Here is a 57,671-nt window from a genome sequence, read left to right as displayed (position 1 = left end):
GTTCAGGTACAACTATTTCCATATCTAATTCTTCAATAAGAATAACTGCTCTCTCATCGCTTTTCCAGCGATCGAGAAATCCAAAAGTGATAACTTCAGTTTCGTCCCTCGTCCCTAAAATTGTTCCGAACATCCCGTACTCTACTATTATTAATATCAATAATAGTGCACCAAATAAAAATAGAACCTGTAAAAAATTTGCTAATTTGCTTTCTTTTAATTTATGCTTCATCTGTTTTTTCCTTTGTTTTATCGTAAATTCCTCAGCTTCAACATCTATCTTCCAAATACAAGAAGCAATCTCTTATGGTATTATTTGTTTCACTTGATGAAACAAATGAAGGGATATTTTATAATCAATCTCCTCATGAAAAAGCGCACCCTGTCTATTTCCGCGGGAAATGATATGGTAAAATGAATAAGGTAACAATATACGTCTCTTCCTAGCCATATCAACTCACCTTTAGTTTTAATCTATTAATTATTTGTTTCTAAGATAAAATATTCAACTCGAAAATGCAAAAGTGGAAAACTTAATTAACTGTGCCCTTTTAGCTGTAATAATTCGATTTTGTACTATGGCAAAAATTAATTATTAATAGACCACGAGCCTAGAAAATTAAATTCATAGATATTATCGACAAGAAGAATTGACGAAGTTCAGGAAGTGACAGGCACCTAAGGAGGTACACAACTATTGAAATTAATTTTCTCTATCATTCTCTCTGTTCTATTAGTTGCTTGTGGCCAAGGGGTTGAACAGGAGGCTGTGTCTGAAAATCCTCTCGACGAAGCGAAGCCGCAGTCAGAAGAAACTGAAAATAGTGAGGAAAAAGAGACTGCAGAGGAAGCATCTAACACGGAGGCTACTTCAGCTACTGCAGAAATCCCAGCAGCCTCACAAACAAGTGAAGAAACGAGTAGTAATGCAAATCTAAACGAGCTAAAGGTCCATTACATCGATGCTGGCCAGGCAAATGCCACATTATTTCAGTATTCAGATCAACAAGATTCCTACACGATTCTTTATGACACTGGTGATTGGAATCGAAATGAAGTTGTGAACTATTTAGCAAACCAGAATATCTCAACTATCGACTTAATTATCGTTAGTCATCCAGATGCTGATCACATCGGGCAATTAGCAGAGATTGTAAGAACATATGATACCGGTGAAGTATGGCTTTCAGGAAATGAAAGTTCATCGGAAACTTTTCAAAATGCAATTGAAGCAGTTATTGCAAGTGATGCAGACTATCATGAACCTAGAACTGGAGAATCATTTGATATTGGACCACTTAAACTAGACGTTCTTTATCCAACATCGATTTCTGGCAAAACGAACGAAGAATCGATTTCCATTCTCTTTACATATGGAAATACGAAATTTCTCTTTACTGGCGATGCTGGTAAAAGTGAAGAATTAGAAATGATTGGTACTCGTATTGATATCGAGGCAGATATTTTACAGCTTGGTCATCACGGTTCGAACACGTCAACTGACAAGGCATTTCTTCAAGCTGTCAGTCCTTCTATCGCTATTTATAGTGCTGGCTTAGACAATAGCTATGGTCATCCAAGTCAAGAAGTTGTCTCCACGGTTCTAAATGAAGGAATTGAACTTTACGGTACAGATGTAAATGGCACGATTATTGTTACTACCGATGGGGAAGATTATAGTATTGCAACTAACAAGGACGGTACTATCAGCCCTTCAAGTACTGGTTCAGCAAATACTTTTAATGAAGATAATAATCTGAACGAAGAAAATGAAGAAACTACGACAGGTGTAGCTTCATGTATCAATATTAATCGAGCATCAATTGACGAAGTACAAGCAATCATTCATATTGGACCCGAAAGAGCACAGGATTTATTCGATATGAGACCGTATGATTCTGTGGACGGACTCTCCCGTATTAAAGGAATTGGTCCTGCAAGAATTACTGATATTAAAAATGAAGGAATAGCTTGTGTAGGAGGGTAAAGGATGAAAGGTATTCTAGATCGCTTTGAGGGTGATAAAGCTGTCATATTAATTGAAGAAATAAATGAGGAATTCATTATTCAAAAAACAGAATTACCGTCTGGAAGCGAGCAGCAGACGATATTCGATTTGGAAAAAGCAAATGACAGCTATAAAATATTAGCTATTGACGCGTCAACAACAAACGCGGCTGCGGAAAAATCAGCTAATTTGATGGATAGACTAAGAGCAAATAGCAGCGGGAGTAAATTTATAAGAAATAAAAAATAAAATCGGCTATCCAAATTGGATAACCGATTTTAATTAGAATGAAGTTGATCACGTTCGCTAGTTGTGGCTTTGGAATTTATTATCTAGCTTCTAACTATGTCTGACCTCTTTGCTTTGCATGGTCATTCCAGGTCTGTAACATAAACGATTCTACCTGTGATACCTGTGCTCCGACCAGCACATGAACGTTCCAGCTCAAGCATCTTTAGCCGGTCTCATATCCACTTCAATACATTGCTCAATCTTAATACACAACCATCGCATGCCCACCAGCCTGCTCATAAATACCAAACAAATGATCCGCTTGATATGTGACATGCCCTTTCAGTGGGTCCATCGCAAACACCGAATCATCATTAAATCCAGTTAACACAACGGTATGCGAATTTGTTGGTACTTTAATCTTTTCGTTTGTCCCTCTAATATGCCAGGAATAATTAACACGTGGCTCTTTCATGTCAACAGTCGTCCAAATAATAACCGGAATACCCTCAGAAAGTAGATTATGAATATCTTTTTTTGAACTTCCGCTAATATTTCTTGCCGAATGTTTTCCCTCACTCTCAGCGAAATAACGCTCTGCTGTCTTAACGATTGGTTGTGCATAAGTAAAAAATCCTTGCCCTTTACTTCTTGGATTACCTGCATAGGCCTGATATGGGTCTGCACCAAAGAGTTTATTATTGGACCGGGTAAATGCAACCTTAGGCATATATTTATCTGCTAATTCCAGTTTATTTGTTTTATACCCATAATAGTTGAGAACCGTCGCAAGTGCAGTTACCTCACAACCATTTGGCAGTTCCGGAGTTTGTAGAATTGATTCTACAGGGAGTTTAACCGCTGTAACCACAATATCCTTTTCCGCTGTTCGTTTATATTCCTTGATAAAGCTTGGAACATCATTTTCAATCGTAATTCTATTATTCTCGATGCTGAATATCAGCTCATGTCGCTCGGTATTCAATTGATACGGCTTTAATACATTTGTTTGCTGCACATAATAGTTATGCCCCAAAGGTAATAAACCAGTAGTAGCGACCCCATCAATAGATGTTTCGATTTCCTCTATTACTTCATTCGTTTCTCCGTCTATGATTTGAAATCTACTATTTTTAATTGGATAGCCATGTTGAACATCAACACTAACAACCGTCAATACCCCACTGTCCTGTTCTAAAAAGTCTGCAATCATCGCATAAACTTTATCCCCTTGTGTACCTACAATAAAGATTCCTAGGAAAAGCAGGAAAAAGAGAATGGAATTTCGGATAATCAATTTAACCATGCAATGCTCCTTTATTGCACTTTAAGCAGATAAGCCCGTAAACATACTTACTTGCTTATCTGCTACACATAATCATAAACCTTTAATATAATTAAATAAATCTACTTTGTAACATTCACATCTTCATCGATAAAGAATCGTTTATACCAGATTAGGAAAACATAGGCAGTCCAAACATAGCGTGCACGATTTGCCTTTCCAGTGTAATGTTCATCTAGATAGCCAACAAGTGTCTCTGTGTGGAAGAATTCTTTTGTATATTCTGCTTCAAAAACTTCCTTCACTCGCTTATAATATTTCTCCTGCTTGATCCAATCTCTAAATGGAACAGGGAAGCCAACTTTTGGTCGGTTTGCCCATTCGTCAGGCAATACTTCATTTGCAGCTTTACGTAAAACGTATTTTGTATCTTTGTCATTTACTTTTAAATGTGCAGGAATTTTTGCAGCCATTTCCATTACTTCTTTATCCAAAAATGGCACACGTAGTTCGATTGAATGCGCCGAGCTCATTTTATCTGCTTTTAATAATATATCTCCCGGTAACCAGTGCTTCATATCGATATATTGTTTTTTCGTTACTTCATCTTTTCCTTTAACTTTCAGATATGACTCTCGAACGACCTCAATTGGTGATGGACCTTGTTTATAGCTGTCTTGTAATACCATTAAAGCATCTTTTTCTTTGTATACTTTCGCCTCACCAATAAATTGTTCTTCAACCTTAAGCCCGCCTTTGACTAAGAAGTTCGTGATTCGATTCTCAGGCAATGCTTTACTAATGTTTGAAGCAAGGCGACGCAGGAAGAATGGAATCTTCTCATACTTCTTCTCCGAATTGGTCTTATCATACCAAGCATAACCACCGAATATTTCATCTGCACCCTCACCAGATAAAAGTACTGTCGCATGCTTACTAGCTAATTCAGCTAAGAAATAGAGTGGTACTGAAGACAGATTTGCTTGCGGTTCGTCCATATGATACTGAATTGTTGGAATAGCATCAAAAAATTCATCAGCATCGATAACTTTCTTATGATTTTCAATGCCAAGTCGTTTCGACAAATCTTCCGCTAGATTCGTTTCATTGAACACACCTTCATAATCTTTAAACCCAACAGAGAACGTTTTGTCAGGCTTTAATAATGCAGTGATATAGCTTGAATCAACACCTCCGGATAAAAATGAACCAACTTTTACATCACTAATTCGATGGTAATTGACAGATTCCTCCATCGTTTCTTTAATTTTGTCAACATAATACTCGAGGGTATTCTCTTCTGCATCAAAATTAATATCCCAATAAGAGTTAATCTCCATTTTCCCATTTTTATAAATCATATAATGACCAGGTCTTAATTTATAAACGCCTTTGAAAAACGTTTCATCTAATGCGGAATATTGGAAAGTTAAATAAGGTTTCAGTGAATCCTTATTCAATTCCTTCTTAAACGCCGGGTGCTTCAAGAATGTCTTTATCTCTGAACCAAAAATGAATGAGTTATCGGTTGTATTTTCTGTATAATAAAGCGGCTTGATTCCAAAAAAATCACGAGCAATAAAGAGATGATCTGCTTTTTTATCCCAAATTGCAAAAGCAAACATCCCTCTTAGCTTTTGTAAAATATCAATACCATACTCTTCATAACCATGGATGATAACCTCTGTATCACTTTGGCTTTTGAAGGTATGTCCTTTTGCAATCAAATCATCCATTAATGAGTGATAATTGTAAATTTCCCCATTAAATATAAGTGCAATTGAGTCGTCTTCATTGTACATTGGCTGGCTTGCATCTGTTGATAAATCAATAATTTGCAGGCGTCTAAACCCGAGCGTTACCTCTTCATCTGAAAAATGCCCATCACTATCAGGGCCACGATGCCCTATCGTGTTCATCATATTCTCTATAACTTTATTATTATCTATATTTAGTTTACCATTTGTAAATCCAACAATACCACACATTACATAATCTCCTCATAAATCAAATATAATATTATAATACTATATTTTGACGGTTTGTGTATAGTGTTTTAGGTGTCTGTCACTTCCCGATTTCCGTCAAGTTTTGACAGCGTATTTTAGATAATCTAGTAGCTGGTTTAAAAATTGCCTATCTATTGTTCGCTTATTGAATGTATAATGCGGTTATTTCTTAGTAAATGGTGAAGACTTAACATTACTCCCCAAACCGATCCCAGTCCACAAAACCTTCCAACAAAATCGCCAACATTATTCCCACCAAAAGCCCATTACTTACCAATGGTCGAACGATGCTCGGTATCGTTGTAAAATAACTAGCAGGCATTGTCATAATAATAATCCCAACGAATAGCGGAACCGCTGAACGGTATATATTCATCGTGTTAAACTTGACCTGCTTGAAGAAATCCAAGGAAGAATGAAAAAGCAATACATAAGATACGAATAATACCGCACTCCCCACACTAAGTGGTAGATTTGAAAAAAATCCACCAACTGGAGGAATTAGCCCCATCAATAAAAAGAGAAATCCACCAAGTACAAACGTGGTTCTTCTAATGTCCCCTGTTTGCTTAAGGAATCCGATTGACGAAACATATGGCGAGTATGGAACAAGACCGAGAAAGCCAGATATCCCGGATACAGCGCCTGTTATTGTAAATGATGCCCGGTACTGCTTGCTTGTCGTCTCACTTTTATATATATTGTCTGTGCCTTTAAGCGCGCCAAATGTATTGGCAATATTTAATAATCCAGTTAAAATTATCGTGAGGATGATTCCAATGTGGATTGTCGGATTTCCAAATGGGAATAATGTAATACTGAACTGCGAATCAGCTAGCCCTGCTGATGTTTCCGAATCAAATAATAATATGTACAATAACCAACCGGCGATAATACCAATTAACAAACTATAGCGCCGCATACTTATCCTTGCTTTGATATTGATGAAAATTATCATGGCGACAATGAAAATCGAAAGTAAAGCAACAGGCAGCTGAATACTTCCCGTGTCCTCTTCATTACCAAAAGGAATTCCAAGCATTCCCTTCATAAAAATCCCCACGAGCTGTGCCCCTAGTAAAAACATAAATACACCCATTACTGCTGGATTAAATAGCCTAGCGAGATATGTTCCAAGACCTGATAACCCTATAATAACGGTAATTACTCCTGAAATAATTATCCCGACGCTAATGCTTCCCCCTAACTCTCCTAGCGTCATACCTTGTGCAGATGCCGTCATTACAAGTGTCAAAATTACGCCCCACCAAAGTCCCGACTGCCCCTCCATAACTGCTCGTCCGTGTCCGATTAATGCTTGAAGCATACATGCAATTCCAGTTACGATAAATGAAAGCTGCAATAGTGAAACAATGCTTTCCTGTGGAAGCTCAAATGCTTCGCCGACTGTAATCGGGATGACGACAATATTTGTAAAAATAAAGAATAACCATTGGATGCCCGATAACCAATTATTTGCCTTAATTAATTCCTTCATCGTTTCACCAGCCTTTTATTAACAAACCTAATTTCGATAGAAGTACATCTATTTCTTTAGGACAAATTTACGAAGTCCGAATGCGACCCCATCTTCATCACAGCTTTTTGTAATATATGTCGCTTGTTTCTTCACGATTTTTTCCGCATTTCCCATGGCAATGCTCATTCCAGCAACTTCGAACATGGATAGGTCATTTAAATTATCACCGATTGCCACTGTGTCTTCTAAATCTACGTTAAAGTGGTTGGCAATAAATGTTAATGCATTCCCCTTACTTGCATTTAGATTACCAATTTCTAACTTCTGAACCCCAGAAGTTGTTAGTGAGATATCCTTCCGACTTGATAATCGATCCTCTAATTTTGAGAGTCCTTGCTGATTAAATGATAGGACGAAAATTTTATATACCTCTAATGGCTCATAATCAATATCATGATAATTTGGTACATATGTAAGTCCATTTTGTTTAAATTGAATGTCTATAATCTTATTTCCTATTACCTTCGCAAAATCAGCATCTTCATTCTGTAAGTGCTGTAGTTCCTGCTCAAGAATATTCCTTCCCGCTTCCTCCACATATACCCCTTGATTCGTATAGATTTCAAAATATAATCCATTTTCTTCAACAATTTCTATTAATTCCTTGATAAGCTCCGGCTCCAAGTATAGATTTTGCAGTACTACATCGTTATGAAATATTATTGCCCCGTTACCAGTGATAATTGGGCAGTCCAGTTCAGCATCAAGTAGAATTTGCTTCGTGTCATGAAGCGAACGCCCTGAAGAAATGATCACCTTATTTCCAGCTTGTTGCACGGCTCGAACTATCTTACTATTTTCTTCAGTAATCGAACCATCCTCTGCTAGCAATGTCCCGTCTAAATCGATTGCAATTAGTTTCATTAAATTGCCTCCCGGTAAAATTTCATTTGTGTTTATTGTACTAATAAGCAGGGAAATATTCTATCAATTACCTTTCAGTGTGATCGTATGTATTACTCTTAATGGGTGAACCCTGAATATTCGACAAAACTCGGAAAGTGACAGGCACCTCCTAAAAAGGGTATGATAGAGAAAATGAGGTTGAAAGGGGAATCATTGCTTATGAAATATATTGGATATATTGGAACGTATACGAAGAAGGAAAGTAAAGGGGTTTATTCTTTTACACTCGATACAGAGGAAGCAAAGATTTCCGATATAAAGGTTGCAGCTGAAATTGGAAACCCAACATACTTAAACATTACTGATGATAAAAACTATTTATACGCGATTGCTACTGAAGGTGATAAGGGTGGACTTGCCGCTTACTCTATCGATCAATCAACTGGTAAACTTACATTCTTAAATAAACAAATGGCGAAAGGGCCGAATCCTTGTCATGTTAATACCGATGAAATGCACCGCTTCTTATTCAGTACAAACTATCATAAAGGAACCGTTGAATCCCATTTGCTTGATCAAGAGAATGGAACCATCAGCCCTTTAGCCTCTTCTATTCAACACAATGGAAGCGGGCCAGATCCAAGACAAGAAAAATCACATGTTCATTACTCTAGTATGACTCCAGATGAAACATATTTGGTTGCAATTGATTTAGGCGGAGATTTACTAGCAACATATGCGGTTAGTGAAGATGGTGTATTAACAGAAGTGAATCGCTTGGAACTTCCTGCTGGCAGTGGTCCAAGACACTTGGTTTTCCATCCTAAACTAGAAAATATCGTTTACCTCGTAACAGAGTTCAGCTCAGAGGTCATCGTCTTAAACTACCAGAAGGAAGATGGAAGCTTTACTATTAATCAAGCAATCCGCACTATACCTGAAGACTTTACCGATAACAATCAAGGTAGTGCTATTCACGTCACTTCTGATGGAAAATTTGTATATTCAGGAAATCGTGGTCATAATAGCCTCGCTATCTTTAAAGCGAATGAGGAAACTGGAGAACTAAGCTTTGTTGAAAACGTATCAACAGAAGGCGATTGGCCGAGAGATTTCGTTCTCGACCCTACTGAGAAATTTCTCATCGCGACAAATCAGGAGTCAAGCAACCTTACATTATTCGCTAGAGATGTGGAAACAGGAAAATTAACAGTAATTGAAAAAGATATTCCAGCTCCAGAAGCGGTCTGTATTAAATTCTTATAAAGAACCAAAAGCGAAAGCGCCCGTTAATGATGAATACGGACGTTAGGGAAGTTTCGCTAGGATCCGGGCGCTGAAATAGGTAATTTTTATAACTTTCCAATTTTATTAAAAGAGTGAAGGGACGAGCTTATTATCCCTTTACTCTTTTGTACCTTCTTTCAACGCTTATCGCACTTCGATTCATCGCTTCCCCTATTTTTCGATAGGTCAAACCTGATTCCCTTAAGCGGATTAATTGTTCGTCTTCTTTTGTTGTCCACATTTGATATTTCCGTTTCTTCGATAATGATTGCTCTCTTTCTTTTCGTCTTTCTTGGTTGACCCAACCAGGTTCAGGATTAAGTACATGGGTTTCAATATCGGAGAATTGCACTTTATCCTTGTGGTTCTCCGCCCATTTCCAAAATTCTTCCGCATCAATAAGATAAAAGGTTCTTTTCTCCTTCGTTACGCGCATTTTACATGGTAGGCGATGCCTAATAACCCAGCCTTCAACGGTTTTCCGATCTACCCCAAGGATGGCTGCTAATTCATGAATAGTTACCATTCCCATTTGTTTTTTCGTATGATTAATGTTCAGGCGTTTCATTTTTATTGTTACACCTTCACTAGATCTCCCTAAATTATTAGCAATTGTCGATATTTTTGTATTTCCTGCACAGTCCTTTAAATATTCTACTTCCTCAGCGCTCCATGCTAAACTCACTTTCTCCATCCTTCCAAATCTCTCTTGATGTAATTTAATTAGACTCATTTCCTGTTAGATTATAACAGCAACAATCATTACAAAATGAGCTTTTCAAATTAGGTCAAAAAAATACCAACCATAATTTGCCATTTTTGTATACTAATTCTAAATCATTTTAATATTATCCTAATCTGTAATGACAATTGAGACAAGTTAATCAGGAAGAATAACACACAAAATTTACATTTGAAATTCTTAATTTTGTAACAAAGCAGATGAGAAGAAGCAGTTTAAGTGAACTGGTTCGAGCAACAATTCAGGTGGTGGTGGACCGATTATCATCCTAGTTGGAGCTTACTTTTCTTCCTATTCCACCCAGTAAAAAAAGAAGGACTAAATCATTCTATCCAATTTAGTCCTTCTACGCTTATTCAATTTATAAATGTCTGTTAGAAAAGTAATCTTTAAAAGCATGGTAAATTTCGGTTCCTTGAAAATAGAACAAATAAACCGAAGTCAAGGAAAGGAATCCAATTATTACATAGCGTATCCACATCATTTGCATCGTCCCCCTTTGAAAAATTAATTAAATAATTTTTTTTGAAGGAAATGTGATCACATAATTGGATTGATAGAACACTGGATTGGATAGCCGGCTCCTCATTCCAATACTCGCAAAGAAATGAAAGACTACGTACGTTACAACAAAAGCTAGGAATATAGCAATATTAAAATTCACTAACGCAAGCTTCTGCTTTTCAGCATCAATTAGGTCTAGACTACCTGCATGATTCGTTTGTATCGTTTCCCCTTCATCCATGACAACTACATGATGATGCAGCGGTGAATCGTACAGAATATTCGTGTTATAAGCACCAATGATTATGAAAAGCATAAAAAGGATTACGTATTTTCTCATAAACACACATCCTTTTTATAAGGTGTCATTATTATATACGAATATAAAACACAATAAAACAATAAACTTTCGACAAATTTTAATAAAAATGTCATCCAGTAGCATAAAAGGAAATTATTATACTATCTTTCAACTTAATAACAAGCTGAGCCACCGTATGTACGGCGACTCTAATCATTAACAATCATTTTTTAAAATTTCCCATTCTTCAAGCTTCCTCCTTGAATCCCGTATGCGCCTTCACACTTACCTCGGCAAAACGTTTTATATCTGTTTCCTTTGACAAAATCGTCCCAAAATAGCCACCGAGGAAGCCTAGTGGTACGGAAATAATTGCAGGATTACTGAACGGAAAGATTGGTTCACCAACAAATAAAGCAGCCCCCTCAATTGGTGAGAATACGCTCGGGCTGATCGACACGAGGATTAATGCTGAGAATAATCCCGTGAGCATTGCAGTCACTGCCCCGGCAGTGTTAAACCGTTTCCAGTAAATCGTATATAAAATGACTGGCAAATTGGCACTAGCTGCAATACAGAATGCTAGTGAAACAAGGAATGCAACATTGAGATATTGAGCAAATAATGCAAGAACGATTGCCAGCACGGATACACCTAAAGAAGCATATCGGGCTGCATACATTTGCTCCTTTTCGGTTGCCTTCCCTTTCTTAATAATTTCTCCATAGAGATCATGGGCAAAGGCTGATGCACCAGATAATACAAGCCCAGCAACAACAGCTAAAATTGTTGCAAAGGCAACTGCTGAAATGAATGCGAATAAAATATCGCCGCCTAATACTTGTGCAAGTAATGGTGCGGCCATGTTTCCACCCGAATTTGCAGCGATTATGGAATCATATCCAACAAAGGCCGCAGCACCAAAGCCAAGAAATAATGTAAGGACATAGAAAACACCAATTACCCATGTTGCTGTTATAACTGAGCTTCTTGCCGTTTTTGCATCCTTAACCGTAAAGAAACGCATAAGAATATGCGGCAATCCCGCAGTACCAAGCACTAATGCAAGCATAAGGGAAAGGGTTCCAAGCGGTTGTGTATACTGTAATCCGGGCTTTAAATAATCCGCCCCATGTACAGTAGCAGATTTTACATCATGAAACATTTGAGCGATATTAAAATCAAATTTTAATAATACAAGGAAGGACATAATGATCATCCCGACCATCAGGAGAACGGCTTTAACTATTTGTACCCAACTAGTCGCGATCATGCCGCCAAATAATACATAGATAGTCATCATCACACCAACAATAAGCACCGCAAGCCAGTAATCCAGTCCAAACAATAACTGAATGAGTGCACCCGCACCAACTAGCTGAGCAATCATATAGAAAGTAACAATCGTAATCGTACTAAGTGCTGCTGCACCTCTAACCTTCTTCGCATCAAAACGAGAATTAATCATATCTGCGAGTGTATATTTCCCAAGATTCCGTAATGGCTCGGCAACTAGAAACAGCACGACTAAGTATGCGATTAGAAAACCTATACTATAAAAAAAGCCGTCAAAACCAAATAAGGCGATTGCACCAGCAATTCCGAGGAAAGATGCTGCTGATAAATAATCACCAGCAATCGCGACACCATTTTGTACGCCGGTTAATCCTCCACCAGCAGTATAAAAATCTCCGGTTGTTTGGGTTCGTTTTGCTGCAAAGTAAGTGATGACAAGGGTCAAGATGACGATGGCAATGAATAGGATGATTACGATTGGGCTCATTTGATATCCCCACCTTTTCTTATTTCCTCAACAATATGTTCTGCCTGCTCATCAAAGGTATTGGCTTTTTTCACATAAATCGTACATAAAATCCAGGTCATTAAAAATTGAGAAATCGCAAAAATCCATACCCAGGAGATATCGCCAATTGCGGGTGTGTTCAGGAATGTTGTATAAGAAGTTAATATAGGTAACAAGAAATAAAAAATCAGAAAGAAAATCGTTAATGGTAGAATAAATTTCTTGCGGTCTTCTAAAAGCTTTTTAAATGCGTTACTATTTGCAGCCTTTTCAAAGTTGACCGCTTTCCCGTTATTTCGTGCCTTATTGTATTCTTGCTTAACAGCCATATCCATCCCCCTTTAATTTCGGGAGTCTCCAATCTATGAATCCCCCGATTACCTTTTAAAAAATTACGTTAGTCCTGAGAGCATTAGTTACTCACTTTCCTATCTGCTAAAAAAAATCTATTCCTCCATCGTCGACAAATCTCCAGTTGGTAGCCCTAAATCCCATGCTTTCAATACGCGGCGCATAATTTTACCACTTCTTGTTTTCGGTAAGAAATCACGAATTTCAATTTCCCTTGGTGCAGCATGCGCTGCAAGTCCTTGTTTCACAAATAATCTTAGTTCCTCTAATAAATCATCCGACTTCTCATAACCATTTCGCAAGGAAACAAATGCTTTAATTATTTCCCCTCTTACAGGGTCAGGCTTTCCAATTACTGCCGCTTCAGCAACGGCTGGGTGCTCGACAAGCTTACTTTCCACTTCAAATGGGCCGACACGTTCACCAGACGTTTGGATGACGTCATCATCACGCCCCTCGAACCAGAAGTACCCATTTTCATCCATCGATGCAAGGTCACCCGATTCAAACCAGCCTTCAAATGGAAAATATTGCTTGAATCGCTCTTCATTTTTCCAAACATTCCGCAGCATCGATGGCCAGCCAGCTTTGATACATAATTTGCCCATCTGTCCTGGTGGAAGCACATTTCCTTCGTCATCCAATATCGCTGCTTCAATACCTGGAAATGGTTTGCCCATCGAACCAGGTTTTAGCTCCATCGAAGGATAATTTGCTATAATCATGCCACCTGTTTCCGTCATCCACCAGTGATCATGAATCCGTAATTGGTATACCTTCATTCCCCAGTGAACTACTTCGGCATTTAGTGGCTCACCAACACTTAGAATATGCCTTAATGAGCTTAAATCATATTCTGTTGCGACATTGTCACCCACCGACATTAGTCTGCGGAATGCAGTTGGAGCGCTTAGCCAAACATTTACACCGTATGTTTCAATCGTCTTATACCAATCTTCTGGGCTGAAACGACCACCTCGAATCAGATTCGACGCTCCATTTAGCCAAGGACCAAAAATACCATAGGATGTCCCGGTAACCCATCCTGGGTCGGCAGTACACCAGAAAATATCGTCTTCCTGTAAATCCATTACCCATTTCGCCGTCTGAAAGTGTTGAATCATCGCATTATGAACATGCAGTACACCCTTTGGTTTTCCCGTTGAACCAGATGTATAATGAAGAATCATACCATCTTCCCTGTCAACCCATTCAATATCTAACTGTGGAGATGCCTTTTTCATTTCTTCTTCATAGTTGTAAAATGCTATATCAGCTGTCTCATCCACTTGGTCTGGTTCATCACCAACGATAATAATATGATTTAAATGGACAAGTTCTTTATAAGGTACCCTTGGTAAAAGCTCCTTCGTTGTAACAAGCGTCGATGCATCACTATTTTCCAAGCGGTCACGAACCGCTTGCTCCATAAATGCCTCGAATAAAGGTCCAACAATAGAACCATTTTTCAGGATACCTAGTAAACTAACATATAGCTCCGGTGATCTCGGCATAAAGAGGAAGACACGCTCCCCTTTCTCAATGCCTATGTTTCGTAATACATTTCCAAACTGATTTGATAAACGTTTCAAATCGCGAAAAGTATACTTCTCATCTCGGTTCTCATCACTATAATAGAGTGCCACCTTATTTTTCCGCCATGTCTCTGCATGGCGATCAATTGCCTCATATGCCATATTTACCTTCCCTGTCTTGTGCCAAGAGAATTCCTTTTCAACATCCTCCCACTTAAAATCAGCATATGCCTGATCATAATCAACCATATTAGCACCTACTTTTAGTGGCGCAATCGTCTCTCTCACGTTTATTCCCCCCAATCAATAATAGCTTTGTTGAAAGCGCTTACTAATAAGTATATAGATTACCTTTTAAATATGGTAGAATTCAGATTAAACGGTTATTACGGATGTTTCAATTGCAGGTTTTAATACATAAAATGAAACTTCATTTACTGGGGGTTCCTTCCAGTCCCACTAAACAAGGAATTCTATGTCAGCGAAACATCGCACGCCGAAAAATTGTTTTTCTTTTTCAAGGATGTTAGTTGAACAGAAACAGGAATTTACGAGCTGTTTATTACCCTCCTTTTTTGTTTTTTTCACACTTAGAGAGGGATATTAGAGCAGCCCGTAAAGGCGTGATAAATGGTTATTTCTCAAATAGATCAAATAAATGCTTTCTTGCTGCTCGACTGACAGGGATTGTCGTTTGTTTCTTATCGTTTAAGGTCACGTTACTCGTCCCATTAAACCATGGGGTAATATCTTGAATATGATTCAAATTAACAAGATAGCTGCGATGGGTTCGGAAAAATGAATATCCTTGGACCTTTTTTTCCAAATCCTGTAAGGACATCCGACTAATGATAACCTTGTCTTCCGTATGGATTTCCAACATTCGATTAAATGGTACCGCATAATAAATCGATTCAGGAGAAAGGACAACCATTCGATCGTTATCATCAATTAATAGTTTTCCAGGATTAGCAGAATTAGCATCTTTGGGTTTGTCCAGTTTCATTTCTAGTTGCCGCAATCGTTTCCTAACACGTTGCATTGCCACTTGAAAGCGCGCTGTATCATAGGGTTTTAACATATAATCAATCGCCTCAATCGAAAAAGCATCAACAGCATACTCATCATATGCAGTAGTAAAAATAAATAATGGTGGCTTATTATATACAAATTCCGTTATCTTCTTAGCGGCATCAAGGCCATGCATGCCTGGCATATGAACATCGAGGAAAATAACTTCGGGCTCATGCTTTAAATATAATTTAATCAGCTGCTCGCCATTCTCTGCACTTGGACAAAGGCTGACATCCTCTTCCTTTTCTAATAAATAGATCAACTCGTCACGCGCTAACTGCTCATCCTCCGCAATCATTACTTGGATTTTCATCCCAATTCCCTCCCCTAATCGTTGTATGGAATGTTAAATGATACTTCACTGCCTCCAGCTGGCAAATTTCGTATCTGTAAACTTGCAGTATCACCTATGAGACTCATTAACCGTTGATTTACATTATATAACCCTGTTCCACCATTTTGATTTTCCTCGAATTGCATGTGTCCAGCCTGTGTTATACTTTCAACTGAAAAACCGAGACCATTATCCTGGACACTAATCCGCACATTATCACCGTTTCTTTCTATGCGAACCTCAATCCTGCCACCTTCCATTACATCTCCCAAACCATGTTGGACACTATTCTCAACAAGTGGCTGAATCGAGGAAGGAGGAAGATACAAGTTCGGGTATTCTTCCAATTGCCAGACGTTTATTTTTATTCTACTTGTAAAACGCGTCTGGATAATATCAATATATGCTTGGACATGCTCAAATTCCTTTTCTAATGGTACGAGCTGCACCTGAACCAATTTAATATTAAAGCGCATGAATGTTGCTAGTTGAACAGTTAAATGCCTCGCCTTTTCGGGATTCTTCCGAAACAAAGCTGCAATCATATGCAACGTATTAAATAGGAAATGCGGGTTAATCTGTGCTTGAAGATTGCGAAGCACTAAGTCCCGATTATGTAGTTCGAGCTTTTCCCCTTTTATCGTTTTAAGTTGATTTGAAATCAATTGCCCTAGACCCTTTGCCAGCATCAATTCCACTGGCCTTATATGCTGTGCTTTTCGAAAATATAATTTAATCAAACCGACAGCGTCTTCTGCTTCCATGATTGGAATTATAATTACGGCCTCAAGTGGGCAATCCTCCTGCTCGCAGTTTATTTCTGCCCTCGATTTACTGACGAGCAGCTGCTTCGTATCGATTGCTTGCCTTGCAATCTCTGTTGTTATCGGATTACCGACTCGATGATGTCCTGCTCCTAAGCCGCAGTGTGCCATGATTACATGTTTATTTGTCACCGTAACCGCGGCCAATTTCAATTGGTCATAGAGTAGATTTGCAATTCCTTCCGCTTGCTCCTGAAACGAATCTTTTTTCAAAAATGGAAGTGCATCTTCGGCAATATTTAGCGCCTGCTTTGTCGCTAATGCTGCTTCATTTTCTTGCTCTCGCAAAACAATGGCAATCATTGCTGTAAAAATTGCAATCGCAATACTATTTGATAATACAATCGGTAAACCAATGACATTTACCATTGCAATCATATCCATTTCCTGTGAGTCAAAAATCAGAAGTAAGTGGATAAGTAAAATCGGCGGGAAAATCCCAATAAATAGCGCTTTGATAGGGGAAATAACTCGTTCCTGGGAAAAGAATCTAGCTGTAAATCCCGCTAGCAGCCCTGTAATCGGATTAACAAGACTGTTAGCAAAAGAGCCGACACCGCCAAGGAAAAACAAATGTAATCCAGCAATTAATCCCGCACCCAGACCAACGACTGGACCACCCAATAATCCAGCAATTACAATCGCAACGAGACTTGAGCTAACGATTAACTCCCCCTCACCAACAGACCAAATAAACGCACGAGATATTGTGAAATCACCGTTAATAATGACCCCCGTTAGAGTTCCAGCAATACCAAACAAACCAAAAACAAAAGCATGTAGTATCGACATTTTTAAGCTAAATTCTCGATAAAGGATTGATCGAAATTCAGGAATCCTTGTCAATACGAAGGCGACTACGAGTAATAAACCTAATCGCTCAAATAAAATAAGGGTTAAGTCCATCAATTGTCTTCACTCCTCATATCAACTCCGGTTTGCGCAAGCAGATAAAAGGCTTTAAATTCTTCGTTACTTTCCGAGCTTTTTCTTGAAAGAATGGTCCCAAGATATGCTGCTAGAAATCCAATTGGAATTGTAATTATACCTGGATTATAAAGTGGCATAATCGCTTCCCTTGCAATCCACCCTCCGTCTGGATGCATAATATGCGGACCAATCAATAATAAAACGAGTGATGCGACCAAGCCACAAACCATTCCACTAATCGCACCCACTTGATTAAAACGCTTCCAATAGAGTGTAAGCAACAAGACAGGTAGATTACTAGAAGCGGCAACAATGAACGTTAAAGAGACGAGAAACGTAACATTCATATTTTTCAATTCCAGGGCAAATAATGTAGAAATAAGTCCAATTGCAAACGCCGTCCACCTTGCAACACGTACTTGCTGTTTCTCAGTTGTCTTGCCCCTTTTGATAAAATGATAATAAATATCATGAGAGAAGGCTGTTGTTGCAGAGATTACTAAACCGGCAACGACAGCGATGATAGTTGTAAATGCAATTGCGGAAATAAATGCCATCAAGAAGTCCCCACCGAGCACCATTGCGAGTAACGGAGCACCTAAATTCCCTGTAGAATCCTTTATTATTAAAGCCTCGTATCCGACTAGTGCCACGGTTCCCAGTCCAAGAATTAAAGCTATTAAATAAAACAGACCAATAATCCAGCACGCGGTAAATAGAGATTTCCTTACCTCCACTATGTTCCTTACAGTAAAAAGACGAATTAATATATGCGGCAAACCAGCCGTACCAAGAATCAAAGCAAGTTGGAGCGAAATTGCCTCCAATGGATTATCAAATAAATTGCCTGGCAGGAAAAATTGCTCTCCTAAGGGCGTTCCAAGCTTTACTTGCTGAAACAATCCGGTCAAGCTCCAATTGAGTCTGGAAAAAACAATTAACGCAAGCAAAAAGGTTCCTGACATGAGCAGAACTGTTTTCACAATTTGCACCCACGATGTTGCAAACATCCCTCCAAACACTACATAAATTGTCATCAATCCACCAATAATTAGAACAGATATAGCATAATCAATATCTAGCAATAAACGAATTAAAAGACCTGCCGCAACTAGTTGAGGAATAATATAGAAAATTGATATGATAAGCGTTCCTGCAGCCATTAAGCCACGCATATGATAGCTAGGAAAACGCGAAAAAATCACGTCCCCGAGTGAATATTTTCCTAAACGATGTACGGGCTCAGCGATGAAAAACAGTACAATTAAATAGGAGACTAAAAATCCAATTGCATACATAAACCCATCAAATCCATTGATTGCAATTGTACCGATGATCCCTAAGAAAGATGCAGCACTAATATAATCTCCTGCAATTGCCATCCCATTTTGAAACCCTGTTAAACTGCCAGCTGCAATATAAAATTGATTGGTAGTATTACTTTGCCTTGCAGCCCAATATGTAATAATTAATGTGCAAATAATAATACAGAGAAAAAATAGTAAATAGGTAATATTCATGTGCTCACCTTCTTTTTTGTGAGGAAAAGGTATATAATCAAATATTTCATAATTTTATCTCTATTCTATTAAATAGTAAATGATATGGAGAGATATGTAAAGTGAAGTTAAAGTATCAATTTGGGGTTGCCTATCAAGTCTTTTGTTTTTGCATCATTAGGATGTTGGACCGGAGACAGTCCCTGCCCCGGTCCATGTTAATATCAATTTGTAAGTGAGGACTGGTGATCCTGATGCTGTCCCTGTATACCGTAGCTTTTGCCTGGGTGGTGTTCAGGGAGTTGATTTTGTCCGGTAAGGTTGGCCCGTAATGTACTACCAGCATACTCTTTTTGAACTAGGCCGCGTTCCTGAAGAACTGGTACCACATTATCAACAAATTCTTTAAATGTCCCTGGGGTTACTGCATATGCAATATTAAAACCATCAACGCCAGCTTCATTGATCCATTGTTCCATAATGTCAGCTAGTATGTTTGAAAGACTTGTTTACCCTGAAAGTTCCTATACTATTCCAATTGACCCTTCCTATATCTTAGTATTTTGGGAGATGATAGAGCCAGATTTATATAAGGAAGATTTAGAACCTTCTTTAGAATTTGCCATATTTATACGGATATAGTGAAGGTTACAAAATGGTAAAGTCATATCTTGATAAAAATCCTAATTTGAAACCGATAGAATTGCTAGGGGTAAGTGCAGATGAGATTATTGAAGAAGGAGAATATCTATCTAATTACAAATAACGATTATCTAATTAGATTGTGAAATAGTATATATAAACTATATGGTGCTTCAGTTGAAGAAACTCAGGAATTTCACGTTGTCAAAAACTTCGATGTTGTTATAGTAAATGAGGTCATATGTTGTACAAAAAGGATAGATGTTAGCAGGTATAACTCCTGTTCATCTATCCTTTTCTTTTTGCCCTATATGATGTGTGACAATACAATAAATCATTTAATTATAGGGTTTCGGGATTATTCTCTTGACTTTTAATAAAACTAATAGCCCCTCCCCTTCTTGTATTATTCTTCTGGGATTTTTACAAATACTGCGGTTACGTGCATATCTCGATTCATCGTTAAATTTTCTATTACATAAGAGCCTGTTAGATCTCCTGTCCAGTGGGAGAATTCCCAGCCAGTTGCAGGCTTAGCCTCGATTGTAACGTTTGCTCCTTCTGAATAAGTACCATTAGCAGGAACAATTGTACCTTCCCCTTTAACCGATGATGAGAGTGTATATTTCGTTTCAGGGATTTGCTCAAATACTGCTCGAACATTTTTATTACTATTCATTGTTACAGAAATCGTTGATGAAGTCCCTGATGCATCACCTTCCCAGCCTGCAAATTTCCAGCCATCACTTGGTGTAGCAGTTAGCTGTACAACGGTTCCTTTAGCGAAAGAGTTCCCTTGTTGACTTTTTGAGATTGTTCCGCTGCCAGACATATTCACACCTAAGCTGTAATAAATTGGATCTGGACGTTTCTCTGTATCTGGTTCCTCTGGAGTAAGATTGGGATTAGGGTCAGGTTTCTCAGGTGTTGTTGGATTCTTCTCTTCTGGTGAATCATCCGCTGGGTCCTCAGATTCATCCGTTTCATGATTCTTTGTAAACACCGCCGTAATGTTTTTATCCTCATCCATTTGTACCGTTATTTGTTCATTCGTTCCATTTACTGATCCTTCCCAATGGTCAAATGACCAGCCGGAGCTAGGCGCTGCCGTTAAGGTTACCGAATCCATATGATTATACGTAGTGTCTAATGATTCGCGGTGAATATTTCCTTCTCCTTCGATCGCTAGTGTTAGTTCATGGGTATCGCTCTGTTCGAATACAGCTTGAATCGTCATATCTCCCTCAACAACAACCGTTTCCGGATTTGTTTCACCAGTTAGGTCTCCATTCCAGCCAACAAATTCCCAGCCTTCAACAGGATGTGCTTCAATCTGAATTTCAGTTCCTACTGGATAACTGGCTTGTTCAGGCGATATAGAAACAGTCCCATTTCCCAATACACCTGTTTCAATTATCTTATCTTCATCAGAAACTGCTACGCTCAGCTCTGCATCCAATTCTTGATAATTGACATTTACCATCGTTATTCCTTCTTCAATTGCCTTAATGGAATTATTCTGTCCTTCTATTTTCTCAAATTCTATAATATCCTTACTAGCTGTCCACTCTGGATTGAATTCCATTTCCTCACCTGCAGCATCTACTCCTGATACCGACAGTGCAAGCTCTTGTCCTATCGCTAACGGCTCCAAATCAGCTGGCTCAAATGTGATTTCTTCAATAACTTGCTCTTCCACAAAGATTTTAGTTTCCTTTGTAATAGAACCAACAGTCGTTGAAAGCATCACACTACCGACGTCAGTACCTGTAAACGTAACAGATGTGTCTGTTTCATCGGAAAAACTACCAGCATCCTCATTCTCAAGCTTCCATTCCGCCTCAACGGGAAGCTTTACACCATTATTTTTCTTCCAAATTAATGATAAATCCTTACTAAAATTCTGTTGAACATAATGACGGTCAACTTCAATTTGGACATTGGAAACAAGTTGCTCCTCCAACTCTTTTAATGCTTCATTATTAGTAGCTTTAATACCCGCTTGAATCGTGTTGGCTACATTTTCTAAATCATTGGTTCCTTCATATGCAATAGATAAAAAATAATAAAATTGTGTTTCTTTCGGTTTGATACTAATTCCTTCATTTAATAGTTCGATAGCAACATCATATTTTGACAGTGCCATATTCGCGTTTGCCAAACCAATACGTGCTTCCGTATGTGAAGGATCCTGATCGAGCACTTTTTCAAATAAGTTAATGCTCTCCTCAATTTGATCCTGATCAAGTAATACTTTCGCCTGTTCAAGCTGATCATCAAGGGTCATTGTAATGTTGTTTGATTGTATGACTTGAAATGTAAAGAAAGCAGCAACAGCAACCGTCACAACGCCTATTAGGATTAGAAATAATCGCTTTTTGTTCATATTTCGCTAACCTCTCTATTCTATTATAGTTATAATATTAGTCAGTTTTTATACTGTTATTATACATGATTATGTCATGTAATGCCGATAGAATAGCAGATTATAAGAAAACTAGGCTTATCAAGCCTTTCAACGGCAGCCTTAGTTGCACTTTTGATTGATAAGAGAGTTTTAAAATTCTCTTTTCAATCAAAAAATAATCCCCACATAAAGCAAGGATTATTCAACTCCGTTTATATATTCAAAAATTCCTATTCTTTAATCCAACTCAAATAAATGGATTATAAAATCTGCTTCCATCTTGGAAGGTTATTATCAACGATAAAGCTAAGAGTAATACTGCTATAATAATCGTAATATAGTCTTGTCGTTTGAAAGTTTTTTCGCTGTACCATGATCTCTTTTTATTTTTACCGAAACCACGTAACTCCATCGCATTACTTACGACATCAATTCGTTCCAAACTCGATAGTATTAAGGGAAAAACAATAGTCGAGACATTTTTCACCCTATTCCATACCTTCTCATTTCTCGATAAATCAATTCCTCGTGCCTGCTGGGATTGGGCAATTGTCCGGAACTCGCGTTGTATATCGGGTATATAGCGGAAGGCGAGTGAAACAGAATAAGCAATCTTATAATTTACACCAATTTTATTCAATGACGCAGCGAACTCACTTGGATGAGTCGTAACGATAAAGAGTAAAGCTGCTGGAATGACGACAAAGTATTTTAGTGTAACATTAAATTGATAAAATAATTGTTCAAGTGTCACATTATACCGACCAACAATCTCAAATAAAATATGGCTTGTTCCGTAGATTTTCACACCCTCCTGTGGGGAGAAAATATATATCGCTACATTATTCAACAGTAAAAATGCAAGAATAAATGCTAATACAAAACCAACTTCACGAATCTTTACTTGCGAAATTTTAAAAATAACGATACTAATTACAAATAATGCTAGTAACACACGCGTATCATAGCTAAGCATTGCTGCCGATGACCATATGAGGAATGCAATTAGCTTCGTTGCCCCAGATAATGCATGAACTGGTGATTTACGCTCGATATAGGATAACATTTCTACTGCCATTTTTTCCTAACCTCCTTATCGAAGGCAATAAATCTAGATACAAATTCCTTTGGATCCACGATATCTGCTCGTACGGCAAGATCAAAGAGTGATGTCTGTTTTAAATTTGCCTGTTCAATTACTTCCTCGTTTGTTAGTATATTCACCGCTGAATCATCCGCTAAAATCCTGCCATTCGCAATCGCAATAGCACGTGGTGTATATTCGAGCATAAGGTGCATATCATGCGTAATCATTAAGATCGTTACACCTTGCTGATTCAATTCCAGGAGAAATTCCATAATTTCTGTATAATGGCGAAAATCCTGCCCTGCCGTTGGCTCGTCCAAAATAAGGATCTTAGGGTTTAGCACCAAAATAGAGGCAATCGTCACCCGTTTCTTCTGACCAAAGCTTAGAGCAGAGATTGGCCAATTTCGAAAAGGATAGAGTCCACATACTTTCAACGTTTTCTCAACACGAGATTTTACTTCCTCTTCAGGAACTCCACGCATTATAAGCCCAAGAGATACCTCGTCATAAATCATATGCTTGGATATCATATGATTCGGATTTTGCATTACCATCCCAATTCGCTCCGCACGCTGACGAATCGTATCGTTCGTAATGTCCTCACCTTGATATAGAATCTCTCCAGACTGCGCCTTTTCAAAGCCGCAAATTAGCCTCGACAGTGTTGATTTTCCTGTACCATTCCTACCAACAATGCTCACCATTTCACCTTGTTTAATAGAAAATGAAACATCGTGGAGAATTTGCTTTTCGCGATTATAACCAAAATTAAGATTTCTGACAGCAATGACTGGAGTAGTTTTTTCTCGTGACATTGCTAGTTCTGCACTCTCAAACCATTCTTGTATATTTGCTTTACATCCATCTATGTCAAGGGTTGTTAAGTGTGCTGGCCGCATTTCCTCTGTAAGTCGGATATTAGCATATTTCAGTGCTTTAATATAAAGTGGCTCACGGATATAACTTGATTCCAGTACATTTGATACGAGCAGTGCATCCGGCGTTGTATCACTGACAATTCTTCCTTCGTCCATGACAATAATCCGGTCGACCGACTCATGCAAGACATCCTCTAAGCGGTGCTCGATAATGACAACTGTTGTGTCCGTTTCTTTTTGAACTTGGTCAATCAATGTAATTGCAAGCTGTCCTGTTGCTGGATCGAGGTTCGCTAATGGTTCATCAAATAATAAAATCGCTGCTTGGTCAACTAGTACCCCGCCAAGCGATACACGCTGCTTCTGACCACCCGATAATTCGTGAATTGATGTATCAATATGCGCTTCCATTTCCACTAGCTTAGACACATTGACAACCTGCTTCTTCATCTTTTCTTGTGGTACGCAATCATTTTCTAAAGCAAACGCAATGTCCTCACCGACAGATAACCCGATGAACTGCCCATCTGGATCCTGTAATACGGTCCCAACTATTTTCGATAAGGAGAATAAGTCTAAGTCTTTCGTTTCCTTTTCCTTAATGATCAAACTTCCCTCAATATCACCTTTGTATGAAAATGGAATTAGCCCATTGATACAATGGGCTATGGTGCTCTTTCCTGAACCGGATGGGCCAACAATTAATACTTTTTCTCCTTCATAAATCGTCAAATTAATATTGACTAAGGTAGGTTCGACCTGGCTTCTATATTTAAATGAAAAATCTTTAAATTGTATAATGGTTTTTTTCATAATAAACTCCTTCTCGCACTCCTGTTCAGGACAATACAGCTATTATTCCTTCACTAGGCTGTCACTCTTACCACGGGTTTTCGCATAGCCAGTTAATAATAATGTACCAATAACTCCAACTGTAATGAAATTGAAAATACCAGCAACAGCCCCTTGTGTGAATACTTTATTTGCCGGTTCCGCATAAATTAGGATATCAAGAATTGGTGCTATGATAAACCAGCCAGCAATCTGTACGATTGCTTGAACAATATTAAATGTAATAATTTTGTTTTTTCCAAAAATACCACTTTCAATATTGATTCGATTCGCTACTAGTCCTATGAAGAATCCTACGAATAATGACACAAATACCCAGCTCCACCAAACAGACCCCCAAGCGATTACATCTGTTAAGGTATGGCCGATCAGCCCAATCATTCCACCGGCTATCGGTCCGAATACAACGGCCATCAGCGCTAGAAAGGCATATGATGTTTGAATATTCGTATTCGGTATACCAGTTGGTATTGCTACAAACCTTGATAAAATAACAAATACTGCTGCACCTATCCCAATTGCTACAATAGTTTTAATTGATAGTGTATTTTTCCACATGTTATTTCCCCCTTTTCTGTTAAACTTGCACTTATATAGTAAGAGAGTTTTTATACTTTCTTATCTACCAAAAAATTAACGAAAAATAAGATCGGATGCTTTACGTATACTAATTTTCCAATTTGCACCTGTTTCGATATGATACGCTTTCGCGAAAGAACCTTGGTTAATTGCGACACCAAGTTTATCTAATGAGTTAACAAATAATAACGGTTCCCCTAAGCGACTATCTGCGAATGACCGTCCAAACTTCATAATATTTTTATAGATATGGCGCCGATTATTTTCGATTGTAACTTCTAATGAATCACCGTATTTAATTCCACTTTCAATGAATAATTCACGGTTAATATTGGTCCATAAATTTCCAAAGCGAACATCAAGGATATCGATATTACCGATTAATATACCGGACTCAATACATGCTTCTTTCTTTTCTAATTCAATAATTTGATCAATATCATGCAGCGGTCCAACTTCCTCAAAGCTTATTACGCCAGCTGCAAGTCTTGCCCCTGTATATGCATAGACATCACGACCATGAAAAGTATAGGACTCTCCAGAATTTGGCAATCGATTAAGTCGTTCATCAATGATTCGTGCTTCGATAATACCGATATGATGTTTAATATGTGTCAAAGTCCCATTGTCCGGTGTGATTATATAATGATTGTCAGCTGTTTTTGCGACGATACTTAAACGCTCCGTCCCCACACCTGGATCAACAACAGAAACGAAAACACTATCCTCTGGCCAGTAATGAATCGTTTGATAAAGGCGATAAGAAGCCTCCCATATATTATATTGTGGAATATCATGTGTTAGATCAAAAACTCGAATTTTCGGGTCAACCGAAAGTGCAACACCATACATCGCACTAACTGCTCCATCACTTAAACCAAAATCTGTTTGCAATACTAAATGTTTACTCATCCTAAAACCCTCCAATTAATTTATTGCATTAAAAAACCACGCCATTACCAAAAAATCGATAAGGACGTGGTTAATTTACGTGGTACCACCTTACTTTACTGCATGCTCACACATACAGCCTCATCAAGTACTAAAGTCTTAATCTAATTAAATAATAGATGACCCCTTATACTTGTGGTATGGATAACGAGTACCAAATCTCGTCGGAACCTACTAATATCCATGATACTTTCAGCACGAAACTCCGAGGCCATTGTTCAGATTCATATTTTTGCTTCTTCTCAGCTACCGAAGCTCTCTTTGAAAAATAACAGAATCCTACTTTTCCTCATCAACGTTTTTTTAAATGTTACGACAATTTAATTAACATAAGTATAAAGTGTTATTTTTTAAAAATCAAGTCTTTTTAGAAAATCTCGATAAGTAGAGTGTTTAGTCTCCTTGAGTTTAGCCAAAACACGCAGTTTGACGGATAAGAGGTGAGCGCCTGATCAGTTTTGAAGCTCTGTTTCCACTCCTTTCTCAAAATTAATATTCACTTTTGGTTTATAAAATTGCAATTTGGGATATAAAGATAATATAACTACTAGAGGAGTGAGAGTGACATGGGATTTTTATGGAGTTTAATTATTGGTGGTATACTAGGTTGGATAGCTAGTCTAATCGTCGGAAAAGATATACCAGGTGGAATTATAGGTAATATTATTGCTGGATTTATCGGTGCTTGGATTGGTTCTTCACTACTAGGAAACTGGGGACCTGAAATTGGTGATTTCTATATTGTCCCAGCATTAATTGGAGCTATCGTTCTTATTTTCATTGTTAGCCTAATTATGAGAGCCATGCGAAAAAGATAATATAGAAAAATAGATATAGTATATTAAAAATCAAACAGCCATTTCAGTTTTACTGAAATGGCTGTTGCTTTTGAATAACTATTCTCTAAGACTATTCAACATATGGACTTCGCTTCCCGATTTAAGAAAGCCTTTTAAACTTTGAATGGTTCGACTTTCCCATAAAATGTGGCTATCTTGCCGAACATGCCTTCATAGGAATAGAATAAAGGACGTTTGGGAGCATGGTGAGGCAATGCCCTATCTCAATTGAAGTCATAGACGTACTTTGCTAAACTAAAGTCAATAGGGGGAGGAATGTTAGATATGGCATATGTATTACAAGTAGATTTTCCAATGGATGGGCCATTTGGTGAAGAAATGACTGAATCTTTCGCAGGATTAGCAGCGAGCATAAACGAAGAAGATGGTTTCATTTGGAAGATTTGGACAGAAGATAGTCAGGAAAAGCTAGCTGGTGGAATCTATCTATTCGAAACTAAAGAAACTGCTCAAAAGTATTTAGAAATGCATTCTGAACGATTAATTGATTTTGGTTTTGAAACGGTAAATGCAAAGATTTTCGCTGTTAATGAAGGTTTATCCAAAATTACACACGGGCCTCTAAAGTAATAAAATTCAGTAGTCCTCAATCTTGTTATTCAGGAGAAAGGACTACTTTTTTCATTTATATGAAGTTAGCTGATGAGCATTGAAATCCCTAATAAATCTCGTATTCTATCTAAGCTATGTCGACTGTTATCGATAGGTTTAAATCATTAAGAAATAAATATTCCCCAGGAAATATTTATCGAATTTAATCGATAATTGTCACCCAAGCTCTATTCTTCCTCCATGCAACGTCTAATGGAATGTCAAAGAAATGCGAAAGGTTTTCACTTGTTAAAATATCTTTACTTTTCCCCCGATTAAATACTGCCCCATTACGAAGCAACAGTGTGTTCGTAAAGATTGGGATTATTTCTTCAATATGATGTGTGACAAAAATAATAGTCGGTGCATCGTCTTGTAGTGCAAATTGATTAATTGCAGCTAATAATCCTTCTCTAGAAATAAAATCCAGTCCATTCGTCGGTTCATCTAGAATTAGCAATTCTGGTGATGCCATTAGTCCTCTAGCAATTAGAATCTTTTGTTTCTCTCCCTGTGAGCATGTCTGATACTTTCGTTCTGCTAGATGACTGCAACCCAGCTGCTCCAATAATTCCCTGGCATGCTGGTAATCCTCCACTGTGGGCTCTTCATACAAACCAATCGAGGCAAATTTTCCACTGACAACAATATTCTCTCCATATTCCGTTCCGTTGATCCTCTCCTGCAGCGAAGAACTCACCCAGCCAATCGACTTCCGTAGCTCACGAATATCCGTTTTACCAAAAGGCTGTTCCAATACACTTACTTTCCCCGTTGTTGGCCAAATATAGCCATTAATCATATTTAGCAGCGTTGTTTTTCCAGAGCCATTTAGTCCCAGCACCGCCCAATGCTCGCCACGTTTCACCTGCCAGTTGATATCGGAAAGAATCACTTTTCCATCTCTTAGCCAATCCACATTTTTTATATCAATTACTTTATTCAATCTATTCACCTCTCAATATGCATCTATTAATTCCATTAATCTTACTATTAAATCTATATTAGCAGTTTGTGCGAAAATTAGAAATGATGAGTATTGGTTGCTGCAAAGGTATTTCTAGGGGATTTAAAAGTTGTTCGGCGTAGGAGTAATATACAAGAGTCTCGAAGGCTGATTGAAGAAACGTAAAAGAGACTTGCTTGATCAAGTCTCTATACTTTCATTCTTGTTTATCTTACTCGTTGTTTTCTCATCCATTGTGTGGCTACCCATTTTTCTCCTGCTGTTACGGGTGCACCACCGTGTAAGGTTCGTTCATTTAGGTAGTGATCTGCATAGAAGTATTCAAAGTACACCGCCATTCCTTTTTTTGGCGAAACGGAAAAATTCAGCTCTGGAAAAAAGGTTTCTCCGCCTTGTTCGACGTCATTTAAGTACATGACCAGCGTACTGATTCGATTATTTTTGGAAGCTTTGCTTGCAGCTGAAAAATAGTCAAAATGAGCTTTATACTCCTGTCCAGTCGTATATTTTAGAATTTGAAGCCCCTCCCCATGTTCGATGGGGATGTTCATTATGTTGGATACTCTATTTTCAATTTTCGTCAGGATGTCGTGTTCATTTCCTTCAAAAAACATGCTACTGCTCGTTCGGATTTCATTTACTTCCCGGGTATCTCCAATTTTTGAACGATTCATGTTATCTTTTGATAATCGAATGAGTTCGTCGCACTCTTCATCGCTCAAAACATTCCCTAGCACTAATAAGAGCGGTTCTTCCAGACGGGCAACAATATGAATCTCTCGATCTTCTGTTTGAAAACGATTTCCGACGTGGTGAAAAATAGTTTGTTCTTTCCCATTGATTTGTTCATTTTCATTTGCCATCATGCCTCACTCCTTTAGTGATTCTAATTTTGGTACAACGATTTTGTTTTATTTTTGTCATTTCAATTTTATTATACTATAATTTTCTGTTTATTTGGCAAATTTAGATTCATTTTGTAAGTCTCTAAGATAATATTTTTTGTTGTGCATTTGAACATATTCCAATTTAGCAAACAAAAAAATCCATAGTAATATAAAATTACTACGGATCATTCTGCAAAATGTTAACTTGTTTTTCCAAGGGAACTAAATAATCATTAGTTACATGTTATACTTCAGCTTTTACATTTATTGCATGCTGGTAAAATTCGTATGCCTCGACATCCGAATAACCTTCATGGACTACCTTTCCAATCGCTTGAATCATCTCTTCAGGATATTTCGATTGGAAAATATTTCTACCCATATCTACACCTGCAGCTCCTCCCTCAATTGCTCGATATGCAAGTGTGAGGGCATCCTTCTCCGGAATCTTCTTCCCTCCAGCTACAACTAAAGGTACTGGACATGCGGAAGCAACCTTTTCAAAGTCCTCACAATAATATGTTTTAACTATTTGTACGCCAAATTCAGCAAGCATTCTTGTAGCTAATAAGAAAAATTGTGTCGTTCGCTCCATTTCTTTTCCAACAGCGACAACGCCCATTGTTGGTATCGAATATTTCGAGCCAAGATTGACGGCCCTGTTCAACTCTTCAATTGTCTCCTTCTGTCCTCTCGCACCAATAAATGTTTGGATTGCAATTGCACTTGCATTCATTTTAATTGCATCTTCAATATCAACTACCATGGATTCCTGGCTTAAATCATCTTGTAAAACACTCGAACCAGATGAAGCTCTTAAGGCGATTGCTTTATTATATGTTGCTGGGACACTGCTCCTGATTGCTCCCCTAGTTCCCATCAGGCAATCTGCATAATTTGCTAGCCTAGGAATTAATAGATCCAATCTTTCTAGACCTGACGTCGGTCCCATGAAATAGCCATGGTCAAATGCTAGCATTACCGTTTTTCCTGTTTCGGGATTAAAAATCCTTGATAACCGGTCCTTCATACCCCAGTCATAGTTCGCAGCACCTTTTACATGAAAGTCTCCATTATTAGCAAATGGAACTGCTTCTGAAAAGTTTTTTGCATCTTTATTACCTACAACATCTGCCATCTGATACAATCTCCCCTCGATTTATTCCCATATTTAAAAGTCAAAATCATTTGTATTATCTTTTGTAAAAACAATTCGCTCAGGTAAAACGATAATACCAGAGTCCTCTGCTTCATAGTCATAGCCCTGAACAGAATTTGGTTCTACTGTAACTTCACCGATGTTAGGGACATCAACTGTGTCACCAACCTTTAGTTCATTTCCTTGTGCTAAATAATATGCGATGTATACTGCCAGTGCACCCTGGTCTGTTACATCCCATAAACCATGATTAAGAATCGTGCCATTTTCGATAAATTGACGCATTGAGTTTGGAGAAGCAAAACCAGTTATGATAAGATCTTCTGCAGTTAGCCCTTTGTTTTCAGCAGCTTGTGCCATCGCAGGAAGAGCAGTTGAATCGGGTGCAATCACTGCATCTAAATCCGGATACGAATCAATGATGCTTTCTCCAATTTGTAATGATAACTGTTCATCCCCTTCCCCAAATTGTTTTGTAACCATTTCCCAGTTCGGATATTTCTCAGCAATATAAGTTTCTGCATAATCAACCCATGAATTTTGGTCGGGAACTGTAGGACTTGAGTAGAACCAAGCAACTTGTTGCTCTGCATTCGGATCATCCATTTGTTCCGCTGCCATATCGACGAGCATCGCCCCTAGTATTTCTGGAGTTCCCTGATTAATATAGACCGTTCGATATTCCGGATCTACATCAGAATCCCATGTTACTACCTTCACTCCTGCATCTAGTGCATTTTGCAATGCTTGGTTCAATCCATCAGATGTCACCGACGAAATTGCAATCGCATCTGCACCACTACTCACCGCACTGTTGATAATTTGCACTTGGTTGGCTACCGTTCCCTCTGGTGTACCATCATATTTCACCTCAAAGCCTATTTCCTCTGCCATTGCTTGTGCACCATTATTTCCCGATTCAAAAAAAGCATTACCTGTCATCTTCGGGATGAAAACAACTTCAATATCACTTGCAGCTTCATTTCCTGAAGAATCACTACCATCTGAAGTATCTTTTGTTGCTCCATCATCATTTGTATTACATGCTGCGAGTAAAAATACCAACAATACAATACCAAATAAGGTTTTTAAGATGTTAGATTTTTTTCTCATTACAGTCTACCTCCGATTTATTTGAAATATAAAACCACATACCGCCACTTAAGCTAGGCACTATTTTTTTGCGGGGATATTATTCGTTTAATGCTTGACTTGAAATCTGCAGAAATCCCTAGGAATGCTGCTGAAATAATAAGGAGAAGTCCTGTTGATAAGCCGATATATTGTGTCGAAACACCTCCCATTTGCAAACCTATTTGCAGAAATCCTACAATTATGCTTGCTAGAGCAGTACCGACAACACCTCCTTTACCACCAGTAATTAAAGTCCCCCCTAAAACAACAACTGTTAATATCGGCATGAGGTACTCTGCACCGAAATCTGCCCTTGAACTTCCTAAATAGGAGGTCAGCATGACACCAGCAACACCAGCACTTAACCCTGATAACACATACGTACTCGTAATAATTTTCTTCGTATTGATCCCCGCATACTCTGCAGCACGCTGATTAATTCCTGTTAAGTAAATATATCTCCCGTACCTCGTCCAATATAGGAGGACATACGCAATGGCAAACATGATGAAAAATAATAAAACAGAATGTGGGATTCCAAGTAGTTTTCCATATGCAATATTACTAAATTGCTGAGGAAAACCGGAGATCCCTTCATACGTACTTACACCAGAAAGGCCGACAAACACGATTGCGACTCCGCTATATAACAGCATTCCACCAAGGGTGATCACCATTGCCTGAACGCGTCCATAAGCTATAAGCATCCCGTTTAATAAACCACATAATCCACCTACTAATATCGCGAGGATGATTGATATCCAGATATTTATCCCAATAACTTGTGATAGAATTCCAATGACAACAGAGGTTAATCCGATAATGGCTCCCCCTGAGATATCAATACCACCTGTAATCACAACAAAAGTAACAAAGAAAGCAATAATAGCGATGCCGATAAAATCGTTAAAGCTATTTAATAAAATCGTGATATTCAAGAATCTCGGGTTAATTAATCCGAATATGATAATTTCTGTGATTAAAATAAACCCTAACATCAGATTCCATTTTGGTATTTTTCCTAACATCCCAGATTCACACCTCCTTCTGAATGACTCTAGCATTTAGTCTTTCTCTCTTCGCTTGTTTACTAGACTTTCTTGCTAAAAATGCATCAGTTACTACAATGATAATTAAAAGTGAGCCTGATATCGCATCATTCCAAAATGCAGGAACTTTCATATAAACAAGTGCAGAAATAATAGAGGTCATAATAATTGCACCAATACTAGCACCAACAACTGATCCCAAGCCGCCAATTAACGATACACCACCAAGAACTGTCGCTGCGATTACAGTCATTTCAATACCTAATCCAGCAGTTGTTGAAATAAAACCAATCTGACTGGCAAATATTAACCCTGCAATGGATGCACAGACACTCGAAATGATAAATGCATATGTTTTATATCTTTTTACTGGAATTCCTAAGAGAATAGCACCGTCCTCATTGTCACCTATTGCTGCAAAATATCTCCCTTTATTGCCCTTTGATAAATACAATTGAATGACCATAACAGCAACAATTACGATAATTGCCAACATATTTATTCCAAAAATATTTAACTGTGAAAGCTGCTTAAATGCGAGTGGTAGATTCTCAATCCATTTCCCGTCCGTATATATCACCTGGATTACCCTTAGAATTCCAAGCATTCCCAGGGTCATAATAAAGGAGGAGATTTTTAATATAGTAACCCCTAGACCATTAATCAAACCAATGAGTATCCCGATAAGAATTGCTATAAATATCGCTAAAATGATACTGGCGCCATCTCTGAGAATAATCCCGCTGACTGCTGCACTAAGTCCCAGTACACCGCCAACAGAAATATCAATATTGCCAGTCAACAGAACGAACGTCATCCCAATTGCAAGCACGATATATAGCAAACTGCTTTTTAACACATTTTGAATGTTACCTAAGGATAAAAAGTCCATATTAACAATCCCTGCAATAACAAACAATAGGATTAAAAAGAGAAATGTCCTAAACTCTCTCTGCTTTAGCAGTGTTTCAACTTTTGACATTGGCTTCACTTCTTTCATATGTTCCAAAAGCTGCCTTCATTACATTCGTCGCATTGATCTCCTCTATTTCCAGACAAACATTACATGTTCCTCGATGTATCGCATAAATACGATCACTAATTCTTTCAATTTCCTCTAAATCAGAAGAAATTAATAAAATGGCAAATCCTTTTTCTTTTAATTCCGAAATAATCGAGTAAATATCATTTCTTGCTGCAGCATCTATGCCTCGTGTCGGCTCATCCATAATGATTAATTTTGGCTTTGTTGATAGAATCCTGGCAATGACAGATTTTTGTTGATTTCCTCCAGATAATGATTTGATTTCATCATCCATGCTATCGAGCTTAATACTTAATCGATCAATGTATTCACTAGATATTTTCTCCTCCATTCTCTTATTTATAAAAAAACCCTGTTGCTTAATAACTTGTGTCGTAATATTGTTTCTGACGGAACTAATCGAGAAGATTCCGTGTAAAAATCGATCTTCAGGTATATATGCCACGCCACTTTCCACTGTTTCATCGATTGATAATCCCGTAATGTCTTTTCCATCCAAGTAAATTTTTCCATGCTTTGGTTGCGTAATACCATAGATGGATTCGGCTATTTCTGTTCTTCCTGCCCCAACAAGGCCGGCAAGTCCAACCACTTCCCCTTTGTAAACATTGAAGCTGATTCGATAAAATCCATCGCCACTAATATCTTCAACCTGAAGTATTGGGGGCTCATTACTTTGATTCAATCTATTTTTTTCAAAATGATGAGCGTAATTCTTTATATTGCCTTCTGGAATTAGTCCCAGAATTAACATTTCTTTCGTAAACTGATCGATCTTTCCTTTGAGTGTAATGTTGCCATCGCGTAAAATTACGGCATGGGTTGAAATTTTAAATACCTCGTCAAGCCGATGCGTAATATAGAAGATTCCCACACCTGCAGTCTTCAGCTTTTCAATTACTGCAAATAAAGACTTCGTTTCCGAGAATGTTAAAGCCGATGTAGGTTCATCAAGTATTAGAACCTTTGCATTCCGCAGTAGACCTTTAATTATTTCTAACTGCTGCTGCTCAGCGATTGTTAACGAATTGGCATACCGGCGTAAATCCAAGTCCCAGTCTAATTGTTTCATTAGTTTTTTCGTTCGTGCCCTTACCTCTGCTTTACTTATATGGAAGCCAATTGTCAAATTTTGCTCTACGGTCATATTGGGAAACAAAAGCGGTTCTTGCGGGACTAAATAGATTCCTTTCTGATGGGCGATTAATGGATTGAAGTGAACGATGTTTTCCCCCTTAACTTCAAGTTCACCTGCATCTGCCTTATAAACTCCAGTCAATATTTTCATCAATGTACTTTTACCTGCACCGTTTCCACCAATAATTGAAATTACTTCTGATTCGTGAATAGCAAGTGATACTCCTTTTAAAACTTGGTTTTGATGAAATGACTTTTTTATGTTTTTTAATTCTACTAATGGATTAGTGTTCAAGTTTTACACCCCCATAACATTTATTCTTTTTGGCTCATTTCGCTGTATTGCTATTTATACTAACCTAGTATGATATTTGCTTCCATGCCCGTCGCTCCAGAAATACACTTCGCTTTCCGCGGGCGGCTGGTGAGCCTCCTTGTGCTATCGCACTTCGTAGTCTCACCGAGGCCTTTTATTTCTTCCGCTGTGGTGAGCGAGTAAAAAATATTTTCTATCCCTCCATAGAAGGTATCAAGCTCTCATAGTTAAGCTGTAAATCTTCTAGACTGACTAACTTGAAGTGGAGCATCAAAGTTTTTCTTATCAGCACAGATCAACTTTGCACTTAGTTCAATGTTGATATCGACTACGAGTATCAATAATCACTTGAGATAGTAACTAAACAGCCTACTTTTTCCTATATATCAACTTTTATCTCTGTAAGCGTTTGCTTTGTTTGTAAATTATATTATGTGTTCATACATTTTATTAATGATTCATCATTTTATTATTTATTAATCTTAAAAAATATGATTCATAGCTTACTATCTTAATAAAATTAATATCCTGAAATTGTTAATAAATAGGGATTTCCAAGCATATTATTAATCTCAACATTTCCTTTCACATCAAATTTCCATTCGTTCAATTTCCCTGGACCTTATTTACCAATGCGGCTAACAAATGTTTTTCGTAGCTAATTTTGTTCTTATAAAAATAGGGTTTAGCCAGGTCTTTCGGAAACAACCTTAATTGCACCTATGTACTTAATTACTAACAAATCTATCCAAAAAGAGGGATGCGCTTGTCCTACGAAAAAGATCTAATCGTAAAGATTGCCTGGAAATATTACAACGAGGGGATGACGCAAAATGAAATAGCCGCATCACTAAATCTATCAAGGATGAAGGTCATTAAGTACCTAGAAAGAGCAAAAACAACAAATATTATTCAATTTAAAATTAACTTGGAAAAAATCACGAATATGGAGCTGCAAAATGAAATAAAGAAGAAATATGGATTACAGGATATTTATATTGTGCCAACCTCTAATCAGAAAACTATTGAAAGTCTTACAGTAGCAGCGGCACAATACATCGAAGACCGGATAACAAGTGACACAATGATAAATATTGGATATGGGCAAGCGGTTGCGAAGACATTAGGGCACTTAAATATTTCAACAAAATATAACGTTACATTTGTCTCTTTATCAGGCGGCGTAAAATTTTACATGCCTACTGCAATTGATACAAGATCAGACTACTACACAAATCCAAACTATAAGCACTACATTATTCCGTCTCCATTAATGGTTTCCTCTATAGAACTCGCGGAACAAATGCTGAGAGAAAAATCAATAAACAAAATACTGAGGATGATTCCATATTCAACGATTACAGTAATCGGAATTGGAGCATTGAATGAACAAGCAACGATTGTAAAGGAAGACGAACTGAGCTTGAATGACTTAGAGATTTTAAAAGCAAAAGGCGCCGTTGGTGATCTATTGAGCCAATTTTACGACCTCAATGGCAATGTTCTAGATTTTCCTTTACATAAGCATCTTATCAGTACAGATATTCATTTACTAAAATCACTTCAGCATGTCGTTGCGGTTGCAGGTGGGCTTGATAAAAGGGAAGCAATTATCGGTGCACTTAATGGTGGATATATCGATGTACTAATCACAGATGAATCTGTTGCAGAAGCGATAGTTTGACTGTATTTTTTCCCGATTATTTTAAAAACGATAGAAAGGAAGATAAATATCAAAACCTATTTAATGGCAATTGATGCAGGGACTGGAAGTGTTAGAGTAATCTTATTCGACACCTTAGGTAATGAAATTCAAGTTTCCCAATCAGAATGGACACATAAAGAAGATAAAAGATATCCCGGCTCCATGGATTTTGATGTTACAAAAAACATTGAAATTATTACTGATTTAATGAATGAAACGATTAACAAAAGTAATGTTGATCCTAAGCAGATTGTTGCGATATCAACAACTAGCATGCGTGAAGCAATTGTTTTATATGATGAATCTGGCAAGGAGTTATGGGCATGCGCAAATGTCGACTCGAGATCGAATGATGAAGTCACAAATATATATCAACGAAGTGAAACAATGGAAGCTGATATTTATCGCAAATCAGGGCAAACATTTTCATTAGGTGCGATTCCAAGAATTCTTTGGGTAAAAAACAATCTACCAGAAACATATAAACAGGTAAAATATGTGACAATGCTAAATGATTGGATAACCTACCGATTAACGGATGTCATTTCAGTTGAACCTTCGAACGGCTGTACAACTGGGCTCTTTGACCTAAAGAAAAGAAGTTGGGACAAATCTATCGCTGACCAAGCTGGACTTCGAAATGATATTTTCCCAATTACTTATGAGAGTGGCACAGTCATTGGAAATGTAACCGAAAAAATGGCAGAACTGACAGGACTCTGCACTGAGACACTTGTTGTCGCAGGTGGTGGCGATGCACAGCTTGGATGTATTGGCATGGGTGTAATTGGTGATGGTAGCGCGGCTATTTTAGGTGGAAGCTTCTGGCAATATGAATATACAACTAAAAATATGCGGATTGATGACAAGTGCAGGGTGCGAATTAACTGTCATGCTGTTCCAAATACGTGGCAGTACGAAGCAATTGCTTTTTATCCCGGATTAGTGATGCGGTGGTTTCGTGATAGTTTTTGTGAATTAGAGAAATATATGGAAGATGTAACCGGGGAAAGCATCTATGCACAAATGGAAAAACGCGCACGAAACGTACCAGTTGGCAGTAATGGAATGTTAAGTACCTTCTCGGACAAAATGAATTACATTTCATGGAAGCATGCTGCTCCTAGTTTCATAAATTACAAGCTAGATTCGGAGCGATTTAATAAGGCAACATTTTACCGATCAATTATGGAAAACGCCGCCTTTGTAACGAAGGGAAATATTGAGTTAATAAATGAAATTACAAATACATCACCGAAAGAAATAATATTCGCTGGAGGCGCATCGAAAAGTGAACTATGGTGCCAAATTATTTCAGATGTACTAAATATACCAATCAAGGTGCCCGCTGTCAGAGAATCGACAGCACTTGGCGCAGCGATTTGTGCAGGTGTCGGCGCAAATATTTATGAGAGCTTTGACGATGCAATATCTAAGGTTGTTTCATTTGAGGAAACATATTACCCAGTGATGGAAAATCATATCATCTATATTGATTTATATAAGAAATGGGAAAAAATCTATAAAAACCAGCTAGAATTAGCGGATCAAGGGCTCACAGAACATATGTGGATAGCACCAGGCTTAAAATAATCTGAAGGAGTGTTGACGGTGGCGATTGTTAATGAAAACGAGAAAGAATATCGTTTTGGTGATAGTGGTCCAAAGTATCTTATGCGAGGACCTAGAATGAACTTTGGAATTGTTGTACTGACGCCTGGGCAAGATTTTGCTGCGCATTATCACAATATGATGGAAGAGAATTTCTATATATTAGAGGGTGAGCTCGAAATTCATATTGATCAAGAAATATTTCATTGCAAAAAAGGAGATTTTATTCAAGTTGAACCGAAGAAGGTCCACTACTTAATTAATCGGGGAAACACAGACTTTAAAGCAGCATTCATGCTTGCTCCATATCAAGAAAAGGATAAAGTTGAAGTAGAATATAAACCGTATCGTAATTAATTTGGGTGAAGATAGATTGTTAATATAGGATAGTCATGGGGTGCATTATGAGCTAGATCGCTCCATATTGGGGTAAAAGAAATCTCCACCCAAGGCATAATCCATGCAAGAACTTTGCTCTCGATTATCAACTAGTTATTACAAAGGATTCACACCAAACGAGATCGTCAGATGGATAAAAGTCGGGGAGTGACAGCACCTTTATACGCCTGCACTCCCCGAATATCAGTTTATCTTACTAATTTCACAATCTCATTTCGTACTTTTTCATTAATTGCTACGTTTCCTCCAAGGAAATATAGATTAGGCCTTGTCGTGATTTTTCCGTTCAGCCATGCATTTGTTTCCGCTGGAAGTTTGTTAGCTTGTGTTAGAACAATTGGTGCTTCTAATTTCGCTGCAAATGGAGATGCAGAAAGGGCATCTGCCGTTTGCATTCCTTGTGATACTAAGAGTTTATCAATTGCTTTACTATTATAGAAAGTATTGATTATTGCGATATTCGTATCAAATCTTGACTTGCCGAATACTCGCTTCACATTTGCTGCACCAACTAAACGCTGCAGCTCTGTTTCTGCCTTTTTCGAAACTGCTATATTTCCACCAATTATCGTGACCTTTTTAATACCTTTTTCTTGGATAAAGTTTTTCACTGCTGGATTCAAGCTTTCGCCCTTGCTTCTTCCTGTTAGAAGAATCGGGATATTATTTTCACCAGCGTATGGTGCGATGGCTAATGGATCCGATGAATTAGAATCTCCAGTTGTAACGATAATTTCGCTAACATTGTTCTGTTTATCTACTTCATTTGCAACTTGAGATGCTGTGTCAAATCTACTATATCCAGAAATTCTTTTCACTTTATTATTTCCAAATTTTCGTTTAAGTTTATTTTCCACATTTACAGAAATTACATTTTTCCCACCTAAAATGTAAATAATTCCTGTAGGGTTAAGTCGATCAAGTTCTCTTTCTACTGAAAGCGGAAGTTCCTTCGTTTGCGTTAACATTAATGGTGAATCTAGACCAGATGCAAGGACACTTCCTGTTAAAGCATCTATTGGGTCATCCCCTCGGCCGATTACCACAGAGGTTGGCTGATTCCAGTGCCAGCCATGGTTCGCAATGCTAACACTCGTATCGTAACGCGAATAACCTTCTAAACGATGAACATCAATATAATCCTGCTTATTTAAATAACTAGATGAAACCCATGCATTTTTTCCAGTGCTAGTGCGAATTGGAAGCCATACATATTGGCTGTATCGTGAATTATTCCCTGCATAACTACCTGTAATCGTTACTTTAGAACCTTTAGGTAAGCTGCCAATTACGTCACCATTTGGCGCATTTCGGATATTAAGCGTTTGTGCTGTTGTGTACGCCGTGTCACCTTTTACAAGTGATTGACTTGAATAATGCTGTGGTCCCGATACTGAAAAGTTAGTTGTTTTAAATCGTACCTGCCCGTTTTCTAAAGTATAAGGATCTAATTTATGAGTTGGAAATGGATTTATATCAATTAAAGTATAATCATTAAGAAGTTCAAATACCTCTTCCTGATATGCTCCATATGGAGAAAATGGTCTTTCCAATGGATTATTTCTCGGCAGCATTCCATTATAGGCCATCACCGCAAAGTACCAATTTTCAATTACTAACGGGTCATTGTCATTGATTGTCGGGATAATACTAATACCAGTATAGCGATTTGGTTTATGATAATTCCACTTATCCTTTAATATCTTGATTCCCTCTTGGATATTAAAACGAATATCCGTCTTTAAACGGTCTATGTAGGCATCTTTTTCAGGGCCATCTTTCATATACATTTGATTCGAAATTTGCATAATCCCAATGCCAATACAGTCATAGCCAAGCTTCACATTCGTTCCATCATAGTTTTCACATGCCTGAATTGATTTTGGAACCGATCCCCAGTACTGTTCCCAGCCGCTTTCTTGAAGTGCTATTGCCTTCACAATTTCTGGAGAAACATTTGCTTTAAGTGACTCTTCCGTTAATATTTTATTAATTTGGGAAAAAGAAGGATTCACAGCATTTCCTTCTGCTTGTAATGAATTCGTTGCATATTCGAGCTGCTCCACTTCACTTTTTCCTTCAACTACCTTATTATCAGTAATCGAGAATTCTTCTGTGATAATAGCAGATGGCTCTGTTCGCGCATCTTCTTCTTCATACTTCGGATACTCAAGCGTAATTTGATTCTCTGAAATTTCCATTCGTGCTCGTTCGTAGACGTCTGAAGTATAAACCGTTTCAACAGTTGATTCATTTAGCTTCAATATTTCGAAGTAAAGACCATTCGCCGAACCATCATGGCGATAACCGATAATTGCAAATTCCTGGTCATCTACAATTACTTTCTCAATGCTTGTCAATTTGATCATTGGAAGCTCTTTATGATATAATTCCTGGCCATTGGCAGTAATTGAAAGCGCCGCGTTCATATCTTGATTCGTAACATGAACCTCTTTTGTTTCTGTTAACTGTTCCTTCGCTTCCCCAATACTAAAGTCAAATTTAGTCGCCTCTTCTGCACCAACATACATCGGTAAAACGACAAAAAACGCCAGCAAAACAGCAAGTAAAACTAGCTGACTTCGTTTCCTTAAAACTAGCATAAATAAAATTCCTCCCCATTATTCGCTTTAATATAAGAATACTAGAGTTTAGAAGAATTATCCATATGATAATAAAAACAATTCGATGGAGGGGGGGATTAATATCAATTGTGAAATGAAGTGGGAGGGTGTTGGAGCGGCCCCAATTTCGAGCTTTTTCGCCCCAACCTATACTAACTTTCTATCCTGAACACATAGCAGTAAATTCTATCATTCGACAAAACTCGTGGAGTGCTAAGCACCCTATAACAATTTACCTGGGTTTAATCGATTATCAGGGTCAATTGCATTTTTAACTTTTCTCATCAGATTTAATTCGACTGGATGAATCATCTTTTCAAAGTAAGATTTCTTAATAATTCCAATCCCATGTTCTGCAGATGGTAAGCCGCCGAGTGCTGCGACCTTTTCATACAAATCAGTCAATAACGCTTCTCTCTTAGCTATCCATGTCTCTTGATCCAAACCTTCTCTCATTAAAACTGTATGGATATTCCCGTCCCCAGCATGGCCAAAGTTTATTACACTGATCCCGTGCTTTCCTTGCAGTTCCTTCGTGTAGCTAATCATTTCTGCAAATCGATTGATAGGCACGACCTCATCGAGCATTTCAAATTCGGTAAATTCCATTAGGGCAACTAAAATATGATCACGCAATTTCCATGCTAATTTTTCTTGTTCCACATCTAAAGCAAGCACGGCAATAGCTTTACTCTGCAACAGCTGCTTGACAACATCTGCTCTACTTGTAACCGTCGCCATTTCATTACCATCTAATGTCATCAAAACGTAAGCTTCGCCTGTTTGTAGTGGGAGAAGTTGTTTTGTAAATGTTTCACTATATACAATCGTTCCTCTTTCAAAAAGCTCTAATGCAGTTGGGTCGATCCCATTTGCTAAAATAGTCAAAACACCATCGGTCGCACTCGTTACAGAATCAAATGCAAGGAGGACTGACTGTTTATATTTTGGCAGTGGCAGCACTTTTAGCTTAATCTGTGTGATAATTCCTAGTGTCCCTTCTGAACCAATCAGGAGGTTCTTTAAATCATAGCCAGAGCTGCTTTTTATATTTAAGCTTCCTAATTCTACCGTCTCACCTGTTGGCAGAACAACCTCGATTGCTCTTACATAATCTCGTGTTGTACCGTACTTCACCGCTCGCATGCCACCAGCATTTGTTGCGACATTCCCGCCGATCGTCGAATGCTTAGAACCTGGATCAGGTGGATAAAAGTAGCCACGGCTCTCAACATATTCCTGTATTTCAGAAAGGAGGACTCCTGGTTCAACGGTAAGTGTCATTGTTGCTTCGTCGAACCCTACAATTTGCTTCATTTGACTAACATCGATAATCAGCTCATTGCCATGAATTGGAACTTGGGCACCTGCAACCCCTGTCCCCGCTCCTCGGGCAATGATTTTCAAATCCTGTTCAATTGCATAGTTCACCAGTTTCCTAACCTCATCTGTTGTCTTTGCCAATGCAACTGCATGAACATCCGCAACTTTCGGGACATAGATGTCTTGTTTATATGCATCCGAAATCTTGTCACCGAGTAATAATCTTACGGGATCGCCAATGATTGTTTCTATAGACATGATAATACCTCCCCTAATTTTGTGAAAACAAAATCATATTTTAATTATACATCTTCTTCTAAAATATTCATTGCTTTAACTGGTCTATAACAGGAGACTATTACATTCAAATTGATATCAATGGACAAACGGGTGCTGCATCTTCCCCATTTACTACCGCTTCTGTTTTATTGCTGTTATTGTATCATTGGCGTTGCCATTAATAAAAATTACAATTAGGAGAAATATTACTACTATCATATTGATGGTATAATTAGAAATAAAACTTGGGGGTGTGGTTATTGAATAATAAGGTTCTCGCAATTCTTCGCGGTGGGTGGGTCTTACTTCGTTTTATTGCCGTTATTTTCTCTAGTGTTGCAACGATTATATCAAGCCTGCTTCCTTTATTTTTATTTACTTCAATTCCAACCGGACAATTGTTTTGGCTGTTTATCTTTCTTGCAATCTCAGCATTTGCAATCCATGGTGTACTGACACACGCGTTTAATGATTACACCGATTATCGTTCTGGTACAGATAATTATAGTCCTGGAATTTTGTCGGGCGGGAGCCGAGTAATCCAAAAAGGAATGTTCTCATTACAGACGATTCGTCTATTAGGAATATGGTTTTCCGTTGTTCTGATTATTCTTGCCATACTGCTTTTGTTTTTTGCTCAATACAAACTGACTATCTTATTATTGATAGGAATTTGGGGGGCAGCTTCTTATTCCCTTCCACCTTTCCGCTTCAGCTATCGACCATTTTTAGGGGAATGGTTCAGCTTATTCCCTGCCATTCTTTCTCTAGGAATTGCAGGTCCATGGATAATTTTAGGAACAATTCCCTTGTGGGCCTATCAAAACGCTGTAATTAATGCCCTTTTTTGTCTCGCCTGGGTAATGGTTCATCATATTCCAGATTTGGAAGCCGATAAACGAGCAATTCCGAAAAAACGGACCACTGTAGTATGGTTTGTTGATATGTTCGGTCTTAATTATGCACGGTTTCCAGCACTATTCTACCTATTAGCAGTGGGATTATGTACATTTTGGCTCGGTCTAGAACGCATTTGGGCTGCTGGAGTTCTATTCACTATTACCATATTTGCGCTTGTACTCGTTATGAAAATAAACGTAGAAGATCATCAGCAAGTTACCATTTATGAAAAAGCTTTACTTTTTCTAGCTATGATAACTGCAATCTGTCTGGGAGTTTTTATATAATATACTGATTTTACATAATGAATAACTCGAAAATGTCATTTACCTCTGGCCGAGCCAGTGCCTTATTAATCTCGGGCAGTTATCCCCCACCCTAACATATATCCTATTTTTGAGGTTGGGATATTACTGCCAAGATAAATTCTTACACTAATTCAGCAGATGTTTCAATCCTTCTCCGCAACCTTATATGCACGTAACTTATATCCAACTAACTTTATCCACTCATAGAAAATCGTCTGAACCTCCCAGCCTTCCATTATTATGCTGTTTCTCAAGTATGGTGAAGCAATAAATGTAAGCTCGATTCCAGTATTTTCATAAACTTTACTAAAAATATACTTTGTTCTTCGCATATGAAAGTCGGAGGAAATGATAATTGCCGAAGTTAATTGATGTTCTCTCATTTTCTCTAGCGTATAAAGCGCATTTGTATGTGTGCTTATCGCTTTATCCTCTAAAATTAATTTATCCTTTGGTACCCCGAGCTCCATAGCTTCCTTAGCAGTTGTCCCTGAATCATTAGAATTGGTGAGCATCAATTGATCTGCATCACCCCTTTTGAATAATTCTGCTCCTTTTTCGAGTCTGCCTGGCCCCCCACTTAATACGATAATCACATCTGCCTTCTTCGGCTTTTCATTCACAACTAAATATTTCCTGCCTAAAATCAGAATCAACTGAATACCTAATATAATTGAGATAATATAGCTTAATCTTTTTATCATTTCCAAGTGAATTAACCTCCAGTTAATGGTGACGTAAATCTAAGCAATCGATTAATAAACCAATCATACCATAGGAACGTGGAATATGTGTTTGGATTAAATCCAGAACAAAAAGTAACTCACTGGGGCTGGAGGTTCGAGTACAATCAGAATCTGTAATGTATATGAAAATGGAATTAAGGAGTCGAAATACTAAGTATGTAGTGGATGGAGTAATAGAATAAGAGGGAGAGACTCTTAATAAAATGTTCAAAGTCCAAGAGACAAGACGCCTCTCAGACTTTTCATTCATTACAGTTTCAACTGTCTTAAGCTTCTTTAATAATTTCCACCATATGAGATTCCAAAATCAAACCCATATGCATTACCATTTTTATCCTTATATACATAAGCTGGTCCTTCATCATAGCCAGGAATATCACCAATATCATTGTTTACCGCTTCCTGACTCGCTGGAATAGTGAATGGCAGTTTTCCTGTTGGATTAAATTTTCCACGGATCACATCAAATAATGCTTCTGTCTTTACCCCAAACGTACTGATAACAGCAGCAGCATTCGGTTCAATTTGATTAATGAGCCATGGATTAGACATGTTGATAGCGGTAATCGTTGGTACAGTTTGTTGAATCGTTACAATTCGATCTGCTTGTTCAATCCCAGTAACTGGTCCAATTGTTAAGCTAGGATTATTCTTAAAAAGATCTTGCCATGGCTTTACCCAGACAAATGCATGTGTCGCGTCCTCAAGGCGATCGACAATTTTGATCTTATTATCATATTTACGAATTTTCCCTTTCAATTCTTGTGTATTCGTATCATTTTCCCCTCCAGGAAACATCTCAACATATAACTTAACATCATTTATTTTTTCATCATTTAATGGCAGGAGATTATCATCATTTCGAAGAAGTACAACAGATTTCCGATGTGCTTCATCTGCCTTCTCCTGTGATTCTCGGTCATTTGCAATTTTAAGTGCTGCATCTGGATCGACATAGGGGTTCTCGAACAGTCCTAATTGCATCATTTCTGTCAAAATATAGGTGACGGAACGATTAATTTTCTCTACGTCCACTAACCCTTGATTGAGAGCATTTAAAATTGGTTCTGTGTTTGGAACACCAGAGAAGATATTAACTCCTGAATTAATTGCCTCTGCAAACCGCTGTTCAATCGGTAAATCCTGTGCTCCCCACGCCCGATCAATCACTGCACTCGTATCTGAATTAACATAGCCTAAGAAACCAAGCTCTTCTCGCAAAAGATTCTGAATAAATTGCTCATTTAGTGCAAAGGGTTTTTCCTCAAACTGTTGATTATTACTAAACCACGTTAGACCTTGATCTGCACTTTCATTGCTCGGATAGGCATAATCAGGCATGATAGACGTTGTATCTGCTTCGATAGCTGCTTTAAATGGAGGGATGTGATATTTCAATAGACTCCCTGGCGTAGGGTAAACGATTGCTTTTCCTTCTTCAAAATGCGAATCACGCCCCTTGACACGAGCACCACCACCCGGAAAATGCCGTGTTGTCATCGTAACGCTATTTTCATTCAGAATATCGCCTTGAAACCCTTTGGTAATGTTAAAAATCATCGAGGAGATTAGTTCTGGATTCTCACCAAACGTTTCTTGTACTCTCGCCCACAATGGATCAGTTGCAACATCCGCTGAATAGCCATACATTTTGCGAATGCCCGAAGCAATCCACTCTTTCGAAGCAATTTCCCCAAATTCTTTAGCTAGTTCTTCATCACGCATAGCCGCAAATCCTAAAGTATCTGGCCAATGGGAGAACTGCCCCTCTTCCTCGATATTCGGAATAGTCAAGGGATGATTCCTCGGGTTCGAAACGACAACGACAGGAATACCAAGCCGCGATGCCTCAGCTTGTTCCTGCAACTGGTTATTTAGATTTGCAATCATATCTGCGCGCTGTGTTCCCCTGAATATAAAGTAGCGCGTATGCTGGTCCAAAAACTGATTTGGCATTACTAGCTTATCATTTTCAATTTCTGGATATTCATTTATCGTCATTAAACCGACCTTTTCCTCAATCGTCAGCTTTGTCAAAAGGTCTTCTACTCGTTCCTCATCAGAAAGCTCCCAATTTTCATAAGGATCAAGGCTTCCATTATTGTTTAAATCTCGGAACCTTTTTCCTCCTATTTCTAAAATTTCCTTCGTTCTTGACACTACCTTCACTTCACCCTGTGCATTCACCTGTGGAACAATAAAGAGCTGAAAGGATAAGATAAAGGACAGAAAATAAGTGATATTCTTTTTACAAGTTCCAGACATTTTTTCACCTCTTCTAAGAATTTTTACTTTAATTTCGTAACTTACTCATTAATATCCCTTTTTGCTGATTAATTATCCATAAGAAGGCATTTTTAAGGTGGTACATGGGGACATGGTTTGAACCATGGAGGATAAGGCAAAGAAGTAATCATTCAACTTAGTTCACCATTTATCTTTCTCATTCCCTACCTATTAAAAGCATCCCCCCTTAAAATATGGCCAAGTGTAAAAACCACCCTCACATTTTGCATATTCGCAAAGTGAGGGTGGTTATCACATTATGTTTATAAGGAGAGTAGTACGGAGAGTAGTACTCTCCACTACTAACTCTACTTTCCTTCAAGAATAAATCTATCATTCTGATCTAACAAATCATGTACACTATCAATAATATATGGTGTATACTTCCGCAAGGTTTCTTCCGTACCAACGCCGGATAGGACACCGACCCCTAACCTGCCATGTTTAGAAAATTCCATATCCACTACGGAATCGCCAATATGGATGACTTCGTCTATCTCTAGATTACAAGTATTACAAAATGCTTGCATCGCTTCCTTGTTTGGCTTTCTCTGATAATTACTGGCTGTTCCAATAAAATCTACATGCTCGCGGATACCTAAGTATCGCAAAGTATATTCAGTAACCTCATAGTTATCAGCAGTTACGATGCCGATTGTAAAGTTATTTTGTTTTAGCTTCTCAAAAAGCGCGCATAAATCACCAATAGCAGTGATATTATTGCTATTCCTCACTGTTTCTTCGTATAAGAAAGAGTCAATCTTTTGATGTATTTGCTGCTGATCCGCTTGTAGGACCGTTGCAATGGTCGCTGACATTTGTTCTGATGTACCGGAAGCGAGTATGCTGTCTTCTCTTACCTGATCTCCTATAAGTCCAATCAAATTGGCAATCTCTTCGCATTTCTGTGCATAATCTGTTTTTGCATATTCTTTAACTAATGCATTAATCAATTCATAAGTGGACTCGACCCATAGTGAATTAAATTCAATTAAGGTTCCATCCTTATCAAATAAGATGCCTTTAATCATTTATTTTATCCTCTACTAGTTCAAGCAATTCGCCCCATTTTTTCATTGTTGGCTGTTTTTCACCAAAATAGATTGGATTGGAGAATCCATAAAAGCTTCCATCAGCATAACGCACATCAACTCTAACCCAATGATACGCTAGGTCATTACTAAAATCATACGCATATTCAGACCGATTGCCATCTTCTCTCGCAACTATTTCTCCGTCGATTACCCATTCAAAATAAATGGCTTCATCGGTTTCTACGAAAGCTGTTGCAACACCTATATTTTGAGGGCAGTGTTCACCTGAGATAAGATCATCAATGCGGAATTGAACACGCTCTCCTCTTGAAACTGTAACGTTTCCTTTTTTCAACGCTTTTACAACATTTGCTGCTGTTAGCTTATCGCAATAAACAAATGTGCCCGGGTCGCCGATTAATGACGGAATATCACTGCCATCGTAAGTTTCATCCGGTCTCAAATGCGAATCCGATCCACCAACTCCAGTAATTTGATAGCCATCATTTAGTAATTTATTCCATGCCATCAGCGCAAATTCCGTTGCTTTTTTATTAAAGGAATAAGTTGGATCATTACAAATTTCGATTGTATCTACCTTATCTAAAGGTGTTTCCTTCAATAACCATTTCCATTCCGTTAAAAATGGATGGTTGATTGAAATAATCGAATCATCACCATAATGATGATTGATAATCTTGTTCATGCCTTCCTCTGTTTCCATATCCGCTAATCGTTGCTTTGCGAAAGGCGAGGTTAATGTTGAAATAATATTAAAATGTCCTAAAGGAGCCGTTACTTCTACGCCAGGAATAACGAGGATATCTGTCTCATCAAACCAAGAGGTAGGAACGATATTATGATCTGTTGCTACAAAAAAATCCAGCTTCTGACTTACTGCACTTTGCATATTTTCTTCTCTCGTCATCTTGCCGTCTGTATAAATCGTATGTGTATGGAAATCTCCTTTATACCATGATTTTTCAGCGTTAAATATTAATTCTTTATCATAGACGTTAAGTTGAAATGATGCTGTTTCACCATCCTGCCATGGATATAAATCGCCCACAACAGCAGTTTCAAGTTCAGCATCAAATAATATGGTACAAGTAGCCCAATCGGTTAATGCCGTTACATCGTCTTTGGTGATTACGGCAAAATCCATTGTCCATTCCCCTGCTTTAACAGGTCCAGAAATGGTATTGGCCGATGTTTTTTCACGTTCAATGTGGACTGTGACAGGTTGTGGCGTCTTGCCACGAACATATTGGGCTCTTAATTCCTTCTTCTCATCGTATACCATATACGTTAACCATAGTGCCTGTTCCGTTTCGATTTGAAACGAAACGGAAGAGACATTATCTGGTACATTAAACGTAAATGCATGGTTTAGTTTATTGCTCGTTATATCTTGGTTGATCTTTAATTCAATCATTGTCTTGTTTTCCCCTTTGAACAACTTATCCACATCCTAACATCTCTTTTACATTTCATCTAAAGCTGCTTGTGCTGTTTCCTTTGCTTCCTTCAATGCTTCCTCTGCAGGAACATTTTGCAGTTCTACCTTATCAGCTGCAATGGAAATAGCATCACGAATTTTTCCACCTGTTGGGTCAACAAAGTATGGAATACCTGTTTGTGCCTGTTCATACGGTACAGCTGCATAAGGATTTTCTTCAATGAATGCTGCATATTCAGGTACTTCCATTGCTGAATTTCTTACAGGAATATATCCAATTGCCTGTGACCATTCTGCACTTGTTTCAGCACTTGAGAAATAACTCATAAATGCATATCCAGCAGCTTTTTCTTCGTCACTAATTATTTCAGGAATTGCCATGTATAATGCATCTACGTTTGGTCGTCCTTCATTTCCATTTAGGCCTGGTTGTGGTGCAGAGTCAATAATTGAGAAGTCCAGGTCACCTTTATCACCAGATGAACCAGTGTAACCAAGTGCAGTACCATTCATTACTTCATCAATCGTTTTATACCAGTATTCCCAGCCCTGTCCACCAGAGTTTACCTTCATAGATTCTTCTTCATGAATTTGCTTGCGAACAAACTCCCATGCTTCAATCCATTCTGGACTATCAATTAACACTTCTTTACCGTCTTCACTTAGAACACTGCCACCATTGCTTGTAGCGATATCAATCAAGTTGTCAGCACCCCACATTGGCAAGTGACCATATTGTACAAGACCTTTTTCCTGTAATTCTTTTGAAGTTGCGGCTACATTTTCCCAAGTTGCGTAAGCTTCTTCAGGATCAATGCCTGCTTCTTCTAAAATATCTTTGCGATAGTACATTACTTGTGTTGTTCCATATGCTGGTAATGCGTATAATGAATCATTCATTTTTGCCGGTTCGATAAATACTTCTAGGAAATCCGCTTCATCGTAAATCTCATCTTCTGCAGTAAATTCATCTAAAGGTGCGATTGCTTCTTTGCTTACTAAATCATTAAGTGTTCCAAGACCAGCAATGAAAACTCCTGGTGCTGATCCAGATGCAATCGATGCTTGAAGTTTTTGATACGTTTCTGAATAATCTGCTTGCGGAACTGGTGTTACAACAACATCTTCTTGAGAATCATTAAAGTTTTGCACGATTTCTTGCATTTTCTTATCTGCTTCACTTCCTAATCCATACCAAAATTCAATTTCAACTGGACCTGATGCCGCAGCACTATTTTTAGATTCTTCTCCAGATCCATTCTCATTACTAGAACATGCGGCCATAAGTAACATTGCAATAGCTAAAACAAGTAATACATACCAATTCTTCTTCATTTCCATTCTCCTTTTGAGGATGTTCAAAAAGTCAAGTAAAAATGACGCATCGAATTTCTTCGTTGGCTTGCTTTTCCGTTGCTCACGTATTAAAAGCATACGTTCCGCTACTCAAAGCTACGCCGCCTCGAACTTGTCGGTCCTTTTTATCCTCCTTTTTAAACACACAATTTTATTGTTTTTTATCCTTTAACACCACTATCACTGATTCCTTTAATGAACCACTTCTGTAAGAGTACAAACAAAATTAAAAGCGGTAATACAGCTAAAACACTAGCTGCCATAATTAAAGGCCATTGATCGGCGAAAGTACCTGAGGTTGTAAAAAATCGATTTAGTCCTACAGTAATTAAGTAATTTTCCTGGCTATTCACAATCAGTGAGGGCCAAAGGTAATTATTATACATTTGCACAAAGCTAATTAAGCCTACAGTGAAAATGGAAGATTTACACATGGGCATCATCACTTTTCTTAGAACAGCGAAATCATTGGCTCCTTCAGATCGAGCTGCTTCAATCATTTCCTTTGGTACCTGCATAAATGCTTGTCTCATCAAGAAAATGGTGAACACACTCGCAATATTAGAAATGATAATTCCTGCAAGAGTATCAAGCAGCCCAAGCTTTGCCACAATAACATAGCTAGGTACATATGTTGCTGCAGCCGGCAGCATATACGTAATTAAAATCGAGTTAAATAATAACTTTTTCCCTTTAAATGTCATTTGTGTTAATGCATAAGCAATCATACTGGAAAGAATGATTTGGAAAAATACGATAACAATTGCTGTGAACGTACTATTAAATATATATAATCCGAATGGTGCGAGTTCAAGTGCACCTGCAAAGTTTCCCCATTGTGGATTGCTTGGTAGCCAGTCCAGCGGTACCGCAAAGATCTCTTCGGGTGTTTTCAATGCGCTTAGAAACATCCATACTAAAGGAAAAACCATAACAATACTGAATATAGTTAGTAATGCATAGTGAATCATCTTTCTTGACCTCGATACCATTTCCATTTCCTGTTCACCTCCCTAATAATGGACCCAGCGTTTCGATCCATAGAACATAATTAATGCGAGCACACCTGTTAAGATAACAATGAGTGTTGCTAATGCGGTTGCTTGACCCATATTAAATTGCTCAAATGCCATCTGATAATAGAGATACAATAAGGTTCTCGTACTTCCAGCAGGCCCACCTTGTGTCATGACTTGAATTTGGTCATATGCTTGGATCGAATCAATCGCGGAAATAATGATTAAAAATAATGTTGTTGGCGAAACAAGTGGAATCACAATTGTTTTCATTCGTTGCAGCCAACCTGCGCCTTCGATATTTCCTACTTCATATAATTCATCTGGAATTTTAGATAGGGCATCGGCGTAAAACAGCATCGCCCAGCCAGCATTCTTCCAGACAGTCACAATAATAATCGCCCACATCGCCATCTCGGAATCCGTTAGCCATGAAGGTTGGCGTAAGTTAAACCAGCCTAATATTTGATTGAGCAGCCCAACATCTGGTTCATAAATCCATGACCAAACGATCGACATAGCAACCATTGGTGTGATCCATGGGGCAAACAAAAATGCTTTGAAACCCGTTAGCCCCTTTAATCCTTTTCGTAATAATAGTGCTAGTAGCAATCCAAAAATAATCGTCGGCAGGATTGTCCAAAATCCGAAGAAGATTGTATTTTTTAGTGCGTTATAAAAATCAGCACTTGTGAGTGCACTCGCATAATTCTCAATCCCGACATAATCAAATGTTGGGCTAATATAATCCCAATTTGTAAAGCTAAGCCAAACGGAAACGGCCATTGGAACAAACCAAAAGACTACTAAAGGAATCATAGGTATTCCGACAAAGAATAATAATTTACCTGCATTTCCAAATCGATTCACTGTTTCAACTCCTCACGATGTAGTAAGGATTGTTCTGTTATTGGGTCGAATAAATGAAACTTATTAGAAGCAAATTCTATATAGATGATTTCCCCTGTTACAACATCATGGTCTGGCCGTAAACGAACGACAATGGAATCGCCATGCAGTTTGCCATAAACATAGAGATCGGAACCAAGCATTTCGGTATAGTCAACTTGTAACGGAATCCCAGTTTCTTTGTTGGCAAGAATAATATCCTCTGGACGAATACCAATGATCGCTTCTCCTTGCTTGTCAATTGCTGCAGGCAGTGCGCCTATTCTGTTACCATTTGAAAATGTAAGTTGGTCAGGTGTAATCATTCCTTTGAAAAAATTCATAGCAGGAGCACCTATAAAACTAGCAACAAACATGTTTTCTGGATGATTATAAATTTCCTTTGGTGTTCCGATTTGCTGAACATGTCCATCCTTTAGCACAACAATTCTTGAAGCCATCGTCATTGCCTCTGTTTGATCATGTGTAACGTAAATTGTTGTTGTTCCGAGCCTTTTATGTAAGTTAATAATTTCTTCTCGCATTTGCACACGTAGCTTTGCATCTAAATTTGATAATGGTTCATCCATAAGAAAAAGGTTTGCGTCCCGAACGATTGCTCTTCCTAATGCAACCCGCTGTCTCTGACCACCAGACAATTCTTTCGGCTTCCTTTTTAAGTAAGAAGTTAATTCTAAAATTTCTGCTGTCTTTTCTACTTTTTGCTTAATAACATCTCGCTTGACCTTACGAATTTTCAAACCAAAAGCGATATTATCAAAGACAGTCAGATGTGGGAATAATGCATAGTTTTGAAATACCATTGCCATATCACGATCTTTTGGAGGAATATCATTCACTAGCACCCCATCCATCCACAATTCACCGCCAGTTATAGACTCCAAACCTGCAATCATTCGTAATGTTGTTGATTTGCCACATCCAGATGGACCAACGAATACGATAAATTCTTTATCCTTAATTTCAAGATTAAAATCATGGATAACATTATCCTTCTGCTTATCATACTGTTTAGATAGATGCAGCATTTTTATTTTAGACAATACTTTCCCTCTTTTCTAAATCCCTATCTTTGTTTTTCTTTATTTTTATTTGTTTTTCTTTCATAATTTGATTATAAACAACAAATGTAAATTTAATTGAAGAAATTTGTAAATTTTTTATTAAAATACTTCAATGGATTTATCGAATTTATATTCTTATAATGAATAATAGAATCTAGGTTAAGGAGGATATTATGCTAAAGAATGACCGATTAACATTTATCAAAGATTATCTTAATAAACATCAGACAGCGAAGGTCGGCTTTTTAAGTGATCAGCTTAGTGTAACCCCTGAGACCGTCCGCAGGGATCTCGAGGTTCTGGAGGAGTCTGGAGAAATTAAAAGGGTACATGGCGGGGCCATGTTAAATCAAGCAAACATAACAGAAACGAATTTTGAAATAAGAGAATCGATTAATAAAAAAGAAAAGGAATTAATCGCAGAAGAGGCATGTCATTTTGTCAAAGAAGGGGATTTCATTGCGCTGGATGTGAGTACAACCAATACAGAGATTGCAATACAATTAGCACGCCAGTTTAATCAACTGTCAATACTAACAAACTCACTTGTCATAGCGACAATCTTGGGAAAAAACTCAAATATGAATATCTATCTTCCAAACGGGAAATTAAGAAATTCTGAACTTTGTGTACTAGGCGCATCTTGCATTTCCTATATCAATCAGTTTCATATTGATACGTTCTTCATGAGCGTTAGCGGAATTTCATTAGAGGAAGGATTAATGGATTATGGTTACGGTGAATCAGAAGTAAAAATGGCGATGTATCACAATGCAATCAATAAATTCGTCGTAGCAGATCATACTAAATTTGAATCAACAGCAATGCTGCGAGTTGGCGATGTCCATTCAGTAAATGGTATTATTACCGATCCAATGATTTCACCTGCCATAGTGAAGAAATATGAGGAGAAGGATGTACATATCTTTTATTCTAGTCAATAACAGCTAGCTGTTGGCATTAGCGGGAATTCATTTCAAGGCTTCCTCTCATTCTGGATTAGGGAGTTCTAGTGTAGGGTTGTTTGCTCCAGTTTATCTTAGCGCTCAAGCTTTATTTAACTTCCACTCCGACTTAGTGTTTGAGCGCTCTATTCTCAATATAAACGCTCGGCATTTCCAAATTTCCGCTCCATCTTTGGTCTCAAACGCTCCTACTCTTTATCTGAAAACTCCGCTTCACAACATATCCGCTCCATGTCCCAGCAGGAGCGCTCCATTCAACCACCCAAAACAATTCGCATAACCAACCCCAGCGCAATACCAAACAACATCGATAACAACGTCCCTAACAGAAAATACTCTGCAAAGTCGCGGTCTTCCATCTGCTTAAATCTAGCTATTGATTTAGCTGTTATGATAAATGCAATCGCTGGATAAGCGGAATAGTAGGTCAAAATCAAAACTAGTAATCTTTCAATATAGCCAATTGTCCTGCCACGATTGTATCGATTATTAAGGAGTAAATAATGATATTCCTCGCTTACTCCTCTATTTAATTCTGTTAGTTTACCGGATCTATCATCGAGCGAGTCAGACTTGAATGTAAGTTTCCCTTCAAAAGTAGTAATATTAATGGAGGGGTTCCCTAGTGTTTTGGCGATAATATGGCCACTAATTGAAGTAGCAGCAATGATAATGATCGCTAAAAATAAAAATTTATCTGTGAAGCTTAGAGTAACACCCGACTGGAATGATGCAATGATATTATCAAATACAAAGTGAAATGGTAGATTGAAAAATAAATGACAAGTAATCATCAAAACAAGAAGATGAAGAATTTGATCAGATATGAATAATTTTAGATCGTAATAGCTGCCCAACAAATCCCTTACTCGCTGTGATTTCCCCATATTTATTTTCGATAAATCAATAAAGTAGTGAGTAGTTAAAATGATAATTAGCGGGAAAAGTACATATTGAAAGAATCCTTGAGATTGATAGTTTCTCCCCCAAATGAATAGTAAAGCAACTAGAAGACAGACTGCATGATGCATCATGTGCAAGCGTAAATATTTTTCTTTATTATTAGCCATACGATCTTTTTGTAGATAAAAATCTGCGATGAAGTGAGCAAGAATAATGCTTAGCAAAGCCATGATGATCTTCCCTTCCAGATAATACTGTCTTTACATCTTCTTTTCCTCGAACAACGTATCAATATGATTATTTACGTATCGTCGAATATTTTCTTCAAGCTTTTCCTGAATCCTGTTTGGATTTCGTTGGACTGTTGATGGAGAAATAGACATTTGCATCGAGTTTAATGCCTGAGTTATCCGATTAAAAGTCTTGATTATTTCCTTTCCGTTTCCTCGATTTATATGACTCGATATTGTCGCACCTGTTTTATCTAAGAATACCGCAATTTTCTTTTGCTGCATAAAGATAAGGTATAAATCTGAAATTATTTCCTGTAATTCTGTTTGTTTCATGAAAAAAATCTGTTGGTTTTCTAGTAATGTGTTGATTAATGATTCAATCGTTATTAAGTGATAATTTATTGGACTGTTTTTCGAATCATTCGGGCTCGTCGGTAAATGCTTGTTTGGGTTAGGAATATCTAGCTCGAATTTAAACTGTATCCGGTTCTCTTTTAAATTTTTCAATTCATTATTTGCTGTTCTAGCTTGTTTCATTAAAGGATGAATCCACGTTTCTACCTCGATATCTTTTACTCGGATGTTAATATTGCCAAAGGATAAGCCAAAATACGGTTTATGCTTGCTAAACTTCCAAATTCTGCTTAAATAAAACGCAATCGTGTACGCGGTTGAGTAGTTCTCACTAATAAGAAGTAATTCATCACCCCGGCGGTGAGTTACTTTAATATCCACCACATCATCCGACCAGCTTTCCACCATAATCACGATTTCTTTTAGATAGGATTCTAATTTTTGTCCAACCATGCTGTCTGTTGAACTGCTTGTTACATCCATTATAAAAATCGATATTGGATTTTCCATTTTAATCCCCTTATTTTATTGAGTCTTTATTCTGGATTA

49 protein-coding genes and 1 other annotated feature (1 of these 50 only partly in view) are annotated in these 57,671 nt (G+C 37.8%); of the genes, 11 read left to right on the top strand and 38 right to left on the bottom strand.

All coding sequences use genetic code 11. The features are described from left to right. Nucleotides 1-232 carry the 5' portion of a hypothetical protein gene (locus CWR45_RS17025; RefSeq protein WP_115751039.1) on the bottom strand. It extends 158 nt beyond the left edge of the window, so the window shows 232 of its 390 coding nt (coding positions 1-232); it begins with the start codon at nt 230-232; its stop codon lies beyond the left edge, outside the window. A gap of 465 nt (nt 233-697) precedes the next feature. Between CWR45_RS17025 and CWR45_RS17020 the strand changes: the two genes are divergently transcribed. Beyond that, entirely contained in the window at nt 698-1,987 is a 1,290-nt protein-coding gene (locus tag CWR45_RS17020) for an MBL fold metallo-hydrolase (protein ID WP_115751038.1), read from the top strand. 3 nt (nt 1,988-1,990) lie between these two features. Beyond that, the gene (locus CWR45_RS17015; RefSeq protein WP_115751037.1) at nt 1,991-2,257 is read left to right on the top strand and encodes a DUF3006 family protein; all 267 of its coding nucleotides are present in this window, start codon (nt 1,991-1,993) and stop codon (nt 2,255-2,257) included. Between the two features lie 244 nt (nt 2,258-2,501). Here the strand turns inward: CWR45_RS17015 and CWR45_RS17010 are convergent, their stop codons facing one another. The 4 genes from CWR45_RS17010 to CWR45_RS16995 form a co-directional block, all read right to left on the bottom strand. Then, a complete protein-coding gene (locus CWR45_RS17010; RefSeq protein ID WP_115751036.1) occupies nt 2,502-3,545 on the bottom strand; it encodes a C39 family peptidase in 1,044 nt (347 codons plus the stop codon). 101 nt (nt 3,546-3,646) lie between these two features. Then, nucleotides 3,647-5,512, bottom strand: coding sequence for an asparagine synthase (glutamine-hydrolyzing) (gene asnB / locus CWR45_RS17005; RefSeq protein ID WP_115751035.1), 1,866 nt, complete (start codon nt 5,510-5,512; stop codon nt 3,647-3,649). Between the two features lie 214 nt (nt 5,513-5,726). Beyond that, nucleotides 5,727-7,031 carry a uracil/xanthine transporter gene (locus tag CWR45_RS17000; RefSeq protein WP_115751034.1) on the bottom strand — a complete coding sequence of 435 codons (1,305 nt, stop codon included), beginning with the start codon at nt 7,029-7,031 and terminating at the stop codon, nt 5,727-5,729. A gap of 48 nt (nt 7,032-7,079) precedes the next feature. After that, the gene (locus CWR45_RS16995; protein WP_115751033.1) at nt 7,080-7,937 is read right to left on the bottom strand and encodes an HAD family hydrolase; all 858 of its coding nucleotides are present in this window, start codon (nt 7,935-7,937) and stop codon (nt 7,080-7,082) included. Nucleotides 7,938-8,138: 201 nt separating this feature from the next. Here CWR45_RS16995 and CWR45_RS16990 point away from each other — a divergent pair, with 201 nt between their 5' ends. Next, the gene (locus CWR45_RS16990; RefSeq protein ID WP_115751032.1) at nt 8,139-9,185 is read left to right on the top strand and encodes a lactonase family protein; all 1,047 of its coding nucleotides are present in this window, start codon (nt 8,139-8,141) and stop codon (nt 9,183-9,185) included. Nucleotides 9,186-9,315: 130 nt separating this feature from the next. Here the strand turns inward: CWR45_RS16990 and CWR45_RS16985 are convergent, their stop codons facing one another. From CWR45_RS16985 to CWR45_RS16945, 9 genes are all read right to left on the bottom strand, one after another. Then, entirely contained in the window at nt 9,316-9,891 is a 576-nt protein-coding gene (locus CWR45_RS16985) for a helix-turn-helix domain-containing protein (protein WP_170138899.1), read from the bottom strand. 568 nt (nt 9,892-10,459) lie between these two features. Continuing rightward, nucleotides 10,460-10,792, bottom strand: a complete 333-nt coding sequence (locus tag CWR45_RS16980) for a hypothetical protein (protein ID WP_115751030.1) — start codon at nt 10,790-10,792, stop codon at nt 10,460-10,462. Between the two features lie 208 nt (nt 10,793-11,000). Beyond that, nucleotides 11,001-12,536, bottom strand: coding sequence for a solute symporter family protein (locus tag CWR45_RS16975; RefSeq protein WP_115751029.1), 1,536 nt, complete (start codon nt 12,534-12,536; stop codon nt 11,001-11,003). Then, complete coding sequence (locus CWR45_RS16970) at nt 12,533-12,892, bottom strand: DUF485 domain-containing protein (protein WP_425453639.1); 360 nt, start codon at nt 12,890-12,892, stop codon at nt 12,533-12,535. Before CWR45_RS16970 ends, CWR45_RS16975 begins: the two co-directional genes overlap by 4 nt. Before the next feature lie 111 nt (nt 12,893-13,003). Beyond that, the gene (gene acsA / locus CWR45_RS16965; protein ID WP_245975463.1) at nt 13,004-14,692 is read right to left on the bottom strand and encodes an acetate--CoA ligase; all 1,689 of its coding nucleotides are present in this window, start codon (nt 14,690-14,692) and stop codon (nt 13,004-13,006) included. 385 nt (nt 14,693-15,077) lie between these two features. Next, on the bottom strand, nt 15,078-15,830 hold the full coding sequence (locus CWR45_RS16960) for a LytR/AlgR family response regulator transcription factor (protein ID WP_115751026.1): 753 nt from the start codon (nt 15,828-15,830) through the stop codon (nt 15,078-15,080). Between the two features lie 14 nt (nt 15,831-15,844). Next, on the bottom strand, nt 15,845-17,581 hold the full coding sequence (locus CWR45_RS16955) for a LytS/YhcK type 5TM receptor domain-containing protein (RefSeq protein WP_245975462.1): 1,737 nt from the start codon (nt 17,579-17,581) through the stop codon (nt 15,845-15,847). Beyond that, a complete protein-coding gene (locus CWR45_RS16950; RefSeq protein ID WP_115751024.1) occupies nt 17,581-19,125 on the bottom strand; it encodes a solute symporter family protein in 1,545 nt (514 codons plus the stop codon). Before CWR45_RS16950 ends, CWR45_RS16955 begins: the two co-directional genes overlap by 1 nt. Nucleotides 19,126-19,328: 203 nt before the next feature. Beyond that, a complete protein-coding gene (locus CWR45_RS16945; RefSeq protein ID WP_211315987.1) occupies nt 19,329-19,583 on the bottom strand; it encodes a hypothetical protein in 255 nt (84 codons plus the stop codon). Nucleotides 19,584-19,723: 140 nt separating this feature from the next. On the opposite strand from CWR45_RS16945, the gene CWR45_RS16940 reads away from it, so the two are divergent. Continuing rightward, on the top strand, nt 19,724-19,870 hold the full coding sequence (locus tag CWR45_RS16940) for a DUF2268 domain-containing putative Zn-dependent protease (RefSeq protein WP_281271868.1): 147 nt from the start codon (nt 19,724-19,726) through the stop codon (nt 19,868-19,870). Between the two features lie 282 nt (nt 19,871-20,152). On the opposite strand, the gene CWR45_RS16935 is transcribed toward CWR45_RS16940, so the two are convergent. From CWR45_RS16935 to CWR45_RS16915, 5 genes are all read right to left on the bottom strand, one after another. Then, nucleotides 20,153-22,132, bottom strand: coding sequence for an InlB B-repeat-containing protein (locus CWR45_RS16935; RefSeq protein WP_115751022.1), 1,980 nt, complete (start codon nt 22,130-22,132; stop codon nt 20,153-20,155). 268 nt (nt 22,133-22,400) lie between these two features. After that, entirely contained in the window at nt 22,401-23,231 is an 831-nt protein-coding gene (locus tag CWR45_RS16930; protein ID WP_115751021.1) for an energy-coupling factor transporter transmembrane component T family protein, read from the bottom strand. Beyond that, nucleotides 23,222-24,934 carry an ABC transporter ATP-binding protein gene (locus CWR45_RS16925; RefSeq protein ID WP_115751020.1) on the bottom strand — a complete coding sequence of 571 codons (1,713 nt, stop codon included), beginning with the start codon at nt 24,932-24,934 and terminating at the stop codon, nt 23,222-23,224. The genes CWR45_RS16930 and CWR45_RS16925 overlap by 10 nt, the downstream gene beginning before the upstream one ends. A 42-nt stretch (nt 24,935-24,976) precedes the next feature. Beyond that, entirely contained in the window at nt 24,977-25,531 is a 555-nt protein-coding gene (locus CWR45_RS16920; protein WP_115751019.1) for an ECF-type riboflavin transporter substrate-binding protein, read from the bottom strand. Between the two features lie 75 nt (nt 25,532-25,606). After that, nucleotides 25,607-26,464, bottom strand: coding sequence for an SAM hydrolase/SAM-dependent halogenase family protein (locus CWR45_RS16915; protein ID WP_115751018.1), 858 nt, complete (start codon nt 26,462-26,464; stop codon nt 25,607-25,609). Between the two features lie 57 nt (nt 26,465-26,521). Further along, nucleotides 26,522-26,808 (bottom strand) — a binding site (T-box leader). Between the two features lie 261 nt (nt 26,809-27,069). On the opposite strand from CWR45_RS16915, the gene CWR45_RS16910 reads away from it, so the two are divergent. Beyond that, nucleotides 27,070-27,321 carry a GlsB/YeaQ/YmgE family stress response membrane protein gene (locus CWR45_RS16910; RefSeq protein WP_115751017.1) on the top strand — a complete coding sequence of 84 codons (252 nt, stop codon included), beginning with the start codon at nt 27,070-27,072 and terminating at the stop codon, nt 27,319-27,321. A 306-nt stretch (nt 27,322-27,627) separates the two neighbouring features. Beyond that, nucleotides 27,628-27,933, top strand: a complete 306-nt coding sequence (locus tag CWR45_RS16905; protein WP_115751279.1) for a monooxygenase — start codon at nt 27,628-27,630, stop codon at nt 27,931-27,933. A 184-nt stretch (nt 27,934-28,117) separates the two neighbouring features. Here CWR45_RS16905 and CWR45_RS16900 read toward each other — a convergent pair whose 3' ends face one another. The 7 genes from CWR45_RS16900 to CWR45_RS16870 all read right to left on the bottom strand — a co-directional run bounded on the left by CWR45_RS16900 (nt 28,118) and on the right by CWR45_RS16870 (nt 35,627). After that, the gene (locus CWR45_RS16900) at nt 28,118-28,900 is read right to left on the bottom strand and encodes an ABC transporter ATP-binding protein (protein ID WP_115751016.1); all 783 of its coding nucleotides are present in this window, start codon (nt 28,898-28,900) and stop codon (nt 28,118-28,120) included. 227 nt (nt 28,901-29,127) lie between these two features. Next, a complete protein-coding gene (locus CWR45_RS16895; protein ID WP_115751015.1) occupies nt 29,128-29,784 on the bottom strand; it encodes a 2OG-Fe(II) oxygenase in 657 nt (218 codons plus the stop codon). A 268-nt stretch (nt 29,785-30,052) separates the two neighbouring features. Beyond that, entirely contained in the window at nt 30,053-30,946 is an 894-nt protein-coding gene (lsrF, locus tag CWR45_RS16890) for a 3-hydroxy-5-phosphonooxypentane-2,4-dione thiolase (protein WP_115751014.1), read from the bottom strand. Between the two features lie 33 nt (nt 30,947-30,979). After that, nucleotides 30,980-32,080, bottom strand: coding sequence for an autoinducer 2 ABC transporter substrate-binding protein LsrB (gene lsrB / locus CWR45_RS16885; protein WP_115751013.1), 1,101 nt, complete (start codon nt 32,078-32,080; stop codon nt 30,980-30,982). Nucleotides 32,081-32,133: 53 nt separating this feature from the next. Further along, nucleotides 32,134-33,129: an ABC transporter permease gene (locus CWR45_RS16880; RefSeq protein WP_115751012.1), complete on the bottom strand. Its 996-nt coding sequence runs from the start codon at nt 33,127-33,129 to the stop codon at nt 32,134-32,136. A gap of 7 nt (nt 33,130-33,136) precedes the next feature. Beyond that, the gene (locus tag CWR45_RS16875; RefSeq protein ID WP_170138898.1) at nt 33,137-34,132 is read right to left on the bottom strand and encodes an ABC transporter permease; all 996 of its coding nucleotides are present in this window, start codon (nt 34,130-34,132) and stop codon (nt 33,137-33,139) included. Further along, nucleotides 34,119-35,627: a sugar ABC transporter ATP-binding protein gene (locus CWR45_RS16870; RefSeq protein WP_115751010.1), complete on the bottom strand. Its 1,509-nt coding sequence runs from the start codon at nt 35,625-35,627 to the stop codon at nt 34,119-34,121. The genes CWR45_RS16875 and CWR45_RS16870 overlap by 14 nt, the downstream gene beginning before the upstream one ends. Nucleotides 35,628-36,414: 787 nt before the next feature. Here CWR45_RS16870 and CWR45_RS16865 point away from each other — a divergent pair. The 3 genes from CWR45_RS16865 to CWR45_RS16855 all read left to right on the top strand — a co-directional run bounded on the left by CWR45_RS16865 (nt 36,415) and on the right by CWR45_RS16855 (nt 39,321). Next, nucleotides 36,415-37,332 (top strand): sugar-binding transcriptional regulator, encoded by a 918-nt coding sequence (locus CWR45_RS16865; RefSeq protein ID WP_170138897.1) that lies wholly within the window; start codon nt 36,415-36,417, stop codon nt 37,330-37,332. Between the two features lie 63 nt (nt 37,333-37,395). Then, entirely contained in the window at nt 37,396-38,946 is a 1,551-nt protein-coding gene (gene lsrK, locus CWR45_RS16860; protein ID WP_115751008.1) for an autoinducer-2 kinase, read from the top strand. 18 nt (nt 38,947-38,964) lie between these two features. Next, nucleotides 38,965-39,321: a cupin domain-containing protein gene (locus CWR45_RS16855; RefSeq protein WP_115751007.1), complete on the top strand. Its 357-nt coding sequence runs from the start codon at nt 38,965-38,967 to the stop codon at nt 39,319-39,321. Nucleotides 39,322-39,551: 230 nt separating this feature from the next. On the opposite strand, the gene CWR45_RS16850 is transcribed toward CWR45_RS16855, so the two are convergent. Continuing rightward, nucleotides 39,552-41,966, bottom strand: a complete 2,415-nt coding sequence (locus CWR45_RS16850) for a cell wall-binding repeat-containing protein (protein ID WP_115751006.1) — start codon at nt 41,964-41,966, stop codon at nt 39,552-39,554. Between the two features lie 243 nt (nt 41,967-42,209). Beyond that, nucleotides 42,210-43,568 carry an FAD-binding oxidoreductase gene (locus CWR45_RS16845; protein ID WP_115751005.1) on the bottom strand — a complete coding sequence of 453 codons (1,359 nt, stop codon included), beginning with the start codon at nt 43,566-43,568 and terminating at the stop codon, nt 42,210-42,212. A gap of 281 nt (nt 43,569-43,849) precedes the next feature. On the opposite strand from CWR45_RS16845, the gene CWR45_RS16840 reads away from it, so the two are divergent. After that, nucleotides 43,850-44,776 carry a prenyltransferase gene (locus tag CWR45_RS16840; protein ID WP_115751004.1) on the top strand — a complete coding sequence of 309 codons (927 nt, stop codon included), beginning with the start codon at nt 43,850-43,852 and terminating at the stop codon, nt 44,774-44,776. Nucleotides 44,777-44,940: 164 nt separating this feature from the next. Here CWR45_RS16840 and CWR45_RS16835 read toward each other — a convergent pair whose 3' ends face one another. From CWR45_RS16835 to CWR45_RS16800, 8 genes are all read right to left on the bottom strand, one after another. Then, entirely contained in the window at nt 44,941-45,501 is a 561-nt protein-coding gene (locus CWR45_RS16835) for a YdcF family protein (protein ID WP_245975461.1), read from the bottom strand. A gap of 318 nt (nt 45,502-45,819) precedes the next feature. Then, the gene (locus tag CWR45_RS16830; protein WP_115751002.1) at nt 45,820-47,808 is read right to left on the bottom strand and encodes a glycoside hydrolase family 3 protein; all 1,989 of its coding nucleotides are present in this window, start codon (nt 47,806-47,808) and stop codon (nt 45,820-45,822) included. A 329-nt stretch (nt 47,809-48,137) separates the two neighbouring features. Continuing rightward, nucleotides 48,138-48,860, bottom strand: a complete 723-nt coding sequence (locus tag CWR45_RS16825) for an HAD family hydrolase (protein WP_115751001.1) — start codon at nt 48,858-48,860, stop codon at nt 48,138-48,140. Continuing rightward, a complete protein-coding gene (locus CWR45_RS16820; protein ID WP_115751000.1) occupies nt 48,853-50,298 on the bottom strand; it encodes a CehA/McbA family metallohydrolase in 1,446 nt (481 codons plus the stop codon). The genes CWR45_RS16825 and CWR45_RS16820 overlap by 8 nt, the downstream gene beginning before the upstream one ends. Before the next feature lie 48 nt (nt 50,299-50,346). Further along, entirely contained in the window at nt 50,347-51,657 is a 1,311-nt protein-coding gene (locus CWR45_RS16815; RefSeq protein WP_115750999.1) for an extracellular solute-binding protein, read from the bottom strand. A gap of 182 nt (nt 51,658-51,839) precedes the next feature. Continuing rightward, nucleotides 51,840-52,676 carry a carbohydrate ABC transporter permease gene (locus CWR45_RS16810; protein WP_115750998.1) on the bottom strand — a complete coding sequence of 279 codons (837 nt, stop codon included), beginning with the start codon at nt 52,674-52,676 and terminating at the stop codon, nt 51,840-51,842. Between the two features lie 15 nt (nt 52,677-52,691). Then, entirely contained in the window at nt 52,692-53,564 is an 873-nt protein-coding gene (locus CWR45_RS16805) for a carbohydrate ABC transporter permease (protein WP_245975447.1), read from the bottom strand. Then, nucleotides 53,561-54,646 (bottom strand): ABC transporter ATP-binding protein, encoded by a 1,086-nt coding sequence (locus tag CWR45_RS16800; protein ID WP_115750997.1) that lies wholly within the window; start codon nt 54,644-54,646, stop codon nt 53,561-53,563. Before CWR45_RS16800 ends, CWR45_RS16805 begins: the two co-directional genes overlap by 4 nt. A 194-nt stretch (nt 54,647-54,840) precedes the next feature. On the opposite strand from CWR45_RS16800, the gene CWR45_RS16795 reads away from it, so the two are divergent. After that, a complete protein-coding gene (locus CWR45_RS16795; RefSeq protein ID WP_115750996.1) occupies nt 54,841-55,611 on the top strand; it encodes a DeoR/GlpR family DNA-binding transcription regulator in 771 nt (256 codons plus the stop codon). A gap of 275 nt (nt 55,612-55,886) precedes the next feature. Here CWR45_RS16795 and CWR45_RS16790 read toward each other — a convergent pair whose 3' ends face one another. After that, entirely contained in the window at nt 55,887-56,765 is an 879-nt protein-coding gene (locus CWR45_RS16790; protein ID WP_115750995.1) for a DUF3307 domain-containing protein, read from the bottom strand. Between the two features lie 30 nt (nt 56,766-56,795). Further along, nucleotides 56,796-57,632, bottom strand: coding sequence for a hypothetical protein (locus CWR45_RS16785; RefSeq protein ID WP_115750994.1), 837 nt, complete (start codon nt 57,630-57,632; stop codon nt 56,796-56,798). Nucleotides 57,633-57,671: the final 39 nt, after the last annotated feature.

It is taken from the genome of Oceanobacillus chungangensis, from assembly GCF_003369565.1.
GTDB lineage: Bacteria > Bacillota > Bacilli > Bacillales > Amphibacillaceae > Oceanobacillus > Oceanobacillus chungangensis.
Note: the sequence above shows the minus strand (reverse complement) of the source record. Positions and strands in the feature narration are given on the sequence as shown.

Coding starts and splice junctions, on each gene's coding strand:
- CWR45_RS17015 (WP_115751037.1), top strand. CDS start 1,991: ATGAAAGGTATTCTAGATCGCTTTGAGGGTGATAAAGCTGTCATATTA.
- CWR45_RS17010 (WP_115751036.1), bottom strand. CDS start 3,545: ATGGTTAAATTGATTATCCGAAATTCCATTCTCTTTTTCCTGCTTTTC.
- asnB (WP_115751035.1), bottom strand. CDS start 5,512: ATGTGTGGTATTGTTGGATTTACAAATGGTAAACTAAATATAGATAAT.
- CWR45_RS17000 (WP_115751034.1), bottom strand. CDS start 7,031: ATGAAGGAATTAATTAAGGCAAATAATTGGTTATCGGGCATCCAATGG.
- CWR45_RS16995 (WP_115751033.1), bottom strand. CDS start 7,937: ATGAAACTAATTGCAATCGATTTAGACGGGACATTGCTAGCAGAGGAT.
- CWR45_RS16990 (WP_115751032.1), top strand. CDS start 8,139: ATGAAATATATTGGATATATTGGAACGTATACGAAGAAGGAAAGTAAA.
- CWR45_RS16980 (WP_115751030.1), bottom strand. CDS start 10,792: ATGAGAAAATACGTAATCCTTTTTATGCTTTTCATAATCATTGGTGCT.
- CWR45_RS16975 (WP_115751029.1), bottom strand. CDS start 12,536: ATGAGCCCAATCGTAATCATCCTATTCATTGCCATCGTCATCTTGACC.
- CWR45_RS16970 (WP_425453639.1), bottom strand. CDS start 12,892: ATGGATATGGCTGTTAAGCAAGAATACAATAAGGCACGAAATAACGGG.
- acsA (WP_245975463.1), bottom strand. CDS start 14,692: ATGGTTGATTATGATCAGGCATATGCTGATTTTAAGTGGGAGGATGTT.
- CWR45_RS16960 (WP_115751026.1), bottom strand. CDS start 15,830: ATGAAAATCCAAGTAATGATTGCGGAGGATGAGCAGTTAGCGCGTGAC.
- CWR45_RS16955 (WP_245975462.1), bottom strand. CDS start 17,581: ATGGACTTAACCCTTATTTTATTTGAGCGATTAGGTTTATTACTCGTA.
- CWR45_RS16950 (WP_115751024.1), bottom strand. CDS start 19,125: ATGAATATTACCTATTTACTATTTTTTCTCTGTATTATTATTTGCACA.
- CWR45_RS16945 (WP_211315987.1), bottom strand. CDS start 19,583: ATGGAACAATGGATCAATGAAGCTGGCGTTGATGGTTTTAATATTGCA.
- CWR45_RS16935 (WP_115751022.1), bottom strand. CDS start 22,132: ATGAACAAAAAGCGATTATTTCTAATCCTAATAGGCGTTGTGACGGTT.
- CWR45_RS16930 (WP_115751021.1), bottom strand. CDS start 23,231: ATGGCAGTAGAAATGTTATCCTATATCGAGCGTAAATCACCAGTTCAT.
- CWR45_RS16925 (WP_115751020.1), bottom strand. CDS start 24,934: ATGAAAAAAACCATTATACAATTTAAAGATTTTTCATTTAAATATAGA.
- CWR45_RS16920 (WP_115751019.1), bottom strand. CDS start 25,531: ATGTGGAAAAATACACTATCAATTAAAACTATTGTAGCAATTGGGATA.
- CWR45_RS16915 (WP_115751018.1), bottom strand. CDS start 26,464: ATGAGTAAACATTTAGTATTGCAAACAGATTTTGGTTTAAGTGATGGA.
- CWR45_RS16910 (WP_115751017.1), top strand. CDS start 27,070: ATGGGATTTTTATGGAGTTTAATTATTGGTGGTATACTAGGTTGGATA.
- CWR45_RS16905 (WP_115751279.1), top strand. CDS start 27,628: ATGGCATATGTATTACAAGTAGATTTTCCAATGGATGGGCCATTTGGT.
- CWR45_RS16895 (WP_115751015.1), bottom strand. CDS start 29,784: ATGGCAAATGAAAATGAACAAATCAATGGGAAAGAACAAACTATTTTT.
- lsrF (WP_115751014.1), bottom strand. CDS start 30,946: ATGGCAGATGTTGTAGGTAATAAAGATGCAAAAAACTTTTCAGAAGCA.
- lsrB (WP_115751013.1), bottom strand. CDS start 32,080: ATGAGAAAAAAATCTAACATCTTAAAAACCTTATTTGGTATTGTATTG.
- CWR45_RS16880 (WP_115751012.1), bottom strand. CDS start 33,129: ATGTTAGGAAAAATACCAAAATGGAATCTGATGTTAGGGTTTATTTTA.
- CWR45_RS16875 (WP_170138898.1), bottom strand. CDS start 34,132: ATGTCAAAAGTTGAAACACTGCTAAAGCAGAGAGAGTTTAGGACATTT.
- lsrK (WP_115751008.1), top strand. CDS start 37,396: ATGGCAATTGATGCAGGGACTGGAAGTGTTAGAGTAATCTTATTCGAC.
- CWR45_RS16850 (WP_115751006.1), bottom strand. CDS start 41,966: ATGCTAGTTTTAAGGAAACGAAGTCAGCTAGTTTTACTTGCTGTTTTG.
- CWR45_RS16845 (WP_115751005.1), bottom strand. CDS start 43,568: ATGTCTATAGAAACAATCATTGGCGATCCCGTAAGATTATTACTCGGT.
- CWR45_RS16835 (WP_245975461.1), bottom strand. CDS start 45,501: ATGATAAAAAGATTAAGCTATATTATCTCAATTATATTAGGTATTCAG.
- CWR45_RS16830 (WP_115751002.1), bottom strand. CDS start 47,808: ATGTCTGGAACTTGTAAAAAGAATATCACTTATTTTCTGTCCTTTATC.
- CWR45_RS16825 (WP_115751001.1), bottom strand. CDS start 48,860: ATGATTAAAGGCATCTTATTTGATAAGGATGGAACCTTAATTGAATTT.
- CWR45_RS16820 (WP_115751000.1), bottom strand. CDS start 50,298: ATGATTGAATTAAAGATCAACCAAGATATAACGAGCAATAAACTAAAC.
- CWR45_RS16815 (WP_115750999.1), bottom strand. CDS start 51,657: ATGAAGAAGAATTGGTATGTATTACTTGTTTTAGCTATTGCAATGTTA.
- CWR45_RS16810 (WP_115750998.1), bottom strand. CDS start 52,676: ATGGAAATGGTATCGAGGTCAAGAAAGATGATTCACTATGCATTACTA.
- CWR45_RS16795 (WP_115750996.1), top strand. CDS start 54,841: ATGCTAAAGAATGACCGATTAACATTTATCAAAGATTATCTTAATAAA.
- CWR45_RS16790 (WP_115750995.1), bottom strand. CDS start 56,765: ATGGCTTTGCTAAGCATTATTCTTGCTCACTTCATCGCAGATTTTTAT.
- CWR45_RS16785 (WP_115750994.1), bottom strand. CDS start 57,632: ATGGAAAATCCAATATCGATTTTTATAATGGATGTAACAAGCAGTTCA.